At 71.7% G+C, this 57,210-nt stretch carries 50 protein-coding genes (2 of these 50 cut by a window edge); 21 read left to right on the plus strand and 29 right to left on the minus strand.

The window, feature by feature from the left end; genetic code table 11:
- Positions 1-114 carry the 3' portion of an NUDIX hydrolase gene (locus ACFYPA_RS10200; RefSeq protein WP_359077774.1) on the plus strand. 435 nt of this gene lie to the left of the window's left edge, so the window shows 114 of its 549 coding nt (coding positions 436-549); its start codon lies beyond the left edge, outside the window; the stop codon is at positions 112-114.
- Positions 115-218: 104 nt separating this feature from the next.
- Here ACFYPA_RS10200 and ACFYPA_RS10205 read toward each other — a convergent pair whose 3' ends face one another.
- The 4 genes from ACFYPA_RS10205 to ACFYPA_RS10220 all read right to left on the minus strand — a co-directional run bounded on the left by ACFYPA_RS10205 (position 219) and on the right by ACFYPA_RS10220 (position 4,011).
- A complete protein-coding gene (locus tag ACFYPA_RS10205; RefSeq protein WP_359076913.1) occupies positions 219-974 on the minus strand; it encodes an AIM24 family protein in 756 nt (251 codons plus the stop codon).
- Between the two features lie 19 nt (positions 975-993).
- Complete coding sequence (locus tag ACFYPA_RS10210; RefSeq protein ID WP_148020615.1) at positions 994-1,674, minus strand: AIM24 family protein; 681 nt, start codon at positions 1,672-1,674, stop codon at positions 994-996.
- A gap of 11 nt (positions 1,675-1,685) precedes the next feature.
- Positions 1,686-3,281, minus strand: a complete 1,596-nt coding sequence (locus ACFYPA_RS10215) for a TerD family protein (RefSeq protein ID WP_359076911.1) — start codon at positions 3,279-3,281, stop codon at positions 1,686-1,688.
- 106 nt (positions 3,282-3,387) lie between these two features.
- A complete protein-coding gene (locus ACFYPA_RS10220; protein ID WP_359076906.1) occupies positions 3,388-4,011 on the minus strand; it encodes a M48 family metallopeptidase in 624 nt (207 codons plus the stop codon).
- Positions 4,012-4,198: 187 nt separating this feature from the next.
- On the opposite strand from ACFYPA_RS10220, the gene ACFYPA_RS10225 reads away from it, so the two are divergent.
- Both ACFYPA_RS10225 and ACFYPA_RS10230 read left to right on the plus strand, forming a co-directional pair.
- Positions 4,199-5,344, plus strand: coding sequence for a ThiF family adenylyltransferase (locus ACFYPA_RS10225; protein ID WP_359076903.1), 1,146 nt, complete (start codon positions 4,199-4,201; stop codon positions 5,342-5,344).
- 41 nt (positions 5,345-5,385) lie between these two features.
- A complete protein-coding gene (locus ACFYPA_RS10230; RefSeq protein WP_389130967.1) occupies positions 5,386-6,885 on the plus strand; it encodes an ABC1 kinase family protein in 1,500 nt (499 codons plus the stop codon).
- Positions 6,886-6,924: 39 nt separating this feature from the next.
- Here ACFYPA_RS10230 and ACFYPA_RS10235 read toward each other — a convergent pair whose 3' ends face one another.
- The 5 genes from ACFYPA_RS10235 to ACFYPA_RS10255 all read right to left on the minus strand — a co-directional run bounded on the left by ACFYPA_RS10235 (position 6,925) and on the right by ACFYPA_RS10255 (position 11,007).
- Positions 6,925-7,128 (minus strand): hypothetical protein, encoded by a 204-nt coding sequence (locus tag ACFYPA_RS10235; protein WP_359076899.1) that lies wholly within the window; start codon positions 7,126-7,128, stop codon positions 6,925-6,927.
- Positions 7,129-7,360: 232 nt separating this feature from the next.
- Positions 7,361-7,684, minus strand: a complete 324-nt coding sequence (locus ACFYPA_RS10240; RefSeq protein WP_359077772.1) for a hypothetical protein — start codon at positions 7,682-7,684, stop codon at positions 7,361-7,363.
- A gap of 32 nt (positions 7,685-7,716) precedes the next feature.
- A complete protein-coding gene (locus ACFYPA_RS10245; protein WP_359076898.1) occupies positions 7,717-8,085 on the minus strand; it encodes a WhiB family transcriptional regulator in 369 nt (122 codons plus the stop codon).
- Between the two features lie 172 nt (positions 8,086-8,257).
- Positions 8,258-8,593 carry a hypothetical protein gene (locus ACFYPA_RS10250; protein ID WP_359076896.1) on the minus strand — a complete coding sequence of 112 codons (336 nt, stop codon included), beginning with the start codon at positions 8,591-8,593 and terminating at the stop codon, positions 8,258-8,260.
- Positions 8,594-8,757: 164 nt separating this feature from the next.
- On the minus strand, positions 8,758-11,007 hold the full coding sequence (locus ACFYPA_RS10255) for an ATP-dependent DNA helicase UvrD2 (RefSeq protein WP_389130970.1): 2,250 nt from the start codon (positions 11,005-11,007) through the stop codon (positions 8,758-8,760).
- A gap of 321 nt (positions 11,008-11,328) precedes the next feature.
- Here ACFYPA_RS10255 and ACFYPA_RS10260 point away from each other — a divergent pair, with 321 nt between their 5' ends.
- On the plus strand, positions 11,329-11,586 hold the full coding sequence (locus ACFYPA_RS10260) for a glutaredoxin domain-containing protein (RefSeq protein WP_359076892.1): 258 nt from the start codon (positions 11,329-11,331) through the stop codon (positions 11,584-11,586).
- A gap of 91 nt (positions 11,587-11,677) precedes the next feature.
- Here ACFYPA_RS10260 and nudC read toward each other — a convergent pair whose 3' ends face one another.
- From nudC to ACFYPA_RS10275, 3 genes are read right to left on the minus strand one after another with little or no spacing between them, the layout of a single operon-like run.
- Positions 11,678-12,622: an NAD(+) diphosphatase gene (gene nudC / locus ACFYPA_RS10265; protein WP_359076890.1), complete on the minus strand. Its 945-nt coding sequence runs from the start codon at positions 12,620-12,622 to the stop codon at positions 11,678-11,680.
- Between the two features lie 44 nt (positions 12,623-12,666).
- The gene (locus tag ACFYPA_RS10270) at positions 12,667-14,061 is read right to left on the minus strand and encodes a dipeptidase (protein WP_389130975.1); all 1,395 of its coding nucleotides are present in this window, start codon (positions 14,059-14,061) and stop codon (positions 12,667-12,669) included.
- A gap of 10 nt (positions 14,062-14,071) precedes the next feature.
- Entirely contained in the window at positions 14,072-17,533 is a 3,462-nt protein-coding gene (locus tag ACFYPA_RS10275) for a UvrD-helicase domain-containing protein (RefSeq protein WP_389130978.1), read from the minus strand.
- Between the two features lie 153 nt (positions 17,534-17,686).
- Here ACFYPA_RS10275 and ACFYPA_RS10280 point away from each other — a divergent pair, with 153 nt between their 5' ends.
- On the plus strand, positions 17,687-18,592 hold the full coding sequence (locus ACFYPA_RS10280; RefSeq protein WP_389130980.1) for an SAM-dependent methyltransferase: 906 nt from the start codon (positions 17,687-17,689) through the stop codon (positions 18,590-18,592).
- A gap of 24 nt (positions 18,593-18,616) precedes the next feature.
- On the opposite strand, the gene ACFYPA_RS10285 is transcribed toward ACFYPA_RS10280, so the two are convergent.
- Together ACFYPA_RS10285 and ACFYPA_RS10290 are read right to left on the minus strand one after the other, a co-directional pair.
- A complete protein-coding gene (locus ACFYPA_RS10285) occupies positions 18,617-22,036 on the minus strand; it encodes an ATP-dependent helicase (protein ID WP_389130982.1) in 3,420 nt (1,139 codons plus the stop codon).
- A gap of 273 nt (positions 22,037-22,309) precedes the next feature.
- On the minus strand, positions 22,310-22,702 hold the full coding sequence (locus ACFYPA_RS10290; protein ID WP_389130985.1) for an MGMT family protein: 393 nt from the start codon (positions 22,700-22,702) through the stop codon (positions 22,310-22,312).
- 221 nt (positions 22,703-22,923) lie between these two features.
- Here ACFYPA_RS10290 and ACFYPA_RS10295 point away from each other — a divergent pair, with 221 nt between their 5' ends.
- From ACFYPA_RS10295 to ACFYPA_RS10305, 3 genes are all read left to right on the plus strand, one after another.
- Positions 22,924-25,653, plus strand: coding sequence for a lysylphosphatidylglycerol synthase domain-containing protein (locus ACFYPA_RS10295; protein WP_359348834.1), 2,730 nt, complete (start codon positions 22,924-22,926; stop codon positions 25,651-25,653).
- A gap of 79 nt (positions 25,654-25,732) precedes the next feature.
- Complete coding sequence (locus tag ACFYPA_RS10300) at positions 25,733-27,337, plus strand: alpha/beta hydrolase (protein WP_389130988.1); 1,605 nt, start codon at positions 25,733-25,735, stop codon at positions 27,335-27,337.
- Positions 27,338-27,407: 70 nt separating this feature from the next.
- Positions 27,408-28,982, plus strand: a complete 1,575-nt coding sequence (locus ACFYPA_RS10305) for an alpha/beta hydrolase (protein WP_389130990.1) — start codon at positions 27,408-27,410, stop codon at positions 28,980-28,982.
- A 67-nt stretch (positions 28,983-29,049) separates the two neighbouring features.
- Here the strand turns inward: ACFYPA_RS10305 and moeZ are convergent, their stop codons facing one another.
- The 7 genes from moeZ to ACFYPA_RS10340 form a co-directional block, all read right to left on the minus strand.
- The gene (moeZ, locus tag ACFYPA_RS10310; RefSeq protein WP_359076873.1) at positions 29,050-30,228 is read right to left on the minus strand and encodes an adenylyltransferase/sulfurtransferase MoeZ; all 1,179 of its coding nucleotides are present in this window, start codon (positions 30,226-30,228) and stop codon (positions 29,050-29,052) included.
- Between the two features lie 85 nt (positions 30,229-30,313).
- The gene (locus ACFYPA_RS10315) at positions 30,314-31,156 is read right to left on the minus strand and encodes a phage tail protein (protein WP_389130993.1); all 843 of its coding nucleotides are present in this window, start codon (positions 31,154-31,156) and stop codon (positions 30,314-30,316) included.
- Positions 31,144-32,109, minus strand: coding sequence for an NAD-dependent epimerase/dehydratase family protein (locus ACFYPA_RS10320; protein ID WP_359076870.1), 966 nt, complete (start codon positions 32,107-32,109; stop codon positions 31,144-31,146). The genes ACFYPA_RS10315 and ACFYPA_RS10320 overlap by 13 nt, the downstream gene beginning before the upstream one ends.
- A gap of 137 nt (positions 32,110-32,246) precedes the next feature.
- Positions 32,247-33,854, minus strand: a complete 1,608-nt coding sequence (locus ACFYPA_RS10325) for a hypothetical protein (protein WP_389130996.1) — start codon at positions 33,852-33,854, stop codon at positions 32,247-32,249.
- A gap of 97 nt (positions 33,855-33,951) precedes the next feature.
- Positions 33,952-35,754, minus strand: a complete 1,803-nt coding sequence (locus tag ACFYPA_RS10330; protein WP_389131081.1) for a DUF3492 domain-containing protein — start codon at positions 35,752-35,754, stop codon at positions 33,952-33,954.
- A 292-nt stretch (positions 35,755-36,046) separates the two neighbouring features.
- Entirely contained in the window at positions 36,047-37,492 is a 1,446-nt protein-coding gene (locus ACFYPA_RS10335) for a DUF3152 domain-containing protein (RefSeq protein WP_389130998.1), read from the minus strand.
- A complete protein-coding gene (locus ACFYPA_RS10340; RefSeq protein ID WP_359076866.1) occupies positions 37,477-38,442 on the minus strand; it encodes an alpha/beta hydrolase in 966 nt (321 codons plus the stop codon). The genes ACFYPA_RS10335 and ACFYPA_RS10340 overlap by 16 nt, the downstream gene beginning before the upstream one ends.
- 127 nt (positions 38,443-38,569) lie before the next feature.
- Here ACFYPA_RS10340 and ACFYPA_RS10345 point away from each other — a divergent pair, with 127 nt between their 5' ends.
- The 4 genes from ACFYPA_RS10345 (at position 38,570) to ACFYPA_RS10360 (ending at position 40,479) form a co-directional block, all read left to right on the plus strand.
- Positions 38,570-38,785 (plus strand): hypothetical protein, encoded by a 216-nt coding sequence (locus tag ACFYPA_RS10345; RefSeq protein ID WP_359076865.1) that lies wholly within the window; start codon positions 38,570-38,572, stop codon positions 38,783-38,785.
- 167 nt (positions 38,786-38,952) lie between these two features.
- A complete protein-coding gene (locus ACFYPA_RS10350) occupies positions 38,953-39,594 on the plus strand; it encodes a TetR/AcrR family transcriptional regulator (RefSeq protein ID WP_136329491.1) in 642 nt (213 codons plus the stop codon).
- Between the two features lie 132 nt (positions 39,595-39,726).
- On the plus strand, positions 39,727-39,954 hold the full coding sequence (locus ACFYPA_RS10355) for a DUF3107 domain-containing protein (protein ID WP_024490505.1): 228 nt from the start codon (positions 39,727-39,729) through the stop codon (positions 39,952-39,954).
- A 255-nt stretch (positions 39,955-40,209) separates the two neighbouring features.
- Positions 40,210-40,479: a hypothetical protein gene (locus tag ACFYPA_RS10360; protein ID WP_359076862.1), complete on the plus strand. Its 270-nt coding sequence runs from the start codon at positions 40,210-40,212 to the stop codon at positions 40,477-40,479.
- Positions 40,480-40,519: 40 nt separating this feature from the next.
- Here ACFYPA_RS10360 and ACFYPA_RS10365 read toward each other — a convergent pair whose 3' ends face one another.
- Positions 40,520-41,254, minus strand: a complete 735-nt coding sequence (locus ACFYPA_RS10365; RefSeq protein WP_359076860.1) for a ferritin-like fold-containing protein — start codon at positions 41,252-41,254, stop codon at positions 40,520-40,522.
- A gap of 475 nt (positions 41,255-41,729) precedes the next feature.
- On the opposite strand from ACFYPA_RS10365, the gene ACFYPA_RS10370 reads away from it, so the two are divergent.
- Complete coding sequence (locus ACFYPA_RS10370; RefSeq protein ID WP_359076858.1) at positions 41,730-43,652, plus strand: DEAD/DEAH box helicase; 1,923 nt, start codon at positions 41,730-41,732, stop codon at positions 43,650-43,652.
- Between the two features lie 104 nt (positions 43,653-43,756).
- The gene (locus ACFYPA_RS10375) at positions 43,757-44,602 is read left to right on the plus strand and encodes an alpha/beta hydrolase (protein ID WP_359348818.1); all 846 of its coding nucleotides are present in this window, start codon (positions 43,757-43,759) and stop codon (positions 44,600-44,602) included.
- A 41-nt stretch (positions 44,603-44,643) separates the two neighbouring features.
- Here the strand turns inward: ACFYPA_RS10375 and ACFYPA_RS10380 are convergent, their stop codons facing one another.
- Positions 44,644-45,531 (minus strand): NYN domain-containing protein, encoded by an 888-nt coding sequence (locus ACFYPA_RS10380; RefSeq protein ID WP_359076854.1) that lies wholly within the window; start codon positions 45,529-45,531, stop codon positions 44,644-44,646.
- Between the two features lie 223 nt (positions 45,532-45,754).
- On the opposite strand from ACFYPA_RS10380, the gene ACFYPA_RS10385 reads away from it, so the two are divergent.
- Complete coding sequence (locus ACFYPA_RS10385) at positions 45,755-45,907, plus strand: hypothetical protein (RefSeq protein ID WP_177328023.1); 153 nt, start codon at positions 45,755-45,757, stop codon at positions 45,905-45,907.
- A 97-nt stretch (positions 45,908-46,004) separates the two neighbouring features.
- On the opposite strand, the gene ACFYPA_RS10390 is transcribed toward ACFYPA_RS10385, so the two are convergent.
- The 3 genes from ACFYPA_RS10390 to ACFYPA_RS10400 form a co-directional block, all read right to left on the minus strand.
- Positions 46,005-46,610 carry a MarC family protein gene (locus ACFYPA_RS10390; RefSeq protein ID WP_359076852.1) on the minus strand — a complete coding sequence of 202 codons (606 nt, stop codon included), beginning with the start codon at positions 46,608-46,610 and terminating at the stop codon, positions 46,005-46,007.
- Positions 46,611-46,784: 174 nt separating this feature from the next.
- Entirely contained in the window at positions 46,785-47,651 is an 867-nt protein-coding gene (locus ACFYPA_RS10395; protein WP_359076850.1) for a PHP domain-containing protein, read from the minus strand.
- Between the two features lie 74 nt (positions 47,652-47,725).
- Entirely contained in the window at positions 47,726-48,370 is a 645-nt protein-coding gene (locus ACFYPA_RS10400; RefSeq protein ID WP_359076848.1) for a DUF6758 family protein, read from the minus strand.
- A 156-nt stretch (positions 48,371-48,526) separates the two neighbouring features.
- Between ACFYPA_RS10400 and ACFYPA_RS10405 the strand changes: the two genes are divergently transcribed.
- A complete protein-coding gene (locus tag ACFYPA_RS10405; RefSeq protein WP_359076846.1) occupies positions 48,527-49,759 on the plus strand; it encodes an MFS transporter in 1,233 nt (410 codons plus the stop codon).
- Positions 49,760-49,828: 69 nt separating this feature from the next.
- On the opposite strand, the gene ACFYPA_RS10410 is transcribed toward ACFYPA_RS10405, so the two are convergent.
- Positions 49,829-50,413: a suppressor of fused domain protein gene (locus ACFYPA_RS10410; protein WP_359076844.1), complete on the minus strand. Its 585-nt coding sequence runs from the start codon at positions 50,411-50,413 to the stop codon at positions 49,829-49,831.
- Positions 50,414-50,823: 410 nt separating this feature from the next.
- Between ACFYPA_RS10410 and ACFYPA_RS10415 the strand changes: the two genes are divergently transcribed.
- Both ACFYPA_RS10415 and ACFYPA_RS10420 read left to right on the plus strand, forming a co-directional pair.
- Entirely contained in the window at positions 50,824-51,945 is a 1,122-nt protein-coding gene (locus ACFYPA_RS10415) for a magnesium and cobalt transport protein CorA (RefSeq protein WP_359076842.1), read from the plus strand.
- Positions 51,946-51,980: 35 nt separating this feature from the next.
- Entirely contained in the window at positions 51,981-52,499 is a 519-nt protein-coding gene (locus tag ACFYPA_RS10420; RefSeq protein ID WP_359314453.1) for a hypothetical protein, read from the plus strand.
- On the opposite strand, the gene ACFYPA_RS10425 is transcribed toward ACFYPA_RS10420, so the two are convergent.
- Complete coding sequence (locus ACFYPA_RS10425; RefSeq protein ID WP_359076839.1) at positions 52,500-53,285, minus strand: hypothetical protein; 786 nt, start codon at positions 53,283-53,285, stop codon at positions 52,500-52,502.
- 204 nt (positions 53,286-53,489) lie between these two features.
- Between ACFYPA_RS10425 and ACFYPA_RS10430 the strand changes: the two genes are divergently transcribed.
- The 3 genes from ACFYPA_RS10430 to ACFYPA_RS10440 are packed head-to-tail and all read left to right on the plus strand — an operon-like array spanning position 53,490 to position 56,486.
- On the plus strand, positions 53,490-54,764 hold the full coding sequence (locus ACFYPA_RS10430) for a magnesium transporter MgtE N-terminal domain-containing protein (protein WP_359076837.1): 1,275 nt from the start codon (positions 53,490-53,492) through the stop codon (positions 54,762-54,764).
- Positions 54,754-55,308: a DUF1003 domain-containing protein gene (locus ACFYPA_RS10435; RefSeq protein WP_359076835.1), complete on the plus strand. Its 555-nt coding sequence runs from the start codon at positions 54,754-54,756 to the stop codon at positions 55,306-55,308. The genes ACFYPA_RS10430 and ACFYPA_RS10435 overlap by 11 nt, the downstream gene beginning before the upstream one ends.
- A 44-nt stretch (positions 55,309-55,352) precedes the next feature.
- Positions 55,353-56,486 (plus strand): Mrp/NBP35 family ATP-binding protein, encoded by a 1,134-nt coding sequence (locus ACFYPA_RS10440; RefSeq protein WP_359076833.1) that lies wholly within the window; start codon positions 55,353-55,355, stop codon positions 56,484-56,486.
- A 76-nt stretch (positions 56,487-56,562) separates the two neighbouring features.
- On the opposite strand, the gene ACFYPA_RS10445 is transcribed toward ACFYPA_RS10440, so the two are convergent.
- Positions 56,563-57,210, minus strand: the 3' portion of a protein-coding gene (locus tag ACFYPA_RS10445; protein ID WP_359076831.1) for a hypothetical protein. The gene runs 9 nt beyond the window's last position; only the last 648 of its 657 coding nucleotides appear in the window; its start codon lies beyond the right edge, outside the window; the stop codon is at positions 56,563-56,565.

The following is a 57,210-nucleotide window of genomic DNA, read 5'->3' on the forward strand; positions in this document are numbered from 1 at the left end:
GAGGAGTCGCTCGATCTGCGCTGGTTCGCCTACGACGAGGTCGCCGGGGTCGCCGACTCCTCGGTGGTCCGCCTGATGGAACGCACGCGAGCCGCCCTGGGCACCGGCCGGTAACCGGGACCGGACGTTACGTGTAAGGGGCGGCCTCTTCGGAGGCCGCCCCTTACACACGTCACCGCGCCCGTCTCACGCCCCGTACACGGGGACGGGTGCGTGCCTCAGTTCCACGCGTTGTTCTGGTTCTGGGCGTGGGACCCCTGCTGGCCCATGCCGAACTGGGCCGCCATCCCCTGGCCGATCTGGGCACCCTGCGGCGGCAGCACCTCGCTCGGCTGCACCAGGGCGAAGCCCTGGCCGAGGAAGCTGAGCTCCCAGCCCTCGCCCGTGTTGCCACGCCGGCGGAACACACCCGAGGAGTGCGTCTGGGCCTGCATCTGCACCCGCAGCGAGCTGGACCAGGCGACGATCGCGTCGGCGTCGGCGTTGACGTACTTGTCGGGCGTGACCTGCATCATCAGCGGCTGGCCCGAGGTCATCAGGGCGACCTTGCCGGTGCCGGAGATGTTGAGCTGGTACTTGCCGGTGCCCGAGATGCCGTACTGGCTGTCCACCGCGATGACCTCGGTGTGGAGGGACGAGTCGAGCGCCAGGACGTAGGCGCTGTCCACCGTCAGACCGTCGCGGTCGACGTCCACCACGTGGACGTACTGCGCGAGGTTGGCGAGGTAGACCGTGCCCTGTCCGGAGCAGCGCATCAGGTCGAGGCCCTCACCGGTGGTGGCGCGGGCGCGGCGCTGGCCGTGCGACTGGTACTCGCCGTCGAACTCCATCAGGCCCTGGTACGCGACCATGGCCCCCTTGCGGGCGAGAACGTCGTCGTGGCCGGTCAGCGAGACCCGCAGGAGCTGCGGGTTCTGAACCGTGTACCGCTCCTGGGACTGCTGTTCCGTGTAACTGAAAAGCGGACTCTGCATGGTGTGTTCTCCCTCCCCGTCAGTTCCGGACCCGCAGGCGGTCGGTACTGTCCTCGCTCGGCTGGACGACGACGATCCCCTGGCCGGAGAAGGCCATCTGGAACGCCTCACCGCTGCCGCGCCCGATGAGCGAGGACGCCTTGAAGCTGCGCTTGCCCTTCACCTTGAGGTTCGGGGACCACGCCACGAGGGCGTCCGGATCGACGTACGTCTCGTCCTCGCCCCGTCCGCAGTCGACGACGATCGGTGTGCCGCGCGACGTGATCGCGACCCAGCCGGTGCCGGAGATGCAGACGTTCCACAGGCCCTGGCCGGCGAACTTGGCAAGGCCCTTGACCCTTTCGACGCCCCAGGTGAGGTGGCCGTCGAAGGCGAGGACGTTGGTTCCGTTGACCGAGAGGGAGTCGTTGTTCAGATTGATGACGACCACGTCGGCACCGTAGTCGGCGAGGTAGAGCAGCCCGTCGCCGGCGCACTTCATCAGGGGCGCGCCCTCGCCGGTGATCCACTGAGAGGCGATCTGACGGACGGCCGGCGGGTTGGGCTCGTACTGGATGAAGCCCTCGTACGCCACCATCGAGCCGGTGCGCGCGTACAGGTCCTGGCCGGTCGCCATGGCGACCTTCAGCATCGAATGGCCGTGGTTCTCCATCCGGGCCGTGACGGGGGTCGGGGCGTAGCCCGCGAGTTGCTGATTCATGACGGGCTCCCTCAGACCTCGTAGGGCTGGACGACGATGAAGTTGCCGGGAGCTCCCCGGAACTGCAGGTTCACGGTCTCTCCGCTGTGTCCGGGGTAGGCGTTGCGGCGCAGCCGGACCTGGCTGGAGATGATCACCTGGGACGCGGCCGACCAGGCCACGACGGCGTTGCAGTCGGCGAAGGTGGTCGGGGTGACCGGCAGGACGACGGGAACACCGTGGGTCTTGACGACGACGGTGCCGGTGCCCTGGAACTGCATGGTGAACAGGGCACCGCCGGGAATGCCGTGCCCCTCGATCCTGCGCACCTCGTACTGGAGCGACTCGTCGAAGGCGAGGACGCTCTCCGCCGAGACGCAGATGCCGTCGCCCTGGAGCTCGATGGCGTGGAGATGGGAACCGTCCTCGGCGAGGAAGACCTGCCCCCGGCCGGTACAGCGCATCAACTGCATTTCCTGACCGGTGGCGTTGCCGACCATCCGACCCGCGAAACCCGCGCCCTTGTAGCTGAAGTCGACCTTGCCCTGGTACATCACCATGCTGCCCTGGCGGGCGAGCACCCCGCCTCCGCCCATGGTGAGGTCGACGCGCATGAGCTGCTGGTTCTGCGGCGTCCAGCGCTGGCCGGTGGCGGTCTCCTTGTAGGGCTGGAGCGCGGCCACCAAGCCTGCCCCGGCCTGCGGCACACCCTGGGGTACGCCCTGGGGCATGCCGGGCGGCTGCTGCCCGAACTGAGCTGGAGGCTGCTGCCCGTACGGTGCGGGAGCCGGCTGCCCGAAGGGGGCGGGCGCCTGTGCCGGGACCTGTCCGAACTGCGGCTGCTGAGGGGGCTGCCCGTACGGAGCGGGCGGGGGCGGCGGTGGCGGAACGCTGCCGCTCTGCGGGGCCAGCGGCGCCGCTATCGTCGGCGCCGCGTGCATCTGCTGTTGCGGCGTGGGCGCCTGAGCCGCCGGGGCGCCGAAGGTCGGCGCAGGCTGCGGTGCCGCCGGGGCACCGAAGGACGGCGCGGGGGCCGAAGCCTGTGCGGGCGGGGCGAACGACGGGGCCGCGGACTGCGGCTGGGGAGCGGCCGGGGCCTCCTCGGCGACCTCGCCGCCGAAGTTCTTCAGCAGCGCGTCGAGCCCGCCGTCGAAGCCCTGACCGACGGCGGCGAACCGCCAGACGTCCTTGAGGTAGAAGTCACCCAGCATCACCGCACGCTCGGTGGTGAACTCCGAGCCCGTGAAGGCGTACCTGACGACTTCCTCGCCGCCCGCGACGATCCGGATGTACCCGGGACCGACCTGCGACATCTGTCCGGCACCGTCCAGCGTCGCGGTGAAGGACAGCTTGTGGATGTTCGCCGGAATGCGGTCCAGCGTGACGCGGAACGACTCCGTGTCGCCGGCCTGCGCGCCGAGGAGCTGAATGGACTCCTCGGGCGATTTCGGCTGGTTGAAGAAGATGAAATAACGGTCGTCGGACAGCTGCTCATTGGCGTCGAGGCCGAAGCAGCTGATGTCAAAGGTCAGTCCCGGGCCGGCGATCTGCACACCTACGTACAGGTCCGTCCCCGGCGTGAGATCGCTGATCTTGGCCTTGTGGCCGCGTTGGAATTCCCTGGCCATGCGTAACGACCGTCCCCCATCCGGAAGGTGAATGCGTCGCGTCAGGCTAACCGCAAACTCCGGCATTGGGCCAAGCCGGTACAGACCCGGTACAAAATCGCGAACGTCACTCGCCGCGCGCGGCGGGCAGGTGCGGCAGCCGGTCGGCCGCGACCACCCCTTCGAGGTAGCCCCGCGCCCGTTCGGTACGGGGGTAGGCGTCCAGGAGCCGCCAGAACCGTGGTCCGTGTCCGGGCACCAGGAGATGGGCCAGCTCGTGGACGAGCACGTAGTCGACGACGTACTCCGGCATGCCCTGCAGCCGGTGGGAGAGCCGGATACTGCCCTCGGCGGGGGTGCACGACCCCCAACGGGTGTTCTGATTGGTGACCCACCGGACCGATACGGGCCGGGCCCGGCCCTCGAAGTACTGGGCGGACAGACGCTCCGCACGCTCCGCGAGCTCGCTGTCGCCGAGGATCCGTTTGTTCTCCTGCGCGGCGAGCTTGTCGAGCATCACGCTCACCCACCGCTGCTCCTCCGCCTCGGACATCCGGGCGGGAATCAGCACGATCGTGCGGTCGCCCTCCCGGTACGCGGAGACCGTTCTGCTGCGGCGGGTGCTCCTGCGGACCTCGACCGCGCTCGTCGCCGAGGCACGGGGCGGGTGATCGGCCGCACTGCGCCGGTGGGTTCCGGCGCCGCGCGCGGAAGTCTCCCCGGCGAAGCCGGGTGACGGGTCGGCGGGCACGCCACGACGTTACCCGCTGTCAGTGGGGGAAGTCCCGCCCCCGGGACGGTTCACACATGATCCGCCCCACGGCTTGCACCATTTGAACGACTAATACCCCCCACCTGTGGATAACTTTTCGCACGGTTCCGCGGCGCGCCCCATTCTGGCAATGGATCTCACTCAGCCACACAGACCGGGGGAAGCCGTGCATCCGATGTTGAAGCCCGCACTGCGCCGCGCATGGCGCGGCAGCGGCACCGTGCAATTCGGTGTGACGCCCGCACATGCGGTGAAGGTCGGTCCGATGGATATCGCGACGGGTTGTTTCCTGGAACTCCTCGACGGAACGCGCGGGATGCCCCTGCTGCGCGAGGAAGCCAGGGAACTGGACCTGAATGACCATCACGTGGACACCCTGGTGGCGCGGTTGATGGACGCGGGACTCATCGACGACGTGCGGGCGGGCGGTCCGGAAGCCGATGCTTTACGGAACCGGGCGGATGCGCTGGAGCGTCACCGGCCCGACCTGGCGTCACTCTCCGTCGTGCATCCCGAACCGGGGGGCGGGATGCGCCGGCTGGCGGCCCGCCGCTCCATGCGTGTCCAGGTGCGGGGAGCCGGTCGGGTCGGTGCGGCGGTCGCGGCGGTGCTCTCCGGATCCGGGGTGGGCCGGGTCGAGGTCCTGGACGGCGGATGCGCCGAACCGTGCGACGTAGCGCCCGGGGGCCTGCCGGCCTCGGCGGTCGGGGAGCGCCGGGACTCGGCGGCGCGGCAGCTGGTCCGGCGGTCCTCCCCCGGTCCTGCCCCCCGGGCCGTACAGGCCGGGGCCGGATGTGCGAGCGGTGAGCCCGGCTTGTCACTGATCGTCGTCGCCCCTCGCGACGGGCTGTCCGTCTACGTTCCCGATCCGCGCTCCGCCGAGCCGTGGATCTCCTCGGGCACACCACATCTCTATGCGGGGGTCATCGAGGCCACCGGGTTCGTCGGACCGCTGGTGCTGCCGGGGGGCACGGCCTGTGCGGGCTGCCTCGATCTGAACAGGCGCGACCGTGACCCGCAGTGGCCGCGCATGCTGGCTCAGTGGCAGTCCGGACGACGCACAGCCGTGCAGGCGTGTGATCTGGGACTCGCCACAGCGGTGGCGGGGCTGGCGGCGTCCCATGCGCTGGCCTTCCTGGACGGCGAGCTGCCGGCGAGCACCGGAGCCCGCTGGGAGGCGGCACTGCCGCTGTTGGACTGGCGGTCGGAGCAGATCGGAGCCCACGTCGACTGTTCCTGCGGAGCCGGTGGGCACACTGAGGGGGTGCGCATCTCCGGGGCCGGCACGGCGCACGACACAATGGCCGGGTAACCGCCGCACGCAGCGCGGCAGTCTGGGATTTGGAGGGGCATATGTCTGATCTTCCCCGGAAGGCGGTCACCCGAACCGCCAAGCTGGCCGCGCTGCCTTTGGGGTTCGCCGGCCGCGCCACGTGGGGCCTGGGAAAGCGCATCGGCGGGAAGTCCGCGGAACTGGTGGCCCGCGAGGTCCAGCAGCGCACCGCCGATCAGCTCTTCAAGGTGCTGGGCGAGCTGAAGGGCGGGGCCATGAAGCTCGGGCAGGCCCTGTCCGTCTTCGAGTCCGCCCTGCCGGAAGAGGTCGCGGGCCCCTATCGCGCGGCACTGACCAAACTGCAGGAGGCCGCCCCTCCCCTGCCGAGCGCCACGGTGCACGCGGTACTGGCTGAGCGGCTCGGTGACGACTGGCGGGAGCTGTTCCTCGCATTCGAGGACAAGCCGTCGGCCGCCGCCTCCATCGGGCAGGTGCACCGGGCGGTGTGGCACGACGGCCGGGACGTGGCCGTGAAGGTGCAGTACCCGGGCGCCGGCGAGGCTCTGCTCTCGGATCTCACCCAGCTCAGCCGGTTCGCCCGGCTGCTCGGCCCGCTGATCCCCGGTATGGACATCAAGCCGCTCATCACGGAGCTGCGGGAGCGTGTGTCGGAGGAACTGGACTACGAGCAGGAGGCGCAGTCGCAGCGGGAGCACGCCGAGGAGTTCGCGGGCGATCCCGACGTCGTGGTCCCGGGGGTGGTCCACCAGTCCGATCAGGTGCTGGTCACCGAATGGATCGACGGGGTGCCGTTGGCCGATGTGATCGCCGACGGGACCCCCGAGCAGCGTGACCGGGCCGGGCAGTTGCTGGCGAGGTTCCTGTTCTCCGGCCCCGCGCGCACCGGGCTGCTCCACGCGGACCCGCACCCGGGCAACTTCCGGCTGCTGCCCGCGGACCCGTCACCCGACGGGGACGGCGAAGCTGATCAGGACGGAACCGTGGACGCCGGTGCGGCTCGGTGGCGGTTGGGAGTGCTGGACTTCGGCACGGTGGACCGGCTGCCGGGCGGGCTGCCGCAGACCATCGGGGACTCCTTGCGGCTGACGCTGCAGGGAGACGCGGACTCCGTGTACGAGTTGCTGCGTGAGGAGGGGTTCGTCAAGGACTCGATCGACCTCGCGCCGGACGCCGTCCTCGACTACCTCCTTCCGATCATCGAACCGGCCGAGGTGGACGAGTTCGCTTTCAGCCGGACGTGGCTGCGCACTCAGGCCGCCCGCATAGCGGATCCGCGTTCTCCCGCTCATCAGCTGGGCAAGCAGCTGAATCTGCCGCCCGCCTACCTGCTGATACACCGGGTGACGCTGAGCACGATCGGGGTGCTGTGCCAGCTCGGCGCCACGGTCCGGCTGCGTGAGGAGTTGGAGGCCTGGCTCCCGGGTTTCCTGTCGGCGGAGGAGAGGGAGCAGGCACCGACGCCTGAGGAGACAGCGGCGGATGACGGGCAGACGGTGTACGAGGTGACGGCGGAGGAAGAGGCGATGGACGAGGCAGCGGCCCCCGCGGAGATCAAGTAGCCGCCGCCCGGCCGGGCTCGGCCGCCGCGCCTGCGGGCTTCACCACCAAGCGGAGTCGAGGCGCCCTTCGATGGCCCGGATGTGGGTGCGGGCGCAGTCGTCGCAGTAGTAGCGGCGGCTGCCGTTCTCCACAGCACAGAGCCAGGTCGGCGGTGCGTACTCACTCCCGGCGGGGGTGCCGCACAGAGCGCATACGACGTCCTCGGTGCCGCCCGCTCCGGGGCGACGGGTCTCCTCGTCCACCTCGTGACGATAACTCCGCCCGCACGTTCCGGCACGGCGCGGCACCGGCGGCATCACCTGGAGCGGGAACGGGAACAGGAACGGGCGCGGGCGCGGAAACTGCCGCGGCAACGACCGCGGGGCCGGTCCGAATGGACCGGCCCCGCGGTAGGGGTACGGATGTCGTGCTTGCCGGGAAAGCAGAGAGCGGCTGCTTCCCGGCGGTTACTGCCGGCGTGCGGTCCTGCTGGGTTCAGTGCATGACCGCCATGGCCAGCGCACGGCGGGCGCGCATCGAGGCGCGCTCGGCCCTGCGCTGCATCCGCCGCGCGGTGATCAGGCGCACGGCCTGACGTTCCGCGTCGGCTTCCCGCAGGCGGTCGTGCATATGCGCACGAGCCAGGGCTTCTGGGATGAGTTGCATCTCACGGGTCCTGTTCTGGCGCGAGTCGTTCGCGCCGATGATGGTGACGTTCGGGGTCGCGGAGCCGACGGGCTCCCTCGTGGGGAGGATCATTGGTGCCTGGTTTCGGGGGTCGTGGGTCAGGGGACGGTCGATGGTTCCGATGCGTTTCATGGGCTTGGGGGCCATGACCCCCAGGTCGGCGGTCACGCCGCGACCGGGTTCTTGCGCGGACGGCCACGCGGACGCTTGCGAGCGACGACGACGCCCTGGATGAAGAGCTCGCCACCCCAGACACCCCACGGCTCGCGGCGCTCCTTGGCGCCGGCGAGGCAGGCCTCGACGAGCGGACAGGTGCGGCACAGGGACTTGGCGTACTCGACGTCGGCCGGCGACTCGGCGAAGAAGACCTCGGGGTCGTAGGAACGGCAGGGGACGGGCACGCCGAGGTTCTCGATGGCGTCGTCGAGCGCGGTGAGCGCGGTGAGGGGGATCAAGGTGGAGTCCTCCGTGTGGCCGGGCGGGGCGATCGTGTCGGAAGGCGGGACGGACGGGGCGTGCGCTTCGAGTTGCACGGTGGTGGTGTCCTCGTCTGGTCGTTTCCGGCCTGTTGGCCGGGGGCGGCTGGTACCAGGTCTTGCTTGTCCCGAGGCTCCTTCGCGCTGTCTCGTCCGTTCGGACAAAACAAAAGGGCCGCGGATCCCGAGTGGGGTTCCGCGGCCCTGAAGGCGCCGGTCCGATCGTCGATCAGACTGGATCACTCCAGGGTTCAGGCCCACGGAAGGCCCACATCGTGTGGTGGTGCGTCGTCTGCTTCTTGGCTCCGGATTCCGCTCCCGCACCGACGGCCGCAAAGGCATAGGCCTGGGCCTGTCCCTTCGCTACTGCTGCTGCCGGTGCCTGGGTCGGTCGCTCATTACGCTCCCGAACGGGAAGGCTTGCCAGGGACAGCGGGCTGACGGCGGAAATGCCGGACATACCGGTGCCACGCAGCGAGGAAGCCGACGAGCAGGCGAGGCCGAGCGAGCAGGCGGAGACGACCGAGAGATCGGTCACTTTGTTGGTCTCGATGATGCTGATCACTTCAATCGCCTCCTCTCGGCGTCTCTGGGGACCGGCGGGCCGGTCCTACGTATTCGGATAAGTACAGCACAGGGTCAGGGCTTCAGAGAAGTCGCTGTTCCCGTGGTTAAGAACCTATGGTGATGACTGGGGCGGGCGCAAACTATTTTTTCGACGAGTTTTTCTCACATCTCCTCGTCGGCCGCCTCGGGCCCCTCAGCCCCGTCCCCACCTGCGCAGATGTCCAGCACGGCGGCACCGAACCGGCCCAGTTTCCGCGCGCCGACCCCTGCGATCCCGGCCAGTTCGCCCTCGCTGCCGGGCACCGCCTCGGCGATGGCCATCAGCGTCTTGTCGGTGAACACGCAGTACGCGGGCTGGCTGATCTCCAGTGCCCGCACCGCGCGCCAGTCGCGAAGCCGCTCGTACAGCGCCTCGTCCATGTCGGACGGACAGTCGTCGCAGCGCATCAGCTTCATCTCGCCCGCGTCCGTCAGCGTCTTGCCGCAGACCCGGCACAGCGCGGGCCCGCGCCGCTTGCGCCGGGCCACCGCCGGGCGCTCGATCCCGCCGCTGCCGGCTGCCGTCGCCCGGCCACCGGGCGCCGCCGAGCCGGGGCGCATCCCGTTCAGGAACCGGCTCGGCCTGCGGCCCGCCCGGCCCCCGGGCGAGCGCGCCAGCGACCACGACAGGCAGAGATGGAAGCGGGCCCGGGTGACACCGACGTAGAGCAGTCGGCGCTCCTCCTCGACCTGCTCGTCCGTCTTGGCGTAGGTGATCGGCATCATGCCCTCGGTCAGCCCGACCAGGAACACGGCATCCCACTCCAGGCCCTTCGCCGAGTGCAGCGAGGCGAGCGTGACGCCCTGGACCGTGGGGGCGTGCTGGGCGGCCGCCCGCTCGTCCAGCTCGGCCACCAGGTCGGAGAGGGTCGCGCCCGGCCTGGCCTGTTCGAAGTCCTCCGCCAGCCTGACGAGCGCGGCCAGGGACTCCCAGCGGTCCCGCACCACGCCTGATCCGGCGGGCGGCTCGCTGGTCCAGCCCTTGGTGGAGAGCACCGCCCGCACCTCGGAGGGCAGCCCCTCCGCATCGTCCAGCAGGGAGTCGTTGCCCCCCGCCCTGGCTGCGCCGCGCAGCGCGACGCCCGCTTCCCGTACCTCCGGACGTTCGAAGAACCGCTCCGCGCCCCTGAGCTGGTACGGCACACCCGCGTCCGCGAGGGCCTGCTCGTAGACCTCCGACTGGGAGTTGACCCGGTAGAGCACAGCGATCTCGCCGGCCGGGACACCGGCGGCGATCAGGTCCCGGATACGACGGGCGGTGCCCTCGGCCTCGGCTGGCTCGTCCGGGTACTCCAGGTAGGCGGGTTCGGGGCCGGACTCGCGCTGTGAGATCAGTTCGAGCCGGTGCTCGGCGGCCCGGCCGCGGGCCTGGGAGAGCAGCCCGTTGGCCAGGTGGACGACCTGGGGCGTGGAGCGGTAGTCCCGGACGAGTTTGACCACGGTGGCCCCGGGGTGGCGCGTGCGGAAGTTGAGCAGATGGTCGGGGGTGGCTCCGGTGAAGGAGTAGATCGTCTGGCTGGCGTCGCCGACGACACAGAGGTTGTCCCGGTCGCCGAGCCAGAGGTCGAGCAGCCGCTGCTGGAGCGGGCTGACGTCCTGGTACTCGTCGACGACGAAGTGCTGGTACTGACGCCGCACGTGGTCGGCGATGTCGTGGCGGTCCTGAAGGATGCCGACGGTGAGGAGCAGCACGTCCTCGAAGTCGATCACCGTACGGTCGCGCTTCAGCTGCTCGTACATCGCGTAGACCTGGGAGATCTCGGCGGGATCGCGCGGGGCGTCCCGCTGGGACTTGGCGACCACGGCCGGATAGTCGGCGGGCACGGTCTGGGTGACCTTGGCCCACTCGATCTCGCTCGTGACATCGCGCAGTTCGTTGCGGTCGAGCCGGATGCGGCAGCGGGCCGCCGCCTCGGCGACCAGCTGGACCTTGCGCTCCACCAGCCGGGGCAGATCACCACCGACTGCTTTCGGCCAGAAGTACTGGAGCTGACGCAGCGCGGCGGAGTGGAAGGTCCGCGCCTGCACCCCGCCCGCGCCGAGCTGACGCAGGCGCCCGCGCATCTCGCCGGCCGCCCGGTTGGTGAACGTGACGGCAAGCACACTCGACGGCTGGAGTATCCCCGCACGCACCCCGTAGGCGATGCGGTGCGTGATGGCCCGCGTCTTGCCCGTACCGGCTCCGGCCAGCACGCAGACCGGGCCCTGCAGGGCCTCGGCGACCTCGCGCTGCTCGGGGTCGAGCCCGTCGAGGACGGCGTCGGCGGAGTCGGGGACCTGAGGGAAGAGGGTGGAATGCGTTGCTGATGTCACCCCGCCATGCTGCCAGGTCGAAAGGGGCGCCCGCGGAAGTTGTCCACAGGGGGGCCGCATCTGTCGTACTAATACGAAAGCGATCTCGGCCGGAACGGGCCGGTGTCGGCCGCCGGTGCGGGACCGGTCCCGGCCGGTACGCAGACGGTTGGTCCGGTAGGCCGGCGCGGCCCCGGCCCGTACGCGGGCGCGGCCCCGGGAATGGTGGCCAGGTCGCGTACGTTCCCCTTCCGTGCGGCAACGCACGCCCCGGCTTCTCCGTGCGACCTCGGCGTGACGCAAGAGCGAGACGGAAGAGCGAGACGCACGAGTGTGACGGAAGAGACCGCGCCGGGACGTGACGGGATGGCCGAGACCGATGAGACAGAGGAGCGCGAAGACATGCCGGGCACTGTGACGATGTACAGCACCACGTGGTGCGGCTACTGCCGTCGGCTCAAGGGCCAGATGGACCGCGAGGGCATCGGCTACACCGAGATCAACATCGAGCAGGACCCGGAGTCGGCAGCCTTCGTCGAGAAGGCGAATGGCGGAAACCAGACGGTTCCGACCGTTCTCGTGACCCCCTCCGGCGGCGGCGAGAACGTCGTCATGACGAACCCGAGCCTGGCTCAGGTGAAGCAGGCCCTCTCGGCCTGACGCCCCGGCGCCCACCGCCCCCTCCGGTCGAGACACCGGAGGGGGCGGTGCTGTGTGACAGCGGACGGCGGCAGCCAGGGCCGGGCACGGGTCAGCTCGCGCGGACCGGCTTCGGGAGCGGCTTGCCGTACCAGATCTCGATCAGGCGGGCCGCGATCGAGATGCCGAACGGCGGCAGGATCTCGCCCGATTCGAAGGCGGCCGTCAGCTCCTCGCGGGAGAACCAGCGGGCCTCCTCGATCTCCTCGCCGTCGACGTTGATGTCGAACGTCGTGGCCCGGGCCATGAAGCCGAGCATCAGGCTGGAGGGGAAGGGCCAGGGCTGGCTGGCGATGTACTCGACCTCGCCGACCGTGATGCCCGCCTCCTCGAAGACCTCGCGGGCCACGGACTGCTCGATCGACTCGCCGGGCTCGACGAAACCGGCGAGCGTGGAGAACCGGCCCTCGGGCCAGTGGACCTGGCGGCCCAGCAGCGCGCGGTCCTGGTCGTCGGTGACCAGCATGATGACGGCGGGGTCGGTACGCGGATAGTGCTCGGCGCCGCAGGCCTGGCAGCGGCGGATGTGGCCGGCCGCCGCGATGACCGTGCGTTCGCCGCAGCGCGAGCAGAAGCGGTGCAGCCGCTGCCAGTTCTCCAGCGCCACCGCGTGCACCATCAGACCGGCGTCGCGGGCGCCGAGGAGCAGACCGGCCTCGCGCAGGCCTGCCGGGCGGGCCTGCTGGTCCATGCGGCCCGGCAGCGTGTCCTTCTGGAGCGCGAAGTAGCTGACGCCGTCCTCGTCGGTGCCCAGGAAGTAGCGGTGGGTCTCGGTGACCGGTGCCTCGAAGGCGGGGGTCATCACGAGTTCGGTGCCGTCGGCGGTGTCGTCGATCAGCACCTGCCCGCCGGAGACGACGAAGACCCGGGTCGTCGGGTGGCTCCACGCGGCGGCCAGCCAGGCCTCGTCGAGGCGGTGGTGCGCCGCGCGGTCGATGCCGCTCGGCGCGGTCAGACCGATGGGCCTGTCCGTGGTGGCGTTGTCGAAGGTGCTCACAAGTGCTTCCTACTCCCCCGGGATGGATCGGGTGTTCAGAGGATTCAGCGGAGTGCGGCTGCCAGTTCGCCCCAGAGGTGGGCGGTGGTCTCCACGCCCTTGAGCAGCAGGTCGAGTTCGACCTTCTCGTTGGGGGCGTGCCAGCCGTCGGACGGTACGGAGATGCCGAGGAAGAGCACGGGTGCGCCGAGCACGTCCTGCAGGTCGGCGGCGGGTCCCGAGCCTCCCTCGCGGGTGAAGAGGATCTTCTGGCCGAAAGCCCGCCCCATGGCGCGGGCCACGGCCTGCAGCGCGGGGTGGTCGAGCGGCGTCAGGCAGGGGCGGGTGGCCGGGAGGAAGGTGATCCGGTGACGGATGCCCGCCGGGATCCGGTCCTCGGCCCATACCCGGACGGCCTTCTGGACGTCATCCGGGTCCTGGCCGGCGACCAGACGGAAGCTGATCTTGGCCCGGGCGGAGGTGGGGATGATCGTCTTGCTTCCGGCGCCCTGGTAGCCGCCGCCGATGCCGTTGACCTCGGCGGTGGGCCGGGCCCAGATCCGCTCCAGCGTGGAGTAGCCGGCCTCGCCCGACGCGGCCCCGGACCTGGCGGTGCGCAGCCAGGTGGCCTCGTCGAAGGGCAGCTCGGCGAACAGGGCGCGTTCGGTGTCGGTGAGTTCGGCCACGCCGTCGTAGAAGCCGGGGACGGCGACCCGGCCGTCGGTGTCGTGGAGGGCCGCGACGAGACGGGCGATCTCCGTGGCGGGGTTGGGGACGGCACCGCCGAACGATCCGGAGTGGATGTCCTGCTCCGGCCCGTGCAGCTCGATCTCGCACTCGGCGAGGCCCCGCATGCCGGTGCAGACCGTCGGGGTCGTCTCGTCCCACATGCCGGTGTCGGAGACGATCACGGCGTCGGCGGTGAGGCGGCCGGCCCGCTGTTCCACCAGGGCGCGGAAGTGCGGGGAGCCGGACTCCTCCTCGCCCTCGACGAGGAGTTTGAGGTGGACGGCCGGCGTGGTGCGGCCGGTGGTGGCGAGGTGGGCCCGGACACCGAGGGTGTGGAAGAACACCTGCCCCTTGTCGTCGGCGGCGCCGCGCCCGTACATCCTGCCGTCGCGGATCACCGGCTCGAAGGGGTCGGTGTCCCAGCCGTCCTCACGGGCGGCGGGCTGCACGTCGTGGTGTCCGTACACGAGGACCGTGGGGGCGTCCAGGTCGTCGGAGGGCCACTCGGCGAAGACGGCGGGCGCGCCGTCCGTCTCCCAGATCTCGGTGACCGGGAAGCCGGTCTCCTTCAGCTTGGCGGACAGCCACGCGGCGCTGCGCCGTACGTCCCCGTCGTGTTCCGGCTGTGCGGATACGGACGGGATGCGCAGCCACTCGGCGAGGTCGTCGAGGAAGGCTGCGCGGTGCTGCTCGGTGTACGTACGGACGGCGCTGTCCGGGGTGTCGCTCATGACCTTCAGCTTATCCGTCCGTGGGAGGTGGCTCGTCCAGCAGGATGCGCTCCAGTTCCGGACGGCCGGGGAGGCGGGTGGGGCGGACGCTCTCGCCGCTGCGCACGAAGAGGAAGGTGGCCGTGACGTCGGTGAGCGGCAGCCCGTGCAGTTCGGCCCAGGCGAGGCGGTAGACGGCGAGCTGGAGGGGGTCGGCGGTGTTGGTGCGGCTGGTCTTCCAGTCGACGATCTCGTACGTGTTCCCCGTGCGGTACACCGCGTCGATGCGGCCGCGGATCACCCGGCCGGCCAGCGTGATCTGGAAGGGCGTCTCGACGCGGTACGGGGTGCGACGGGCGTACGGAGTGCGCTCGAAGGCCTCCTTGAGCTCGGCGAGATCGCGCTCGTCGGCGATGTCGGCGTCGCTCTCGTCGCCTCCGGGCAGCTCGTCGGGGCCGAGCATGGGCAGCGGCAGCTCCTCGAAGCGCGACTCGACCCAGGCGTGGAAGCGGGTGCCCCGGCGGGCGGCGGGCTGCGGGGGGCGGGGCATGGGGCGGGCCAGTTCCTGGGCGAAGCCGTCGGGGTCGTCGGCGAGGCGCAGCAGCTGGGTGGCGGAGAGCGAGGCGGGCACGAGGACGTCACGCACGGTGGCGCGGGCCCGGCGCAGCTCCCCGGCGAGGGCGTCGAGGTCGCGGTCCCAGGAGGCGAGGGTGCGGGACTCCTCGGGAGTGAGGCGCGCGGGGAGCTGCTCGGGCGCGCGGGCCGCCGGGACGTGCGGGGCGGAAGGGGCCGGGGACGGGATGTCATCGGGGAACGGGGCGTCGTCCGGGAAGGAGTCGTCGTCGGGGAGGGCCGCGTCGTCCAGGAAGGGGTCGTCCTCGGGGAACAGCTCGTCGCCGAGACGGCCGGTGCGGGCGTCTTCCGGGGCGGGTGGCGTCCGCGCCGCCTCGTACGCGTCCGGCACCGGGCCCGCCGTGGCCAGCGCCTCCAGGTGGGCCATCACCGTGTCCGCGGCGGCCCGGCGCCGGGCGAGGGCGGTGTCGTCCAGCGGCAGCGGCCAGGCGTGGTCGGCCGTGGCCTCTCCCAGAGCCGGGTTCTCCTCGCCCTCGGCCGGCTCGTCCGCCCACGCCTCGATCTCGCCGTGCCCGGCGGCGCAGTGCTCGTACAGCGCGTCCAGGAAGACCGAGGGGCCGCGCGGCTTCTTCTGGCTCGGGCCCCACCAGTGGCCGGAGCCGAGCAGCAGGGTGCGGGGCCGGGTGAAGGTGACGTAGCCGAGGCGGAGCTCCTCGGTCCGCTGGTGCTCGTTCATCTCCTCCTTGAAGCCCTTGAGGCCCTTGGCGTCGAAGGAGTGGAGGACGGGCAGTGTGGCCGTGTCCCCGCGCAGGGTGTGCGGGAGCACCTGTGACTGGGAGGTCCAGGCTTCCCTCGACCGGCCGCTGGGGAACTGGCCGGTGACCAGGCCGGGCACGGCCACGACGTCCCACTCCAGGCCCTTGGACTTGTGGGCGGTGAGCACTTTGACGGTGTTCTCGCCGCCGGGCAGCGCGTTGTCCAGGCCCTTCTCGTACTGCACGGCGGTGCGCAGGAAGCCGAGGAAGGCGAGCAGCGTCGCCTCGCCGTCGACGGCGGCGAACCGGGCGGCGACGTCGAGGAAGTTCGCGAGGGTCTCACGGCGGCGGGCCGCCAGGGCCTGGGGCGAGGCGGACAGCTCGACCTCCAGGCCCGTGGTGGCGAGGACCCGGTGCAGGACGTCCATCAGCGGGTCGGAGAGCGAGCGGCGCAGGTCGCGCAGTTCGGTGGCGAGGCGGGCGAAGCGGACGCGGGCCTCGGCGGAGAACGGCAGGTGGTCGTCCTCTTCGCCGCCCGAGTCGAGGAAGGTGTCCAGCGCGTCGGCGAGGGAGATCACCTCGGCCGGGTCGATGCCCTCGACGGCCTCGGCGAGGCGGCGGTCGGGGTCGAAGTCGTCGTCGTCCGCATGGGCCGCGCGGTGGACGAGGAGGCGGGCTCGGCGGCCGAGCAGGGCCAGGTCTCGGGGGCCGATCCGCCAGCGGGGGCCGGTGAGGAGCCGGACCAGGGAGGCGTTGGCCCCCGGGTCCTGGAGGACCTCGCAGACGGCCACCAGGTCGGCGACCTCGGGAAGGTGGAGGAGCCCGGCGAGGCCGACGACCTCGACCGGGACGTCCCGGTCGACGAGCGCGGCCTGGATCTCGGGGAAGTCCCCCGCCGTGCGGCACAGGACGGCGATCTCGCCGGGGGCCTTGCCGGTGCGCACTAGGTGCGCGATCGAGTCGGCGAGCCAGTCGATCTCCTCGGCGTGGGTGCGCAGCAGGGCGCAGCGGACGAGGCCGTCACGCTCGGCGCCGGGTGCGGGGCGCAGGGCTTCGACGCCCTCGTGCATGGCGCGCAGGGGGGCGGCGAGCCCGTTGGCGAGATGAAGGAGCCGGCCGCCGCTGCGGCGGTTCTCGCTGAGCGAGTAGCGGGCGGCCGGAGTGCCGTCGGCGTGCGGGAAGTGGTTCGGGAAGTCGTCGAGATTGGCCACGGAGGCGCCGCGCCAGCCGTAGATGGCCTGGCAGGGGTCGCCGACCGCGGTGACGGCGTGCCCGGACGCGATGCCGTCGGGGCCGCCGCCGAAGAGGGCGGAGAGCAGGAGGCGCTGGGCGACGGAGGTGTCCTGGTATTCGTCGAGCAGGACGACCCGGTACTCCTCGCGCAGGATGGCGCCGACCTCGGGACGGGTGAGGGCGAGCTGGGCGGAGAGGGCGATCTGGTCACCGAAGTCGAGGAGGTCGCGGCTGCGTTTCGCCTCCCGGTAGCGCCGGGTCAGCGAGAGCAGCTCACGGCGGGCCTCGGCGGCTTCGGGGATCTTGCGCAGTTCCGCGTTGCTGAGCTTGGCGGTCTCCAGGGCGTGGAGCAGTTCGGTGTCGTACTCCGCGAGCTGTTCGGGACGCACGAGGTGTTCGGCGAGCTCGGCGTCCAGCGCCAGCAGATCGCTGACCAGGGTGGGGAACGACCTGGTCAGGGCGGGGTAGGGGCCGGGCGCCTCGCGCAGCACGCGGGCGGCGAGCTGGTAGCGGGTGGCGTCGGCGAGGAGCCGGGTGGTGGGTTCCAGTCCTATCCGCAGCCCGTGTTCGGTGAGGAGCCGGCCGGCGAAGGCGTGGTAGGTGGAGATGCCGGGTTCGCCCGGGGGGTTGTCCGGGTCGATGACGTCCGGGTCGGTGACCCCGGCGGCGATCAGGGCCTTGCGGACGCGCTCGGCGAGCTCACCGGCGGCCTTGTTGGTGAACGTGAGCCCGAGGACCTGTTCGGGGGCGACCTGGCCGGTCCCGACCAGCCACACGACGCGGGCCGCCATCACCGTGGTCTTCCCCGACCCGGCTCCGGCGACGATCACCTGCGGCGCGGGCGGCGCGATGATGCACGCCGTCTGCTCCGGGGTGAAGGGGATCCCCAGCAGCTCCTTGAGCTGCTCGGGATCGGTGATACGTGAGGACACTCCACAGAGGCTAACCGGCAGGACCGACAATCCTCGAAGCCGTGAGGGGCGACCGGGGTGAGGGCCCCGGCCCCTGTCCTGATGGCGCGCAAGCGGCGGGAGACCCCCTAGATTGACTGCTTGTCGCATCAACAGCCTTATGAGGACGGTCATATGAGCGCCGACGCACCCGCCCCTGACGCCGCCGGGCTCAGGAAGCGCATCGACACCACGAAGGCGCACCCCGCACGGGTCTATGACGTCTTCCTCGGCGGCAAGGACAACTACCCGGCCGACCGCGAGGCCGCGGCCATGGCCCTGGCAGCCAATCCGCGCGGATACCTCACCGTGCGGCACAACCGGGACTTCATGCGGCGGGCCGTCACGCTCGCCGCGAAGGACGGCATCCGGCAGTTCCTGGACGTCGGGACCGGGCTGCCGACCCAGCAGAACGTGCACCAGATCGCTCAGGCGATCGCCCCCGACGCGCGCGTGGTGTACGTCGACAACGACCCGGTCGTCCTCGTGCACGCGCAGGCGCTGCTCACCAGCGGGCCCGAAGGCCACACCGACTACATCGAGGCGGACCTGCGCGACCCCGCCAAGATCCTCGAAGCGGCCCGCAGCACCCTCGACCTCGACCGGCCCGTCGCCCTCGTCCTCGCCGCCGTCCTCCACTTCATCGAGGACGACGAGGCCTACCCGATCGTCGAGCAGCTCCTCGATGCCCTGACGCCCGGCAGCTACCTCGTACTGAGCAACGTCAGCTCGGACCTCAACCCCGAGCAGGTCGGCCGGATCACGAAGTCGTTCAAGGAACGCGGATTCGGGATGGTCCGGCGCTCGCGCGCGCAGGTCGAGCGTTTCGTGACGGACAACGCGCTGGAGATGCTCGACCCCGGCGTCGTACCGGTGCACCGCTGGCGGCCCGAGCAGGTCGTCGACCTGCCCGAGTCCCGGGACCCGGACCCGGAGTTCGTCGCTGGGCTGGACGAGCTGGACCGGACGCGGTACCAGCGGATCGACGACGTCACGGACGCCGACGTCAGTGTGTACGGGGTGATGGCACGCAAGCCCTGACGGCCCCGGCGGGCCGGGCCCGGCTCACTCCAGGACGTGCCGCCCCTCCGGCTGCGCGCTGCACGAGGCCCTGAACGTGCAGTGGGTGCAGTGCTGGCCGGTGGACGGGGTGAACCGTTCGTCCAGGACCCTGCCGGCCGCGGTCGCCAGCAGATCGGAGACCCACTCGGTCTCGGGCGGCTGCTGGGCCTGCACCTTGGGGACGGCGTCTCCGCCCTCCTTCTTGGGGGCGGGCTGACGCAGCTGTACGAGTTCGGCGCCCCCGGATTCGGGGCGCGTGCCGTCGAAGACCTCGTCGACCGCGCCCTCCCGGACCGCCAGCTGGTACACGGCGAGCTGGGGGTGGCGGGCGACCTCTTCCTTCGTCGGGGACTGCTTGCCGGTCTTGAAGTCGACGACGTAGGCCCGGCCCTCGGCGTCACGTTCGACGCGGTCCATGGAGCCGCGGATGCGCACCTCGTACGCGCCCGCCTCCAGCGTCACGTCGAAGTCGTGCTCGCTGGCGGCCGGGGTCCGGCCGGTGCGGTCCATGACGTGCCAGCGCAGGAAGCGTTCGAGCGCGATGCGGGCCTGGTCCTTCTCCTGCCGCGACTTCCACGGGGCATCGAAGACCAGCCCGTCCCAGACCGAGTCGAGCCGCTCCATGAGGACGGCCAGATCGGCGGGCGTCCGCCCGGAGGCCACCTCGTCGGCCAGGACGTGGACGACGTTGCCGAAGCCCTGGGCCGCGGTCGCCGGGGCGTCGGCCTTCACCTCGCGGCCCAGGAACCACTGGAGCGCGCAGGTGTTGGCGAGCTGGTCGAGCGCGCTGCCGGACAGGGCGACGGGCTGGTCCCGGTCGCGCAGCGGGACGGCCGAGCGGGTCGGTTCGTACAGGCCCCACCAGCGGTAGGGGTGGGCCGAGGGGACCAGCGGCTGGCCCTCGTCGTCGCTCAGGGCGGCGAGGCGGGCGAGGCGGTGGGCGGCCTCCTCGCGCAGCGCGTCGGAGGCGGCCGGGTCGACGGTGGTGGCGCGCAGCTCGGCGACGAGGGCCGCGACGGCGAGGGGGCGGCGGGGGCGGCCGGTGACGTCGCGGGGTTCGACGCCGAGTTCGGTGAGGAAGCGGGACGGCTGGTCGCCGTCGTCGGCGGGGGCCTTGACCGCGGTGACGATCAGGCGCTCGCGGGCGCGGGTCGCCGCCACGTAGAAGAGGCGGCGCTCCTCGGCGAGGAGGGCGCCGGGCGTGAGCGGTTGGGCGAGGCCGTCGCGACCGATCCGGTCCGCTTCGAGCAGCGAGCCGCGACGGCGCAGGTCGGGCCAGAGGCCCTCCTGGACCCCGGCGACGACCACCAGGCGCCACTCCAGGCCCTTGGAGCGGTGAGCGGTCATCAGTCGTACGGCTTCGGGCCGCACGGAGCGCCGGGAGAGGGTGTCGGCGGCGATGTCCTGTGCGTCGACCTCTTCCAGGAAGTTGAGCGCGCCCCGGCCTCCGGTGCGCTCCTCCGCGCGGGCCGCGGTGTCGAAGAGGGCGCAGACGGCGTCGAGGTCGCGGTCGGCGTTGCGTCCGCCCGCGCCTCCGCGCAGTGCGGCGCGCTCCAGCCTGGCCGGCCAAGGGGTGCCGGACCACAGCGCCCACAGGGCCTCCTCGGCGGTGCCGCCGGCTTCGAGGAGCTCGCGCGCCGTGCGCAGCAGCGCGCCCAGGCGCTGGGCGCCGCGGGCGTACGCCGGGTCGTGCGCCACGAGCCGCTCCGGTTCGGCGAGCGCGCGGGCGAGCAGTTCGCCGGAGGGCGCGGGCACGCGGTTGCCGGCGGCGCGCTCCTCGTCGCGCAGGGCCCGGCCGAGCCGGCGCAGGTCGGCCGCGTCCATGGAACCCAGGGGGGAGGCGAGGAGGGTGAGCGCCGTCTCGGTGTCGAGCCAGGGGGCCGGTCCCGGGTCCGTACCGGCGGTCGCGTCCGTATCGACACCCGCGTCCGTGGGCGTGTCCGGATCCGCGTCCGTGTCCGGATCCGCGTCCGGCCCCGTAGCCGCGTCCGCGTTCGGGCGGAGCGCCGCCGCGGCCACCGTGCGCAGGGCCGTCAGCAGCGGGGCCACCGCCGGTTCGTGGCGCAGGGGCAGGTCGTCGCCGTCGACCTCCAGCGGCACGCCCGCCGAGGTCAGGGCCCGGCGCACCGCGGGAATGGTGCGGCCGCCCGCACGGACCAGGACCGCCATCTCGTGCCACGGCACCCCGTCCTCCAGGTGCGCCCGGCGCAGCAGGTCCGCGATGTTCTCGAGCTCGGTGGACGCGGTGGGATAGGTGTACGTCTCGACGCTGCCGCCCTCGCGGACCGCGCCGAGTTCCCGGTGGGCGCGCACCTTCGCCGACGGCAGCCGGGTCAGCGGCATCCGCCGGGTGAGGAGACGGGTCGCGGCGAGCAGCCCCGCGCCGGAGCGGCGTGAGGTGGTGAGGACGCCGACCGGGGCCGGGGCGCCGTCCGCGCGCCGGAACAGCTCCGGGAAGTCGAGGATGCCGTTCACATCGGCACCGCGGAAGGCGTAGATCGACTGGTCCGGGTCGCCGAACGCGATCAGGTTCCGGCCACCGCCGCCACCCGGGACGCTCCCCCGGTTCCCGGCCAGCGCGTGCAGCAGCCGTACCTGCGCCGGGTCGGTGTCCTGGTACTCGTCGACGAACACGGTGTCGTAATTACCGGCCAGCAGCCCCGACACCTCGGGGCGCTCCGCGAGCAGCACGGCGCGGTGGACCAGTTCCGCGTAGTCCAGCACCCCCTGCGCGTCCAGCACGTCCAGGTACTCGGCGAGGAACGCGGCGGCCGCGCCCCAGTCCGGCCGGCCGGTGCGCCGGGCGAAGGCGGCGAGCGCGTCCGGGCCGAGGCCCAGCTCACGGCTGCGCGCGAGCACGGCGCGCACCTCGTCGGCGAAGCCACGCGTGGTCAGGCAGGCCCGCAGCTCGTCGGGCCAGCGGATGTGGTCGTGGCCCTCCTTCTCCAGGTCGAGCTGGCCCGCCAGCAGATCGCGGACCGTGACGTCCTGCTCGGGTCCGGAGAGCAGCCGCAGCGGGTCCGCGAAGAGGTCGGCGTCCTGATGGGCGCGCACCAGGGCGTAACAGAAGGAGTGGAACGTGGTGGCCTGCGGTCCGCGGACGGCCCCGAGCCGGGCGGCCATCCGGTCACGCAGTTCGACGGCGGCCTTGCGGCTGAAGGTGAGGATCAGCATGCGGGCCGGATCGGCGCCCCGGGCGACACGTGCGGCGACCGCCTCGACGAGGGTGGTGGTCTTGCCCGTCCCGGGGCCCGCGAGTACCAGCAGCGGCCCGCCGGCGTGGTCAACCACCGCACGTTGCGCCGCGTCCAGGAGAGGGGGATCCACGGAGCCCGGCAGGGTGCGCACCAGCCGGTACGCGCCCGTGGTCCGACGCCGTGCCTGACGGTGCGGACTGTTGCGGGTGGTGGAGGAGGAGCTCACGTGGGGATCGCCGGTCCTGGTGGGTGTGCTGGGGTACTGGAGGTGTGGGTGCGGCGCGTGCCGCGAACTGACGACGCTACTCCGCCGGGGCCACCGATCGGGGCGGGACGGCTGCGTGGATCGTCACGTTCCGGCCGGAGGAAGGGCGGGGCGCCGCGTAGATCGTCACGTTCCGCCCGGCGGCGGAAGGGTGGGGTGCGACCCCCGCTTCGCGCTTCCTGTACGTCGTACGGGCCGGGCTCCGCCCGATGTGCCGCCGGATGGCCGAAGCTGTCAGGTGTGAGAGCCCTCGCCGCCATCGCCTTCCGTGCCCGGACCGCCGTCCGCCACGCCGTCCCACCGTGCGCGCCGCATGTCCAGGCGCGGGACATGGCCCTCCGCGGACCGGGCGGCCTCGCGCAGCGGGGTGTTCTCCTCGCGGTAGTGATCCAGCGCACGCAGTTCGTGGCCGGGCAGCAGCGCGCCGTCGGCGCGCACCACCCGCCACCACGGCACCGCTCCCCCGTACAGCGCCATGACCCGGCCGACCTGGCGCGGTCCGCCGTCCCCCAGCCACTCCGCGACGTCGCCGTAGGTCATGACGCGGCCGGGCGGGATCAGTTCGGCGACGTCGAGCACACGCTCCGCGTACTCCGGCAACGCGTCGCTCGTCGGGTGTTCGCTCATCCGGCCCATACTGCCGTACACCACCGACAGCCCGGCCCGTTCCGTGCCCGGGCGCACACGCGGTGTACGCAGGAGGGGAAGGGAGCGTATTTTGCGCATCGCGCGCCGCCGCATCGCACCCTGATGCCCCCCTCCGCCCGTCGGCCGTGCCACCATCATGCGGGCGGTGACCGGTGATACGAGAACACGAAGATCAATCAGAGGCGACGAAGGAGCAGGGCGTGCAGCCACCGAAGGCGGCCGACGCCTCTGATGCCGAGCCGCACCCCGAGGGGGACGGGTCGCAGCCGGGCCCGGGCCCGCGTACCCCTTCGGACCACCTGGCCGGCTCGACGCTCTCGACCGACGCGACGCTGACCGACCGCGTCTCGGGTGACGAACCCCTGCTCCCCGCCCGGGTGCACCGCCCTTCCGACCTGCTGCGGCTCCTCGTCGGGGTCCTGGCGATCGTCGTGCTGTTCGCCGTCGCAGCCTTCGCCCACGGCACGACGGCCGGCCTCGAAGAGGACATCAACAAGGGCACCGGCCAGGCCCCCGATCTGCTCATCAAGCTCGCCGGTCTCGTCTCCAGCATCGCCGTGCTGCTCGTCCCGGTGGCCTTCGCCATCGAGCGGCTGATCAAACGCGACGGGCTGCGGATCGCGGACGGGGTCCTGGCCGCCGTGCTCGCGCACGGGGTGACGCTCGCCACGGACCTGTGGGTGTCCAATTCCGCGGCCGGCACCATTCAGGACGCCCTGACCCAGCCGCAGCCCGGTAACGCGCTCACCGACCCCGTACACGGCTATCTCGCGCCGGTGATCGCGTATATGACGGCGGTCGGCATGGCGAGACGGCCGCGGTGGCGGGTCGTGCTGTGGGTGGTGCTGCTGCTCGACGCCTTCACCATGCTGGTGGGCGGGTACACGACCCCGCTGTCGATCATCCTCACGGTACTGATCGGCTGGACGGTCGCGTACGGCACGCTGTACGCGGTCGGCTCGCCGAACGTCCGGCCGACCGGCCAGCACCTGATGGCCGGTCTGCGTCACGTCGGCTTCCGGCCGGTCACCGCGATGCGCGCCGACGACGCGCCCGATTCGGGCGGTGACCAGAGCGACCGCGGGCGCCGCTACGTGGTCTCCCTGGAGGACGGACCACCGCTCGACGTGACGGTCGTGGACCGCGAACAACAGGCGCAGGGCTTCTTCTACCGGCTGTGGCGCAGGCTCACCCTGCGCGGCATCACCCAGCGGCGTTCCATCCAGTCACTGCGCCAGGCCCTGGAGCAGGAGGCGCTGCTCGCGTACGCGGCGATCGCCGCCGGCGCCAACGCCCCCAAGCTGATCGCCACCTCCGAGCTGGGTCCGGACGCCGTGATGCTGGTCTACGAGCACATCGGCGGGCGCTCGCTCGACGCGCTGGAGGACTCCGAGATCACCGACGATCTGGTGCGCGGCGCCTGGCGTCAGGTGCAGGCGCTCCAGTCGCGGCGGATCGCGCACCGCAGGCTCACCGGTGACGCCATCCTGGTGGATCGTTCCGGTGAGGTGTTCGTCACGGATCTGCGCGGCGGTGAGATCGCGGCCGGCGACCTGGTCCTGCGGATGGACGTCGCTCAACTGCTCACCACCACGGGTCTGCGGGTGGGCGCCGAGCGTGCTGTCGCGTCCGCGCTGGCGGTGCTCGGTCCGGACGCCGTCGCGGACTGTCTGCCGCTGCTCCAGCCGATCGCGCTCAGCCGCTCCACCCGTGCCCATCTGCGCAGGCTCGCCCGTGAGCGGTCGCAGCGCCAGCGCGAGGCCGTACTGGACGCCTCGGACGCGGCGAAGCGGGCCCGGTCGCAGGACGCGGAGGCCGCCGACGAGGCGGGCCGCAAGTCCGGCCGCAAGTCGCAGCGCACCGAGAAGCAGGCCGAGAAGCGCGCCATGGACGACGCGCTCGACGGGGCCCGCGAGGAGGACCTGCTCTCCCAGATCCGCCAGGAGGTGCTGCTGATCCGGCCGCAGGCGCCGGTCGAGCCGGTCCGGCTGGAGCGCATCAAGCCGCGCACCCTGTTCAGCTTCATCGCCGGTGCCATCGCCGCGTACTTCCTGATCTCGCAGGTCACCGAGGCCGACTTCGGTGCGGTGGTCGAGCAGGCGGAGTGGGGCTGGGTGGCGGCGGCGCTGGGTTTCTCGGCGCTCAGCTACATCGCGGCCGCCATGAGTCTGCTGGGCTTCGTGCCCGAGCGGGTGCCGTTCGGCAAGACGGTGATGGCGCAGGTCGCCGGCTCGTTCGTGAAGATCGTGGCCCCGGCCGCGGTGGGCGGCGTCGCGCTGAACACCCGGTTCCTCCAGCGCTCCGGCGTACGTCCGGGGCTCGCGGTCGCGAGTGTCGGCGCCTCTCAGCTGTTCGGTCTCGGCTGTCACATCCTGCTGCTGGCCGCTTTCGGCTATCTGACCGGTACGGAGAAGACCCCGTCCTCGCTCACCCCGTCCAGGACGGTGATCGCGGGGCTGCTGACGGTCGCCGTACTGGTGCTGGTGGTGACGGCGATCCCGTTCCTGCGCAAGTTCGTGGTGACCCGGGTGCGGTCGCTGTTCGCGGGCGTCGTACCGCGCATGCTCGACGTGGTGCAGCGGCCGCAGAAGCTGTTCACCGGCATCGGCGGGATGCTGCTGCTGACCGGCCTGTTCGTGATGTGTCTGGACGCGTCGGTCCGGGCGTTCAGCGGTCCGGACACCCCGCACCTCAGTTACGCGAGCATCGCGGTGGTCTTCCTCGCCGGCAACGCGCTGGGGTCGGCGGCGCCGACGCCGGGCGGGATGGGCGCGGTCGAGGGGGCGCTGACCCTCGGTCTGATCGCGGTCGGCCTGCCGAAGGAAGTCGCGGCTCCTGCGGTACTGCTGTTCCGGCTGATGACGCTGTGGCTGCCGGTACTTCCCGGCTGGCTCGCCTTCAACCACCTGACGCGCAAGGGCGAGCTCTAGAAGCGCCTTCCCGGGCCCAGTCCACCCGCTTGGACCGGCGCCCCGTGCACCCCTCGGGGCGCCGCCGCACGATGGAGTGATGAGGACCTCCCCCGCCCTGCGCGCCGCAGCCCTCGCCGCCACCGTGACCGTGCTGCTTCCCCTCGCCGGCTGTTCGGACGGGGGTGACACGGACACGGCCGGCCGCTCGGAGAGCACGCCGCGGCCTGCCGGGACCGCCGCGGGCGCCACGCCCGCCGGCCTCGCGTCCCAGCGGCTGAAGTGGTCACCGTGCCCGGCCCCTTCCCAGGCGCAGGGCGGCGGTGCCTCGCCCACTCCCCTGCCCGGCGGGGCCGTCTGGGAGTGCTCCTTCATGAATGTCCCGCTCGACTACGCCGAGCCGGAGGGCGACACCATCGAGCTGGCGCTCATCCGCGCGAAGGCGATGGACGAGAAGAAGCGGATCGGCTCGCTCATCTTCAACTTCGGCGGCCCCGGCGCCTCCGGTGTAGCGACCCTGCCCGCGTTCGGCACGGACTACGACAAGCTCCGCACGCGGTACGACCTGGTGAGCTTCGACCCCCGCGGAGTCGGCCGCAGCGCGGGCGTGGAGTGCGAGGACGACGCGCAGCTGGACGCACGGTACGAGGGCGACGGTACGCCCGACGACGCGGCCGAGGAGAAGCGGTTCATCGACGACACGAAGACGTACGTGGCGGCCTGCGAGGAGAACTCGGGCAAGGAGCTCCCCTTCGTGGGCACGACGAACGCCGCCCGGGACATGGACCTGATGCGCCAGGTCCTCGGCGACGACAAGCTGTACTACTTCGGCATCTCGTACGGGACCGAACTGGGCGGCGTCTACGCGCACTTGTTCCCCCGGCACGTCGGCAGGTCGGTCCTGGACGCGGTGGTCGACCCGACCGAGGACGCGGAGCAGTCCTCCCTCGGCCAGGCCAAGGGCTTCCAGCTCGCGCTGGACGACTTCGCCAAGGACTGCGTGGACCGGGGCGACGCGTGCAGGCTGCCCGGCTCCACCGCCGAGGAGGTCGAACAGGGGGTGTCCGAACTCCTCGGCCGGTTGGAGAAGAAGCCCATCGCGGGCATCGGTTCCCGGAAGCTGACGCAGACGCAGGCCACCACCGGCATCGCGGCGGCGCTCTACTCCAAGGAGACCTGGCCGCTGCTGGAACAGGGCCTGGACGAGGCCGACGGCGGCAACGGCGGACTGCTCCTCGCCCTCGCCGACTCCCTCAACGGGCGCTCCGAGGACGGCCACTACAACAACTCGGCCGCGGCCAACACCGCGATCAACTGCGCCGACTCCAAGGAACGGTTCACCCTCGACCGGACCAAGGAGAAGCTCGCCGCGTTCCACGACGCCTCACCGGTCTTCGGCGACTACCTCGGCTGGGGCCTGATGGCCTGCACCGGCTGGCCGGTGGCGGGCGCCTGGAACACCCCGGACGTCAGCGCCGAGGGCGCCGCCCCCGTACTGGTCATCGGCAACACCGGCGACCCCGCGACCCCGTACGCGGGCGCGAAGGCGATGGCCGAGGAACTGGGCGAGGGCGTCGGCGTGGAGATGACGTACAAGGGCGAGGGCCACGGCGCGTACAACAGCGGCAACGCCTGTGTGCAGAAGGCCGTGGGCGGCTACCTGCTGGACGGCGAGGTGCCGGCGGACGGCACGGTCTGCGGCTAGGCGCTCCCGGCACGCGCCTACCATGGGCGAACTGCCGTACGGGCAGGCACAACGGGGAGGGAACGTACACGTGGTCGCTTACGCACGGGCCGGGGCGCTGGCCGCCGCCGCTCTGCTGCTGACGGGGGTGCTCGCGGGCTGCGAGGACGGCACGGACGACAAGCCGGCCACACCGGCGGACGGCACCACGGCCCCGGCCGCCTCGAAGTCCGCCGCCCCGTCGCCCGGCACCGGGACGAAGCCACTGCCCGCCGCCCTCACCTCGCAGCGCCTGGACTGGAAGCGCTGCGAGGCCCCCGAGGGCGGTACCGCTCCGGGCTCGCCCTGGCGCTGCGCGACGGTCGAGGTCCCGCTGGACTACGCGAAGCCGGACGGCGACACCATCGGCATCGCGCTGATCCGCAAGGAGGCCCGGGACAAGGGCCGGCGGCTCGGCTCGATGCTGTTCAACTTCGGCGGGCCGGGCGGCTCGGGTGTCTCGATCCTGCCGCGCGCCGCCGGTTCGTACGGGGCGCTCAACACCCGCTACGACCTGGTGGGGTTCGATCCGCGCGGGGTGGCCCAGAGCGCCGGGGTGCGGTGCCGTACCGACCGGGAGCAGGACAGCACCAACAAGAACATCGACATGACGCCGGACACCGCGGCCGAGGAGGCGGCGTTCATGAAGGACGGCGCCGGATTCGGCGCCGGCTGCGCACGCCGCTCGGGCAAGGTCCTGCCGTTCGTCGGCACGACCGGCGCCGCCCGGGACATGGACCTGATCCGCGAGGTCCTCGGGGACGAGAAGCTGACGTACTTCGGCATGTCGTACGGCACCGAGCTGGGCGGCACCTACGCCCACCTCTTCCCGAAGAAGGTCGGGCGGACCGTCTTCGACGCCGTCGTCGACCCGACGGCGGACTCCACCGGTCACGCCCGCAACCAGACGACCGGTTTTCAGCGGGCGCTGGAGAACTACCTCGAGGACCGCGGCCAGGACCCCGAGAAGGGGACGAAGCGCATCGCCGCCCTGCTGAAGCGGATCGACGCCGATCCGCTGCCGACCGGTACGGACCGCGAGCTCAACGAGTCGCTGGCGATCACCGGCATCGTGCTGCCGCTCTACTCCAAGGACAGCTGGCCGACGCTCGCGCAGGCCCTGGACGAGGCGGAGAGCGGCACCGGGAGCATGCTGCTGCAGCTCGCCGACTCGTACAACGGCCGTGACGAGAACGGTCATTACGACACCCAGAACCACTCGCAGCGCGCCATCTCCTGCGCGGACACCAAGGCCAGGCCGACGGCGGCCGAGGCGAAGGCGCTGTTGCCCGAGTTCAGGAAGCTGTCCCCGGTCTTCGGCGCGTTCCTGGCCTGGGACACCGCGGGCTGGTGCTCCGACTGGCCGGTGGCGGGCGAGCACGACACCCCTGAGGCGAGCGCTCCGGGCGCCGCTCCGATCCTGGTCGTGGGGACCACGGGCGACCCGGCGACGCCGTACGAGGGCGCGCGGAAGATGGCGGACGAACTGGGCGAGGGCGTCGGCGTCCTGCTCACCAACAAGGGCGAGGGGCACGGCGCCTACGGGGTGAGCACCTGTGTGACGTCGACGGTGGACGCGTACTTCCTGGACGGAAAGGTCCCCGCGGACGGCAAGACCTGTTCGTAGCGGACGGTACGGACATGACGAAGGGGCCGGGCCGCAGGATGCGGACCGGCCCCTTTCACCACACGTTCTAGTACACCGGCTTCTCGGGCTCGATCTGGTTGACCCAGCCGACCACGCCGCCGCCGAGGTGCACCGAGTCGGCGAAGCCCGCCGACTTGAGGACCGCGAGGACCTCGGCACTGCGGACACCGGTCTTGCAGTGCAGCACGATGCGCTTGTCCTGCGGGAGGTCCTGGAGGGCGTTGCCCATCAGGAACTCGTTCTTCGGGATCAACTTCGCGCCGGGGATCGAGACGATCTCGTACTCGTTCGGCTCACGGACGTCGATGATCTCGATCTTCTCGTCCGCGTCGATCCACTCCTTGAGCTGCTTGGGAGTGATCGTGGAGCCGAGCGCCGCCTCCTGGGCCTCCTCGGACACGACGCCGCAGAAGGCCTCGTAGTCGATGAGTTCGGTGACGGTCGGGTTCTCCCCGCAGACCGCGCAGTCGGGGTCCTTACGGACCTTGACCTGGCGGTACTGCATCTCCAGCGCGTCGTAGATCATCAGACGGCCGACCAGCGGGTCGCCGATGCCGGCGAGCAGCTTGATGGCCTCGTTGACCTGGATGGAGCCGATGGACGCGCAGAGCACACCCAGGACACCGCCCTCGGCGCAGGACGGAACCATGCCGGGGGGCGGCGGCTCCGGGTAGAGGCAGCGGTAGCAGGGACCGTGCTCGGACCAGAAGACGGACGCCTGGCCGTCGAACCGGTAGATCGAGCCCCAGACGTACGGCTTGTTCAGCAGGACCGCGGCGTCGTTGACGAGATAGCGGGTGGCGAAGTTGTCCGTGCCGTCCACGATCAGGTCGTACTGGGCGAAGATGTCCATCACGTTGTCGGCTTCGAGCCGCTCCTCGTGAAGGATCACGTTCACCAGGGGGTTGATCCCCTGCACGGTCTCCTTGGCCGACTGGGCCTTGGACTTGCCGATGTCGGCCTGACTGTGGATGACCTGGCGCTGCAGGTTCGACTCGTCGACCTCGTCGAACTCCACGATGCCGAGCGTGCCGACACCGGCCGCGGCCATGTACATGAGAGCCGGTGAGCCGAGGCCTCCGGCGCCCACACAGAGCACTTTCGCGTTCTTCAGCCGCTTCTGTCCGTCCATCCCGACATCCGGGATGATCAGGTGGCGGGAGTACCTGCGGACCTCGTCGACGGTGAGCTCAGCAGCTGGCTCGACCAGGGGTGGCAGCGACACAGGAACCTCAACAATGCAGGTGGTCGGTTTCTACGTACTTCGGCTACGTACGGTTGTTCTTGCGGTAACACTGCCACGCCCCCTCTCATTCCGAGATAGCAGGTCCGATCCGCGAGACGATTTCGTCCCAGTACCTGGGCAGTGTCGCAAATGGATCGCTTTGCGCACGCCCGTTGCCGGGAGGAACCTCCTCCGTGCGGTCCGTGAAGAAGATCGTCCCGGCGCCCTGCCAGCGGGCTATGCGCATCGCCTCCTCCAGGTGGGTGCGCGGGACGCCATGGACGAAGTGGGCGAATCGGTCGGGCGGGTAGGCGGCGGTCCACTCCGCCACCTGCGACCAGCGGTAGTCGGTCCACGCGCCGCGGAAGGTGACGAGCTGGTCGGCGGCCTCCGCGTAGCCCGGGTACGGGTGGGTGTCGTGGCCGAGCACGAGGTGTCCGCCGTGCTGGGCGCTGTCGCTGTCCGCCAGGAGCGCGGAAAGGGTGCCGGTGAGACGGCGGACGGCCGGGAGTTCCGGGCGCCCGGCCGGGCAGCGGTCGAGGAGGAAGCCGTCGACGCGGTACCAGTCCAGGTAGGACCGCGCGTCGGCGACCAGCTCCCCGAAGGGGCGGTCGCCATGGGCCAGATCGAGCCTGCCGAGCAGCCGTCCGGCCGAGGCCCGCACCGAGTCGAGCGGCTCCTCGCCGTGCACGGCCCGTTCGCGGGCGTTGCGGATCCGTCCCGCGGCTTCCAGGCAGTGCGGGTCGGGACGGGCGCCGGGGCCGTTGTCGATGTCGAGGGCGGCCCAGTGCAGCGGGGTGCCGGGGCGGGCGAGTTCGGCCCATTCGGCCGGTGCGAGCAGCGGGTGCGCGCAGCCGGGGACGCCGAAGCCGAGCTGCTGCGCGCCGCTGGTCCGGCGGACGGTGCCGGTACTGGTCAGATACGGCACGCCGCCTCCATCCAGATGTCGGCGAGGGACTCCTCCAGATTGATCCGGGGGCGCCAGCCGAGCCGGTCCCTGGCGGTGCGGACGTCGGCCTGCTGCCAGGCACCGCAGCCGTCGGGGTAGGGGGACGGCGTGACCGAGAGGTGCTCCATGACCGATTCGGCGGAGGTGCGCGGGGCGCCGATGGGCAGGCGGGCGGGGGGTGTGTCCAGCTCGTGGAGTGCGCCGGCGTATCCGGCGACCTTGGCGAGGACGGCCGCGGCGTCACGCAGGCGTACGGCCCGGCCGGTGCCGATGTTGACGACGCCCTGGGCGGCGGAGAGCGAGGCGGCGTGCACGGCGCGCGCGACGTCCCGCACGTCGACGAAGTCGCGCTGCACGCCGAGGCCGCTGAGCTTCAGCTCACCGTCGCCCGCCTGCATGGCGCGGCGCATCGCCTCGGCGAGCCGGCCGAGCGGGGAGCCGGCCGGGGTGCCGGGGCCGACCGGCGAGAAGACCCGCAGCACGACCGCGTCGAGACCGGAGCCGAGGACGAGTTCGGTGGCGGCGAGTTTGCTGACGCCGTACGGGCCGCCGGGGCGCGGGATGGCGTCCTCGGCCGTGGACGAGCCGGGCTGCGAGGGCCCGTACTCCGAGGAGCAGCCGACCTGGACGAGCCGGGCGGTGCAGCCGCTGCGCCGCATCGCCTCGCAGACGGTGGCGACGGCGACGGTGTTGTGTCGGGTCAGGTCGCGGGCCCCGCCCCGGGTGGCGCCGGCGCAGTTGACGACGACTCCGGGGTGGACGGCGTCCAGGAAGCGGGTGAGCGCTCCCGGGCTGCCGCCGGCGAGGTCGAACCGCACGTCGGCGTCGTCGCCGCGGCCGAGCGCCGTGAGGTGGACGGCCGGATCGGCGAGCAGTCGGTCGGCCACGAACCGGCCGAGGAATCCATTGGCTCCGAGCAGCAGCACCCTCATCGCGCGCCCCCAGGGTGCCGACGGCGGGCTGCCGGTGCGGGGGATCGGTGGGTCATGTCCGGTGTCTCCTTGGGGCAGTTGCGTACGGTGCGGGACGGGCCCCCGCGGCGTCGGCTCCGCGGGGGCTGTGAGGTGCGTCAGGCGGCGGTGTGGGCAGATGCCCGGGAGAGAGCGACGGTGGCGGTGGTCAGCAGGCCGAGCGCGGCCGCGCCGCAGGCGAGGGCGGGTACGGCCCCGGTGCCGCCCGCCGCGATGAGCGCGTCGACGGGGCGGGCGAGGGCGTCGAGGCCGGGCAGCCGGCCGGCCAGGATGAGGGCGGGCGCGGCTGCCTCGACGGCGCAGGCGGCGGCGAGGCCGGTGGCAGCCGGTTCGGGGAAGCCGTGGACGGTGAGGAGCCGGGCCAGCAGGAGCAGTACGCCGAGGGCGGCGGCCCCGGCCCGGGAGCCCTCCGGCCCGGCCCCGAGCCCCGCCAGGTACAGCAGCCCTCCCAGGACGCAGAGGAAGACCGCGACCGCGGCGAACAGCAGGGGGCGCACGCCCGCGGCGAACTCCTCCAGCGCACGGCTGCCGTTGAGTTTGCGGTGTGCGTGTACGGAGAAGAGGTGGGCGCACCAGGCCGCGGGAGCGACCGCCACGGCGAGCCCGAGCAGGGGCGCCGGGGTGATGTCCCAGGGGCCTTCGGGGCCACCGCTGAGGAGTTGGCCGAGCAGGGCGTCGCCGTACAGCACGTAGCCCAGCAGCCAGCAGCCGAAGAGCCCGGCGGCCCCCGATGAACGGCCTCCGGCGCAGAGGGGGCCGGTGCGCAGGGCGAGGGCGAGCCCAATGAGCGCGAGGAGACCGCCTCCGGTGCCGATGGCGAGCCGGGTGCCGCCGTCGAGCACCCCCTCGGTGAGCCGCAGCGTGACGAAGGTGGTGAGGCAGGCGGCGCCCGGCAGCAGCGCCCGGAGCGACCACGCGGCGCGCGCCTCGATGTCGTGCGCCGGAGCGAAGGGTTCCCCGACGGCCACCCCCGCGACACCGGGCACGCGGGCGAACAGTTCCTCGGCGAGCGAGAAGACGTCGCGGTGCCGGTAGCGGGCGGCGGTGCGGTCGGTGACTCCGTGGGCCTCCAGTCCGGCGGCGATCTCCAGCGGGTCGACGGCGCGCTCGCAGAGTTCGCGGTGCCGGTGCATGAGTGATTTCACGGGGTCGGCGGGGCCCCGCCGCCCGGTGGTGAGCTTGCGCGCCGGAGCGGTGTGGGCGATCTCGGGGGCCCGGGGGGCGGCGTGCTGGGCGGGGGCTTCGGGGGGCGTCGGGTTCTCGGCGGGCGTCGGGCTCTCGGTGAGCGTCGGGCTCTCGGTAAGGGCGGGGCTCTCGGTGAGGGCGGGGCTCTCGGTGAGGGCGGGGGCGTCTCCGAGTGCCGGGCTCTCAGCGAGTGCGGGGGCGTCCCGGGGTGCCGGGGCGTCTCCAAGTGCCGGGCTCTCAGCGGGCGCCGGGGCGTCGCCCGCCGCCGGGGGCGCACCGGTGGCGGGCGCCCCGGGGGCGGGGGCGGGCGCCGCGTCGGGGTCCGGGCCCGGCACGCTTGCGGCCCCCTCCCCCGGCGCGCCCGCCGTCTCGTCCGGGGATGCGGCGGACGCCTCCCAGGCCGGCTCGGAGACGTCCGCCAGCAGGGTCGTCCCGGAGGCCGACGGCCACGAGCGGTGGTCCCCGTTGCCACTGGACATCGGTGTGCCGAGCGCCTCGGGCGGTTCGGTCGGGCGGCCCATGGTCGTTCCTCCGTGCTGGTCACCGAGCGCACCGGGTGCGACAGGTGCACCGGTCGGTCCCGGTCGGTTCGTACGGCCCGGCGCGGCCGTCTCCTGCTCACACATCGCCGTCCCCCGCGCCGCGCGCTCCCGCGCCCACTTCCTGCACGGCCCAGCTGGGCGTCCGCACGGCAGGTGCCGGTCCGGGACCGTCGTCCGGCTCCGGCCACAGTCCGAGGACGTGGGCCTCCGGCGGGGTGGCGAAGGGGCGCGGCCCGCCGTCGGCGGGCGGCTCAGGCTGCCTGCGCACCGGCGCCTGCGAGATCAGCTCCAGGTAAATGCCGCGAAATGCCGCGAGGTTCTGTTCGACGGTGAAGAGTTCCAGCGCGCGGGCGCGCGCCGCGGCTCCCAGGCGCGCGCGGCGCTCCGGGTCGCGCAGCAGCGCCAGACAGGCGTCCGCGAGCGCCCGCGGATTGCGGGGCGGCACCACGAGTCCCGTTCCGCCGATGACCTCGACGACCGCGCCGACGTCCGTGGACACCGTCGCCCGGCCGCAGAACATCGCCTCGACCAGGCTGATCGGGAATCCCTCGACCACACTGGAGAGCACCACGACCCCGCCCGCCGCGTACGCCTGGGCGAGATCGGGGACCTCGGCCCCGCCGATGTCCTCGAAGGAGACCGGGCTGTCGCCGACGGCGTGGGCATCCACGGCTTCGTCGGGGAACAACTGGTCGGCGAGCGCCCGGCAGTGGGCGAGGTAGGCGACGCCCTCCGCACCCTGGGCCGGTGCGCCGATGATCCGCAGCCGGGCGTCGGGCTCCGCCTTGCGCACCTCGGCGAAGGCGTGCAGCAGGGCGATCAGGTCCTTGGCCGGCTCGATCCTGCCGACCCATACCAGCGTGTCCGGGCCACCGTCGTCCTCGCTCTCGCCGAGCGTCGCGAAGCGGCCGGACTCCATGCCGGGATGGACCGTGCGCACCTTGGCGGGTTCGGCGCCGCAGCGCTCCTGCCAGCGGCGGGCGTGGGTGTTACCGGGGGTGATGAGCGCGGCCTGCCGGTACACCTCGGCGGCGAGCCGCCCGTGAAAGTTCGCGAGCAGCGCGCGCACCGGCGCACTCACCGGCGTACCGGTGTCCGCGAGGTAGTGCGCCCGCAGTTGCACGGCGTGCTCGGTGACGAGCAGCGGCACCCCGTAGAAGCGTTTGGCCAGCAGTCCCGGCAGCGCGGCGGCACCGCCGGACGCGGCATGGCAGAGGTCGACGGCGCCGAGGCCCTCCTCGCCGTACCAGTCGAGGGAGAGCGGGCGCAGCGCCCGGTCGAGCTCTGCGGCGAAGGCGAGGAGATCGGGCACGGTGGCGGTCTGGACGGTACGTCCGGTACCGGGAGCACGGCAGGCGGTCTCCAGGATGCGCACCGCGGTCTCGGAGCGCAGGGCGGCGGGGAGGCCGCCGTGCTCGCAGGCCAGTTCGGCGAGCCCGTAGAGGCCTTCGGTGAACTGCGCGCCCGCGAGCCGCGGATCGGCGGACCGCGCATGCGCGTCCTCGTCCTCCCGCTCACCACCGGACGCGCCCGCGACGCACACCGAGGCGGCGAGCGCCGTGAAGTGGGTGATGAAGCGCCGTCGTTCGCGCCGCCCGTACGTCCGCGCGCCCCCACCGGTCAGCAGCCGCGAGAGCGGTCCCCTGGGTGTGTGCAGACCGAGGGTGTCCTCGTCGGTGGTCCACAGGGGAGCGGTCCGTACCCGGCTGACCTGGGCCGGGAGCTGAACCCAGCCCTGCGCCTCCTGTTCGGCGCTGCGGCTGAGCGCGAAGAGATCGAACTCGTGCTGCGCAAGCCCACGCACCAGGCGGTCGCACCAGAGTCTGGACTCACCGGACGCATACGGATAGCCACCGTCGGTGAGCAGTCCGATCCGCACGAGCACACCCCCGATCTCCCTTGTGAGCGGCCTCCGTTGGTTCGGCGACTCGCAGCGGGACGACCGTAAGCGGATTCGCCGGTGATCCGACGGACGGTTGTCCGTCGCACCACCGAAAGGGGTGAACCGTCGTAACTTTCCCGCCCCTGTAGCGTTCCGTCGCGCTATAGAAGCAGGCAGTCACACAGGGTCAGGCTGCGGCCAGCCCCTGGGGGACCGTGCGGCGCAACGCCGCGAGCGCCGGATCGAGGGTGGGCACGGCCGCCGGCGCTCGAACATCCGTGAGCACGGCTCAGACCTCCGGGTACACCCAGGGGTTGGGACGGCACTTGACGCCGTCGATGTCGAGCGACTTGGTCTGCTGCTGCATCACCGGGGCGAGGGCGCCCTTCGTCTCGCAGTTCACGTGGTTGTGCCCCAGCCGGTGACCGACCTCGTGGTTGATCAGCATCTGGCGGTAGGCGAAGAGCTTGTCCGGCCCGAAGGTGGACGCGCCCTGGGCCCACCGGTAGGCGTTGATCATCACGCGCTCGGTGGCGGCGGAGTCGCAGGAGACGTTGTCCTCCGTCGTGTCCAGCCCCGACTTCTCGCACCAGTCGCCCGTGGTCCCCGGGCTGGCCAGCGTGATGACGAAATCCGGCTCCCCCCTGGAAATCCGTTCGAAGGTCATATCGCCGTCATGGGCCCAACTGCGGTCATCATTGAGGGTTTTCTGGACGGCCTGGGCGAAGAGCGCGGAGTCGAGGCCGAGTCCGTACTCGACATCGATCCGATAGCGGTACTTCTGCCCCTTGCCCGGGGCCTTCGCCGTGCCGGCGATCGTCTGGAACTTCCCCGATCCGGTGAGCTTCGGCGCCAGCGGGTAGGCCTTGGCCATTTTCTGCTCGTACGAAAGGGGCTTGACCGCCGCCGCTTCGGGGCTGGGCGTCGTCCGCGCGTCCGAGCGTGAGGCGTCGCCCTCGCCGTCCCGGTCCACGCCCGCGGTCCGGGCGGCGCCGGACCGGTTGCCGCTGTCGTGGGCGACCTGGCCGGCCACGACCACCGCGAGCACGGTCGTCACGGCGGCTGCGGCGATGCCGGTGAAGGTGCGGCCCTTGCCGCCCTTGGCCTCCTTGCCGCCCTTTCCGCCCCCGGTCTCCTTGGCGCCTGCGGCGGGAGCCGGCGTGCGGCCGTCCGCCTCCGGCGACTGCTCGCGCCCCTCGGTGGCGGAGCGGTGCGGGTCGCCCGGTCCGGAAGGAGTGGTGGCGGGCCTGCGGGATGCGGGCGGGGCGGGCGGGCTGTCGAAGGCTTCGACGAACTCGCGCCGCGGCCCCGGTATCAGCGGCCTGCCCGCGGTCCCCGACCGCCCGTCCCGCGGCGTCCCTGGATCCTGCTGGTTACGTGCTTCCTGCGACCGGCCGGGCGTCTGGGCCCGGTTGCCCGCGCGTCCCGGCCCCGGGCCGGTCGGCTGCGACGGGCGGTCGCCGAACCGCCCGACGGGGCCGGTTCCCCAGCCGCCCCCGGGTTCACGCTGTTCGGGATGACCGCCGCGCACCTGGGGCGTGCCCTGGAACGGAGTGTGGCCATCGGTGCCGGGGGCCGCTTCACCCGGCCTCCTGCGCCGGCCGCTGCCGGCTGCGGGCCGGGCGCCCTCGCGCCCCGCGTCCGCGTTCGCCTCGGAGGGCCCGGTCTCGGGCGCCCTGGGCCCAGGGCCCTTTCGGCTGTGTCGTCCCACGCCCCGGATCAGCTCCCGCCGCATTCGTCGAGCAGTTCCCGGAACGCCTGGGCGACCGCCTCCGGGTACTCCATCATCGCCACGTGCCCGGCGTCGGGCAGTGTCAGCAGTCGCGCATCGCGGAAGGCCGCGGACGCCCTGCGTGCCATCCGGTACGAGACGAGCCGGTCCCGTCCGCCGTACACGAGCTGGGTCGGTGCGAGCACCCGCTCGGCCTGACGCCACAGCCCGTGCTGCCCGCCCAGTGTGTAGGCGTCGACGATGCCACGTGCCGAGCGCGCCATCGCGTCCCAGAAGTACGGCAACGCCAGCCGCCGCTCCATTTCGGCCACCGCGTCACGGAGGCCGTCGGCGGAGACACGCGCCGGATCGCCGTAACAGAGTGCCATGACTCCGCGGGTGCGTTCTTCCGCGGTCCAGTCCCGGCTCATCCGGGCGAACAGGGACACGACTCCCGGAACGGCGAGCAGTGCGGTCGGCGCGGCCGACAGCTGCACCCGGATCTCGGGGAGCGCGGGCGAGATCAAGGTGAGGGTGCGCACCAGGTCGGGGCGGACCGCCGCGACGCGGGTCGCGACCGCCCCGCCCAGCGAGTTGCCGAACAGGTGCACGGGGCCGCGGTCCCCGGCGTCGAGGAGGCGGATCACCGCGCGGGCGTGGCCGGTGAGCGAGTAGTTCCCGTCGTCCGGCGGCGGGGAGTCCCCGAAACCGGGCAGGTCGACCGCCTCGCTGTCCAGCACGTCCTGGAGCAGCGGCATCAGTGCCGTCCAGTTCTGCGAGGAGCCGCCGAGTCCGTGCACGAAGAGCGCGGGTGGCAGCCCGGTCCGCTCCGGCGGCCTCGAACGGACGGTCAGCGTCAGACCGGGCAGCGTGACGGAGCGAAGCCTCTCCCCCTCCGCGACCCTGACGGCGCTCACCGTGGGGGACACCGCCGCGGCGGCGGCACGGACTCCCGGCAGCTCGGTCGAAGACATGCGGCAATGTTACGAGACGATCACACAGTGGTTCATGTGTTCGCCGTCACAGACCGCAGGGCGGCTTCGGACCGCATGGCGGCTTCGAGGGGTAGCTCCTAGGCTCGGAGCAAGGAAGGGAGCCACCATGACGGCAGACCCCGGCGACCCGGAGAGCTTCGAGGGTGTTCAGCCGGATGATCCGGATCACGAGGCACCCGACGCGGACGCCGCCGAGCAGCGGACGGAGCTGCGCCCGGAGGACGACGAGCCATTGGCAGAGGTCGACCGCAACCGCGCGAACGAGGCGGATGCGGCGGAGCAGGCCCGCGTCGTCCCACAGGATGAGGACGATTACCGCTGATACATCCCGGTATGCGACGGGGGTACGGAAACTGTGGCTACCGCAGTCGTCCGGTCCGTGAAATTCTGCGTCCGCGCCGCGCATACCAGGGTTACCCAAAAGTACGATGTCGGTATGGCGCAGCGTGCACGGAACTGCTGGGTCCGATCACAATTTTGGGAGGCGGCGTGACAGCCATCGAGCAGACCGAGGCGGCGCGCCCGCGGGGCACTCGTTTGCCCCGCCGCGCCCGACGCAATCAGCTTCTGGGGGCTGCGCAGGAGGTCTTCGTCGCGCAGGGGTACCACTCCGCCGCGATGGATGACATCGCGGAGCGGGCCGGGGTCAGCAAGCCGGTGCTCTACCAGCACTTCCCGGGCAAGCTGGAGCTCTATCTGGCCCTGCTCGACCAGCACTGCGAGTCGCTCCTCCTCGCGGTCCGCACGGCACTGGCGTCGACCACCGACAACAAGCTGCGCGTGGCCGCGACGATGGACGCCTACTTCGCGTACGTCGAGGACGAGGGCGGGGCGTTCCGGCTGGTCTTCGAATCGGACCTGACAAACGAGCCCGCCGTGCGCGAGCGGGTCGACCGGGTCTCGCTCCAGTGCGCCGAGGCGATCTCCGACGTGATCGCGGGTGACACCGGGCTGTCCAAGGACGAGTCCATGCTGCTCGCGGTCGGACTGGGCGGGGTGTCCCAGGTGGTCGCCCGCTACTGGCTCTCCAGCCGGTCCGCCATCCCGCGCGACACGGCGGTGCAGCTACTCACCTCGCTGGCCTGGCGCGGTATCGCGGGCTTCCCGCTGCACGGCCTCGATCAGCACTGAGCGGGGCCCGCGGAACCGGTGTTCGCTGCGGGCGTTGCCCGCCGAGCCCTGACGGGTCCCCTCAGCGGGCTAATGTGTGCTGCGTACGGCGCGGTTCACCGCGCAGGGACTGACCGTCGGAGGGACATAGCCGTGGAGGTCAAGATCGGGGTGCAGCACACGCCCCGGGAGATCGTTCTGGAGAGCGGGCTTTCCGCCGAAGAGGTGGAGAGCGCGGTTTCCGAGGCTCTCGCCGGCAAGGCGCAGCTGCTCAGCCTCACGGACGAGAAGGGCCGCAAGGTCCTGGTGCCGGCCGACCGGATCGCCTACGTGGAGATCGGCGAGCCCAGCACCCGACGGGTGGGGTTCGGCGCGCTGTAGCGGCGCCCGGACGCAGAGACCGTGGAAGCGGCCCGGCGGGGATTTCCCCGCCGGGCCGCTTTCCGCTGTGCCGGGGCCGGACGAGCGGGTGCGGACCGGGGCGACGGCGGGAGGCTCGCGGCGGGGTGCGCGCGGCCCTCGTTCCTGTGCGGCGGCTGAGCGAAGCCTGTCCGCGTGAGGGTTGCCCGCCATCGCCCGGGGGTAGTACCGCCTACAACCGATTTGCCCGACCTCCCACCTGCGAGGTGATCGTCTGTGATCTTGGAAACCCTGGGCTCCGTCGTACTGGGACTCGCCCTCGCCTGGGCGGCCCTGCGCACCCTGTCGCCCCGGCTCCCGTCCCGCCGCGCCGTGCTCGGCACCGGCGCGCTGGGAGCGCTGTTCGGCGCCTATCTCACCCACTCGGTGCTCGGGCCGGGCCACGCGGCGGCCACGCTGGTGGGTTCGGTGCTCATCTCCGCGGTGACCCTGTCCCTGCTGCTGAGGCCGCGCAGCCGCCGGCTCGGCCGGTCAGCGGCGGCCTGAGCGCCGCGCGGCCCCGGAGAGGGAGAGCCCGGAGAGAGCCCTAGGCCGCCAGTCCGAGGGCGGCCATCCGCTTCGTGTGCGCCTCGGTGATCCGGGAGAACATCCGGCCGACCTCGGCCAGGTCGAACCCGTCGGCCACCCCGCCCACCAGCATGGTCGACAGCGCGTCGCGGTCGGCCACCACCCGCTGCGCCTGCGAGAGCGCCTCGCCCATCAGACGGCGCGCCCACAGCGCGAGCCGACCGCCGAGCCTCGGGTCCGCCTCGATCGCGGCGCGCACCTTCTCGACGGCGAAGTTGCCGTGCCCCGTGTCGTCGAGCACGGCGAGGACCAGCGAACGGGTGTCCGAGTCGAGCCGGGCCGCGACCTCGCGGTAGAAGTCACTGGCGATCGAGTCGCCGACGTAGGCCTTCACCAGGCCTTCCAGCCAGTCGGAGGGCGCGGTCATGCGGTGGAAGTCGTCGAGGGCCTTGGCGAACGGCTCCATGGCACCGGTCGGCTCCACATCGATCGCGGTCAGCCGGTCCGTCAAGCGCTCGAAGTGATGGAATTCCGCGGACGCCATCTTCGCCAGCTCCGCCTTGTCGGCCAGGGTCGGGGCGAGTTTCGCGTCCTCGGCGAGCCGCTCGAAGGCCGCCAGCTCCCCGTAGGCGAGTGCTCCCAGCAGGTCGACCACCGCGGCCCGGTACTGCGGCTCGGCGGATGCGGTGGCCCAGTCCTGGTCGGCGATTCTGGTGGATGCGGGGGCTTCAGTGGCGTTGTCAGGCGTCTCCATGAACCGCAGAATAGCCCGCCCGCCGGGGGGTGGAAGGGCCCGGCCACCGACTGACGTCACACCGTTCCGATGAATTCGCCCAACACAGATGCGCGAATCCGGGGTACAGTGGTATTGCGCCTACTGAGCATTTTGCAACTGCTCGTTGCGCGAAATTGAATGAGGATGCCCGGTCGGTGGCCCGATCGGCTCCGACCCGACAGCCCTCCACGCGGGGCGTACGACACGTACGACCGCAGATGAGGGGCCCCCTCAGCGGCACGAGCGCTCGAGCGACGGCAGTGGTCCCGCGCCACCCGGCCCATCCACGGCCGGATGAGCAACCCCGGCACGGTACGACCCCCTTCGTTCGCCTCGGACCGCGTTTCACAGAAGAGGCAGCACCCTGACTACGTTCCGAGACCTCGGCATCCTTTCCGAGACGGCCGAAGCCCTTGAGGCGGTCGGCATCACGTCCCCCTTCCCCATCCAGGAGATGACGCTCCCCGTAGCGCTCTCCGGCTCCGATGTCATCGGGCAGGCCAAGACCGGCACCGGCAAGACGCTCGGTTTCGGCCTGCCGCTGCTGGAGCGCGTCACCGTCCTCGCGGACGTAGAGGCGGGCCGGGCCAAGCCCGAGACGCTGACCGACGCCCCGCAGGCACTGATCGTCGTCCCCACCCGTGAGCTCTGCCAGCAGGTCACCAACGACCTGCAGACCGCCGGCAAGGTGCGTAACGTCCGCGTTCTCGCCATCTACGGCGGCCGGGCCTACGAGCCCCAGGTCGAGGCCCTCAAGAAGGGCGTCGACGTGATCGTCGGCACCCCGGGCCGACTGCTCGACCTGGCGGGCCAGCGCAAGCTCGACCTGTCGCACGTCCGCGCCCTCGTCCTCGACGAGGCCGACGAGATGCTGGACCTGGGCTTCCTGCCCGACGTCGAGCGCATCATCACGATGCTGCCCGCGAAGCGCCAGACGATGCTGTTCTCGGCGACCATGCCGGGCGCGGTCATCAGCCTCGCGCGCCGCTACATGTCGCAGCCGACGCACATCAACGCCACGTCGCCCGACGACGAGGGCACGACGGTCAAGAACACCGCGCAGCACGTCTACCGCGCGCACAACATGGACAAGCCCGAGATGGTCTCGCGCATCCTGCAGGCCAACGGCCGCGGACTCGCGATGATCTTCTGCCGCACCAAGCGCACCGCGGCCGACATCGCCGAGCAGCTGGAGAAGCGCGGTTTCGCCTCCGGCGCGGTCCACGGCGACCTCGGCCAGGGCGCCCGTGAGCAGGCGCTGCGCGCCTTCCGCAACGGCAAGGTCGACGTGCTCGTCTGTACCGACGTCGCCGCCCGCGGTATCGATGTCGAGGGTGTCACCCACGTCATCAACTACCAGTCGCCCGAGGACGAGAAGACCTATCTGCACCGGATCGGCCGGACCGGCCGTGCGGGCGCCAAGGGCATCGCGATCACGCTGGTCGACTGGGACGACATCCCGCGCTGGCAGCTGATCAACAAGGCCCTGGACCTGAAGTTCCCGGACCCGCCGGAGACGTACTCCACGTCGCCGCACCTGTACGAGGAGCTCGACATCCCGGCCGGCACCAAGGGTGTCCTGCCGCGCACCGAGCGGACCCGTGCGGGTCTGCGGGCCGAGGAGATCGAGGACCTCGGCGAGACGGGCGGCCGCGGCCGCAAGTCCGCCCCCGCGGCGGCCCCCGCGGTCCGCGAGGAGCGTCCCCCGCGCACGCCGCGTCAGCGTCGTCGCACCCGGGGCGGTTCGGCCGCGGAGGAGGGCGCCGTGACGGTGCCCGCACCGGCCACGGAGGTCGTCGAGACCCCCGAGGCCGCTGACAGCTCCTCCGAGCCGCGCACTCCCCGCCGCCGTCGTCGCGGTCGTGTCGGTGCGGCGGAGATCGCTGCCACGGAGGTCGCTGCCGAGGCAGCGGTGGCCGTGGCGGAGGCTCCGGCCGTGGTCATCGAGACCGAGGCCGCGCCCGAGGCCGAGCCGAAGAAGCGGACCAGGACCAGGACGGCCAAGGCGAAGGCCGAGGTCGTGGTCGACGTCGAGCCCGTGACGGAGGACGAGGCGAAGCCGCGTCGTCGCCGCGCCCGGGTCGCCAAGCCGGTGGCGGAGGAGATCGACTTCCAGACCGCCCCGGTGGCCGAGCCCGTGGCCGAGGCGACGGTCACCAAGCCCCGCCGCCGCGCCCGTGTGATCAAGCCCGTCGAGGACGAGGTCGACTTCCAGATCGCGCCGATCGCCGAGCCCGAGCCGGATTCCAGGGCGCGCCGCCGCCCCCGCACGGCCGCGAAGACGGAGGCCGTGGCCCAGGCCCCGGCCGCCGAGGGCGAGGCCAAGCCCCGCCGCCGCCGGGCCCCGCGCGCCGCTGCCGCGAAGTCCGAGGGCTGAGCGCACCCCGTGTGACGATCGCCGGACGGGCCCGAGGGATCTCCTCGGGCCCGTCCGGCGTTCCCCTGCGTGGACGACCCGGCCCGCGGTCGTAACCTCGTGCCATGAGCAGGCCACCCACCTTCACCCCGCCCCCCTGCGCCCGCCCCCGCGCGCTGCGCACCGAGCGCGGGGACTTCGCCGTGCTGGACGCGGTGCCGCCTACGCGCCCGCGGGGCACCGTCCTCCTGCTGCCGGGGTACACCGGCAGCAAGGAGGACTTCATCGCGCTCCTGCAACCGCTGGCCGAAGCCGGCTACCGCGCCGTCACGGTCGACGGGCGCGGACAGTACGAGACGGACGGGACGGATCGTCAGGAGCTGTACGCGCAGGGCGAGTTGGCCCATGACGTACTCGCGCAGGCGACCGCACTCGGTCTCGGGGACGGCGCGGTCGACCTGCTGGGCCACTCGCTCGGCGGGCAGATCGCGCGCGCCGCCGTGCTCCTGGATCCCGCACCGTTCCGTTCGCTCACCCTGATGTCCTCCGGGCCCGCCGAGGTCGTCGAGGCCCAGAAGGTCAAGCTGAAGATCCTCGGGGACGCGCTCGCCACGATGAGCATGGACGACGTCTGGGCGGCCATGCGCGCCTTCGACCCGCCGGCCGAGGCGGAGACGGGCGGCGAGGAGCTGCGACGGCGCTGGCTGCGGCACCGCCCCGCACAGCTGATCGCCACCGGCCGGCAGTTGGCCACCGAACCGGACCGGGTGGCCGAGCTCGCCGCCGCGGGACTGCCGGTCCATGTGATCTCCGGCGAGCGCGACGACGTATGGCCCGTACCCCTGCTCGACGAGATGGCGGCACGCCTCGGCGCGCGCCGGACCCGGGTCGAGGGCGCCGAGCACTCCCCCAACACGGACCGGCCGGGGCCGACGGCCGCCGCGCTCGTCGCCTTCTGGAACAGCCTGTAGCGGCTGCGGGAGGGCGGCGGCGCCTCCGGGGACGGCAGAGGTCAGTACTGCGCCTGGAGGTGCTGCCAGAAGCCGTCCCGCAGCGCCCTGCGCAGATGGGCGTGGCCGCGCAGTGAGTGCTGGAGCAGCCGTTCCGCCTCGACCAGCAGGTCCTGGTCGACGGAGCCCGGCAGATACGGGTGCCCGGGCAACAGGTCGGCCAGGGACTCGCGGCCGCGGGCGGAGAGCCAGGTGGCGGCGATCTGCGCACCGACGAAGCGGACATCCTCGCGCGAGGGCGCCGGGCCGTCCTCCTCGTAGGTGGTGACGGGGCGTCTGTTCACGTACGGGCGGCAGAAGTCGAGGTCGAAGGTGCGCTGGCTGTCGACCTCCCAGAGCAGCGGCTCGGCCTGGTTGCGCCCTTCCGCGGCCTCGATGCCCCACAGGTGGACCCGGGCCCCGTACCCCTGCGCGGCCTCGACGGCCGACACCAGGTCCTCGTCGCCGCCGACGAGCGCGGCGTCGCTGATGGCGCGGTGCCGGGCGAGCGATTCGAGATCGGTGCGGATGAGTGAGTCGACGCCCTTCTGCTGGTTGTTCGCGTTGAGGTTGCCCAGCCTGACCTTGACGTCGGGGAGTTCGGCGATGGACTGCTGCTCGACGGTATGGGTCCGGCGCCTGGCCCCGTCGTACCAGTACACGCGGAGCAGTCGGCTGTCCGCGAAGATGGTGCGGGCCTTGTCGATGAAGGCCTCGATGAGCCCTTCGGCGTCGAGGTCGAAGGAGCGCCGGTCCTCGGTACCGGTGACGAGCAGCCCGGCCGCGGCATACACATAACCGGCGTCCACGAAGATCGCGTGGGTGGACGGGGTCTTCGACACCTCGGCGAGCACCCGCAGGAGCAGTTCGTTGGTGCGGTCCAGACGGTCGGCGGTCTCTGCCTCGTTCACGCGGGCCTCGCCCGGGTGAACGTCGTCCGCGCATGCTCGGTTACCTGCTGGTACTTAGACATCCAAAAAATTTCCTTAGCGTAGGGAATGATTGCAGGGAGCAAGTCGTTGTACAGACCGTGGGGCGCGGGACAGAGATGCCTGTGCGCCCCACATCCTTGCGGACGGGCCTCCCGTCCTCCCAGTAGTTCTCCAGCAGGAGGATCAGACGAAGGGAAGCCATATGCGCTTCGAGATCATGCGACTCGACGATGTCGACGGTACCGCCGTGGACAGCACCGTCGTGGACGCCGCCTCCGTCAACCGGATCGTGCAGCAGGCCGCGGCTATCGGCCAGCGCATCTACATCCGCCCGGCCGAGACCTCGGCTTCGTAACGCATTGCCGACGTAGAAAAGACGCCGACGTATAAAGACGCGAAGCGCCCCCGTACGGAAGATCCGTACGGGGGCGCTGTGGTGTCCGGGGGCCGGGTCAGGCGTTCTGGATGACCTGGGTGACGCCGTTGATGATCTGCTGGACGGCGATGGCGGACAGCATCATGCCGGCCAGCCTGGTGACCAGCACGACGCCGCCATCCTTGATGACCCGGATGATCAGCAGCGAGTAGCGCATGGTCAGCCACAGCACGACGTGCATGGTGATGATGGCCGTCCACACCGAGATCTGGCTGCCGACGGAGTCGGCGTGCTGCACCGCGAGGATCACCGAGACGATCGCCCCCGGTCCGGCGAGCAGCGGCATGCCGAGGGGGACGAGCGCCACGTTGACGTCCTTGGTCTGCGTCGGCTCGTCGGTCTTGCCCGTCAGCAGATCGAGCGCGATCAGCAGCAGGAGCAGCCCGCCCGCGATCATCAGCGCGGGGACGGAGACATGCAGGTAGTCCAGGATCTGCTGGCCGAGCAGCCCGAAGACGGCGATCACGCCGAAGGCGACGGCGACCGCCTGCAGCGCCATTCTGCGCTGCATCCTGGCGGGGCGGCCCGCGGTGAGGGCGAGGAAGATCGGGGTGATCCCGGGCGGATCCATAATCACGAAAAGGGTGAGGAAAAGGGATCCGAAGACAGCGACGTCGAACACAGTGAGCCTTGCGAGGAGAGAGCGGAAATGCGGCGGGGAGGAGCGCACGCCCTGCCTGCGACCGTGGCGCGGTGCACGACGGTCGCGGCGGCGGGCCGGTGCGCGAGCGGGAACGAACGGTGTCACGCCGCGCGCTGCGGCGGGGCATGGACGTGAAGGGTGGCGCGTGGGCCGTTACGGGGCGACGGGTCCGCCGGCTCCCGGCACCGGGAAGGCTCCCGTGGCACGGCGGGTGATCTCGCCGTAGATCTCCGGGTCGGTGGTGTTCTCGCCGAGCGCCACGGTCTTGCGGCTGCCGTGGTAGTCACTGGACCCGGTGGTGAGCAGGCCGAGCTCGCCGGCGAGTCCGCGCAGCCGGGCCCGGGTGGGCTCGTCGTGGTCCATGTGGTCGACCTCGATGCCGTCGAGGCCCGCGGCGGCGAGCTTCGCGATCGCCGACTCGGGGACCACTTCGCCACGTTTGACGGCGGCCGGGTGGGCGAAGACGGTGACGCCGCCGGCGGCCTTGACCAGCCGGATCGCGTCGAAGGGGTCGAGCTCGTGCTTCTCGGCGTACGCCCGACCGCCGTCGGCGAGCCACTCGGGCGTGAACGCGTCGGAGACGGTCGCGACGACACCGAGTTCGACCAGGGCGGTGGCGATGTGCGGCCGCCCGACCGAGCCGTCCCCGGCGATCCGTGCGACCTGCTCCCACTCGACCGGGACGCCGAGCTCCCGGAGCTTGCGCACCATGGTCCGCGCCCGCGGCACCCGGTCGTCGCGCACCAGCTCGCGCTCGCGCGTCAGCTCGGGCTCGTCGGGATCGAAGAGGTACGCCAGCATGTGCAGTCCCACGCCGTCGAGGCGGCAGGAGAGCTCGGCGCCGGTGACCAGCGTGAGGCCCTCCGGAAGCGCGGCCTTCGCCGCGGCGTGACCGCGGACGGTGTCGTGGTCGGTGAGGGCGACGACGTCCAGCCCGGCGGCGGACGCGTTGCGCACCAGCTCGGCGGGGGTGTCCGTACCGTCCGACGCGGTGGAGTGGGTGTGCAGGTCGATGCGCACGACGCGTACTCCAGTGCTCGCGGCCGGGTGGGGGACGCTCAAGGATAACCGGCGCACCGGCCCGTCCCGGCCGCTCAGGGGCCCGTCAGCAGCCGGGGCGTGAGGGCGCCGCAGGGCACCAGGTCGACCTCTCCCCCGGCGTCCCGGAGATCGGTCAGCACCAGCTCGTCGTACATCAGGAGACCCGACTGCTCGGGCCAGACGATCGCCCAGAGCCAGAGCCCGCGCGCCTCACCGGCGAAGACGGCCCGGTCTGCGGGGGCGTCCTTCACGTGCCAGAGCGGGGTCGGACGCCCGGCGGCGAGCACCTTGACGTCCGGTGGTCCGTCGACCCGCAGCAGCGGGCCCGGGTCCGGGCCGTCGATCCCGGCGTACCGCGCGCCCAGTCCGACGCCGAGCTCCTCGGCGACGAGCAGCAGCTCCCCGATCCCGCCGAGCGGCCCCGGTCCGGAGCAGGCGACGGCGGTGGCCCGCCCGCCGCTGCGGTCGTCCCCGGCGGCCGCGACGCCCGTGAACAGCCAGCCGACGGGCAGCGGCCAGGGCATCCACACCGGCACCTGGGCGCGGTGGACCACCACCCCGAGTGCCTCGACGCTGGGCGGGATGACCGGCTGCATCGGGTGCACACTGCCGTGCAGGTCGCACTGCCAGGTGTCGTCGAAGAAACCGGGCGCCTTGACCCGGCCTCCGCACTTCGGGCAACTGGGTTCGCCCCTCATACCGACCAACGGTCCTCCCCGGCCGTCGCCGCGTCAAGGACGATCACCCTTCCGCAGCGTGGCTCCGACCAGGAGATTTAGATGTAACTTGCATTTATTAGACGCTCTAACTTATTCTGTGCACAACACACCGATCTAGTGGAGAGCGAGAGTCCCATGCAGGGAGAGGATCCGTTCGAACAGGGGACGGCGAGCATCCTGCGCCAGCCGAAGGCCGTATGGGCCACAGCGGGCGCTTCCGTCGTCGCGTTCATGGGAATCGGTCTGGTGGACCCGATTCTCCCGTCCATCGCGAAGGGCCTCGAGGCGACGCCCAGCCAGGTGTCCCTGCTGTTCACCTCGTACTTCCTGATCACGGCCGTCGCCATGCTCGTCACCGGCTTCGTCTCCAGCCGCATCGGGGGACGCAAGACGCTGCTCGCCGGACTCGCGCTCGTCGTGGTCTTCGCCGCGCTCTCCGGCACCTCGTCGTCCGTCGCGGAACTCGTCGGCTTCCGCGCCGGCTGGGGTCTGGGCAACGCGCTCTTCGTCTCGACGGCACTCGCCGTGATCGTCGGCGCCGCGGCGGGCGGCAGCTCGGCGGCGATCCTGCTGTACGAGTCGGCGCTCGGCCTCGGCATGGCCTGCGGGCCGCTGCTCGGGGCGCTGCTCGGTGACGCCAGCTGGCGCTACCCGTTCTTCGGCACAGCCGCGCTGATGGCGATCGGCTTCGTCTGCATCACGGCGTTCCTCAAGGAGCAGCCCCGGCCGGCGCGCAAGACGTCCCTGCTCGACCCGCTGAAGGCGCTCGGCCACCGCGGCCTCGCCTCCGTCGCGACCTCGGCGTTCTTCTACAACTACGCGTTCTTCACGATCCTGGCGTTCACCCCGTTCGTGCTGAACATGAGCCCGTACAAGTCCGGCGCGGTCTTCTTCGCCTGGGGCCTGCTGCTGGCGGTCTTCTCGGTGCTCGTCGCGCCGCGGCTGCAGAAGCGCTTCGGCTCGCTCAAGGTGGTCGGCGGCTCGCTGGTGCTGCTCGCCGCGGACCTGGTGATCCTCGGGTACGGCAACCACACGACGGCGATCGTCTGCACCATCGTCTCCGGCGCCTTCATCGGCATGAACAACACCGTCTACACGGAGCTGGCGCTCGGCGTCTCGGACGCGCCGCGACCGGTGGCCAGCGCGGGCTACAACTTCGTCCGCTGGTTCGCGGCCGCCGCCGCGCCCTACCTGGCCCCGAAGATCGAGGAGTGGAGCAACATCCACATCCCGTTCGTGGTCGCCGCCGCCGCCGCGGTCGTCGGTGCGCTCGTGGTCTGGGTCCGGCGCTCGGCGCTGACGCACGAGGCCGAGGAACTGGAGCCGAAGCACGCCACCGAGGACGGCGTCACGGTCTTCGCCAACTGACGGCCCGGCCCGTACCGCCCCGCCCACGGCTCCGGGCCGCGTGGCGGGGCTTCTCGCATCGCGTCCGGCTCAGTCCAGGGCGACCGGGGCCCGCAGCGGGTCACGCAGATCCGTCCCCTGCGACAGCCACCGCTCCTGGAGCTCCTGCCCGCCCCGGACCCGCTTCCAGGCCGCCTCGTTGTGGGTCATCGGCAGCAACGGCAGGAACCGCACCGGCTCCATCGGGTCCTCCAGCTCCAGATCCTCCACCAGACCCCCCGGCTCGGCGACCAGCACGGAGCTGAACGGCGCCCCGGGCCACAGCGGTTCACCCACGTCCAGGGAGGCACCCGGCGCCACGACGACCCCCTCCACCTGCGGTGACGCCGCCAGTACGGCAAGCTTGCGCAGCACCTGGTCGGTGTCCGCGAGCCCGCCCCGTACCGAGAGGACCAACTCGGCACGAGGGCCCTTGACCGGGTCGGCGAGGGTGGCGGTCGGATCGCCCATCGGCTGGGCGGACATGCCGAGGGTGGCGTACCTCACCACGTCGCCGTCGATGAATCGGAGTACCTCGATCCGGTCCGTCCCGAGAAACGTCACTGCTGCGCGTGCGTCCGGTTCACCCAGGGCCGTCCGCAGACGTGCCTCGACCAGAGCAAGAATTTCTGACATGCCGCGAGCATAGGACGCGTATGGAGAGGGCAAAGTAAGGGATTGACCCTGTACCGGCTGCTAGCCTGGGGTGCCGGTCGGGACAGCACGCAGAAGCGTCGCTCTCAAGTCCCGACGAAACGTCATCCCCCACGGGGGACCGACCGGAGGAGGTGGGGCTGCGGTGGATCCAAGTCGACCGTGCAGTACCAACCGCTCTTCCGCTCGACACCTTTCTTCTGTGATCTGACGCCTTCTCGGTCAAGGCGCATGGCATTTCGCACGACGGAAGAGCACTCCTTTTTTGCCTGTCTGTAGCGAACGCCGTCGTCGTGCCTCCGCGGTGCCGCCCGCTTTGCGGACGTGAGCTCACGTCCCCATTCCGGGCTGTTCCACGCCTGCGCAGACGGCCCTCCGTGAAGGAGCCAGCCATGTCGATGATCCGTGACCTGCGCGCCGTGGTGCGCCCGTCCCTGCGCAAGGCCAACACCCTGCACAGCGGTTACGACACCACACGCGACCCCTCCGCCTCCAGCGCGGTCGTCGACTGCGCGGTCTACCGCGACGGCCGCCGCATCGCCGAGGAGGACGGCACCTGCCGTACGCCGCACGAGGCGATGCTGCGCGTCCGGGAGAAGGGCGGCTTCGCCTGGATCGGCCTCCACGAGCCGACCGAGGAGGAGTTCGCGGGCATCGCCCGGGAGTTCGGGCTGCACCCGCTCGCCGTGGAGGACGCCGTCCACGCCCACCAGCGCCCCAAGCTGGAGCGGTACGACGACACACTGTTCACCGTCTTCAAGACGATCCACTACATCGAGCACGCCGAGCTGACCGCGACCAGCGAGGTCGTCGAGACCGGCGAGGTCATGTGTTTCACCGGCCGGGACTTCGTCATCACCGTGCGGCACGGCGGTCACGGCTCGCTGCGCGCGCTGCGCCACCGGCTGCAGGACGACCCCGAACTGCTCGCCAAGGGCCCGTCCGCGGTGCTGCACTCCATCGCGGACCATGTCGTCGACGGGTACATCGCGGTGGCCGCCGCGGTACAGGACGACATCGACGAGGTGGAGATCGAGGTCTTCTCCACCCCGGACAAGGGCAGCCCGCGCGGTTCGGACGCGGGCCGGATCTACCAGCTCAAGCGCGAGGTGCTGGAGTTCAAGCGGGCCGTCTCGCCCCTGCTGCGCCCGATGCAGCTGCTCAGCGAGCGGCCTATGCGGCTGATCGACCCTGACATCCAGAAGTACTTCCGGGACGTCGCCGACCACCTGGTCCGGGTGCAGGAGGAGGTCATCGGCTTCGACGAACTTCTTAACTCGATCCTCCAGGCCAACCTCGCGCAGGCGACCGTCGCGCAGAACGAGGACATGCGCAAGATCACGTCGTGGGCGGCCATCATCGCCGTACCGACGATGATCTGCGGCGTCTACGGCATGAACTTCAAGCACATGCCGGAGCTCCGCTGGACGTACGGCTACCCGATGGTCCTGGGCTTCATCGGCGTGGTGTGTTTCTCCATCCACCGCATGCTCAAGCGCAACGGCTGGCTCTGAGACCGCTGGAGCGGGGCCCGTCTAAGCTCTGCTCCATGACTGCTGCTGACGCGCTGCTCGGACCCGCCCTCGTCGAGGAGGCCACCAAGAAGTCGGGGCTCATCTGGGTCCGTGGCACCGGTCCCGCGCGGGCGCTGTGGCACGTGTGGCACGAGGGTGCGGCGCACCTCGTCGGGGACGGCCCCGGCGAGCAGCCGCTCCCGGCCGGGCTCGCCGACGGCGCCACCGCGGAGGTGACCGTGCGCAGCAAGGACAAGGGCGGCCGTCTCGTCGCGTGGTCGGCCTCCGTCGCGCAGCTCGTACCGGGCTCCGAGGAGTGGGAGGCCGCGGTCGCCGAGCTCAAGGGCAAGCGGCTCAACGCCCCGGACTCCGAGCAGATGCCCGAGCGGTGGGCGCGCGAGTGCCGGATCATCAGGCTGACGCCGCTGGACTCCCGTACGGAACTGTCCGACGCCTCGGGCGCGGCCGCTCCACTGCCCACCACCGCGACCACCCGGCTGCCGGTGCCGGCCGGGCTGCCGCGGCTGCTGAAGCGATCGCTGCGCAGGTCGTAGCTACGTGGAGGACGACGACTTGGGCAGCTGCTGCCCGTAGTCGACCGTCTCGTCCTCAGCCGGGGCCGCCAGCGCGAAGTCCTTGCCCCAGTCGGCGAGCTCGATGACCCCGCCACCGCCGCCGCGGGCGAAGCTCAGCGGGTACGGGGCGCCCTCCAGGGACACGTCGAGGGCGCCGCCCTCGCCCTCGCCGCCCAGGATCCGGATGGTGCGCACACCGCCGACCTCGTCGCGGTCGCCCTTGCCGACCTCGCCGTGCAGGGTGAGCAGACCGTCGAGCAGCACCTTCTTGTCGGTGAAGCCGCGCAGCTGCTTGTACGTGGGGTCGCCCTCGGGGACCTTCACGTACTTGTCCTCGAGCTTGTCGGCGGCGGCGCCACCCGAGTCGCTCGTCCGCCCCGCGCCCGTCTTCTTCTCGTCGTCGTGGCTCCAGAAGCCGGCGTCGGCCTTGAGGTAGAGCTCGTCACCGATCCGCAGCAGCTCGAACGTGCTGTTCTTCGAGGTGACGGAACCCGCGCCGCCCTTGTTCTTGAGCTTCATGTCGATCTTGTAGGTGCCGCCCTTGCTGACCAGCGTGCCGGCCAGCCGGACCGCGTCGGCGGAGTCCGCCGCCGCCTGGGCCTTCTTCTCGATCTCCGGCCCGGTCAGTTTGCCGAGGCCGTTGGTCCCCTTGTCCGGATCCTCACCCGCACACCCGGTCAGTGCCGCGGTCAGCCCGGCACAGAGCACGAGGGCGAGGGTGGCGGTCCGGCGGCGGGCCCGGACGGGCGGGACGGAAGAGGTCACAGGCGCACTGCCTCTCATCTGCATGGCGGGGGGTGGCAGACGGCAGCGTACCCGTGCGGCCTACGTCTTCCGACAGAGAGCCGTACGGACGGTTCGCCGGGGCGTCCCGCAGGGGTACGGGCTAGCCTGATCACGTCATAAGGGTGCAATAACAGTCGGAACAGACCGGATGCGTAAGCCGGCGGTGAATGAGGAGGCGCACGGATGGCACCAGGCACGCCCCGTGTCTTCGTCTCCCACCTGTCCGGCGTGCCCGTCTTCGATCCCAACGGCGACCAGGTGGGCAGGGTCCGCGACCTGGTCGCGATGCTCCGGGTCGGCGGCCGGCCGCCCCGGCTGCTCGGCATCGTCGTCGAGGTGGTGAGCCGGCGCCGGATCTTCCTGCCGATGACCCGGGTCACGGGCATCGAGTCGGGACAGGTCATCACCACCGGCGTGGTCAACATGCGGCGCTTCGAACAGCGGCCCACCGAACGTCTGGTGCTCGGCGAGTTCCTCGACCGGCGGGTCAGTCTGGTGGAGACCGGCGAGGAGGTCACCGTCCTGGACGTCGCCATCCAGCAGCTGCCGGCCCGCCGCGACTGGGAGATCGACAAGTACTTCGTCCGCAAGGGCAGGGGCGGGGCGCTGCGCCGCAAGGGCGAGACCCTGACCGTCGAGTGGTCGGCGGTCAGCGGCTTCTCGCTGGAGGAGCACGGGCAGGGCGCGGAGTCGCTGGTCGCCACGTTCGAGAAACTGCGCCCCACCGACGTGGCCAACGCCCTGCACCACCTGACCCCGAAGCGCCGGGCGGAGGTCGCCGCCGCACTGGACGACGACCGGCTCGCCGACGTCCTGGAGGAGCTGCCCGAGGACGACCAGGTGGAGATCATCGGCAAGCTGAAGGAGGAGCGCGCCGCGGACGTCCTGGAGGCCATGGACCCCGACGACGCGGCCGACCTGCTCTCCGAACTGCCCGAGGCGGACAAGGAGCGGCTGCTGGCCCTGATGCGGCCGGACGACGCGGCCGACGTGCGGCGCCTGATGTCGTACGAGGAACGGACCGCGGGCGGTCTGATGACCACCGAGCCGATCATCCTGCGCCCCGACGCGACGGTGGCCGACGCGCTCGCCCGGGTCCGTCAGTCGGACCTCTCCCCGGCGCTCGCCGCGCAGGTGTACGTCTGCCGGTCGCCGGACGAGACGCCCACGGGCAAGTACCTGGGCACGGTGCACTTCCAGCGGCTGCTCCGCGACCCGCCGTTCACCCTGGTCAGCTCGCTCGTCGACAGTGACCTGGTGGCGCTGCCCCCGGACACCCCGCTGTCGGTGGTGACGAGCTATCTGGCGGCGTACAACATGGTCTCGGTGCCGGTGGTCGACGAGAGCGGCTCGCTGCTCGGCGCGGTGACGGTGGACGACGTCCTGGACCACCTGCTGCCCGACGACTGGCGGGAGACCGACTTCCACGGCCGCGAGGGGGTGCCCGGTGACCGGTGAGGACCGCTCCAGGGCGTCGAACGGCTCGACGGCACTGACCCGCACCCCGCGAGCCCGGCTCGATCTGCCGAAGGCGCCGCGCAGGCGGCTGCTGCCGGAGTACGACCCCGAGGCGTTCGGCCGGTTCTCGGAACGCATCGCGCGCTTCCTGGGCACCGGACGGTTCATCGTCTGGATGACGCTGATCATCATCCTGTGGGTGGTGTGGAACATCTTCGCGCCGGGGCCGCTGCGCTTCGACGAGTACCCGTTCATCTTCCTGACCCTGATGCTCTCCCTCCAGGCCTCCTACGCGGCCCCGCTGATCCTGCTCGCGCAGAACCGGCAGGACGACCGGGACCGGGTCACCCACGAGCAGGACCGCAAGCAGAACGAGCGCTCCATCGCCGACACCGAGTACCTGACCAGGGAGATCGCCGCGCTGCGGATGGGCCTCGGAGAGGTCGCCACCCGCGACTGGATCCGCTCCGAACTGGAGGACCTGGTGAAGGACCTGGACGAGCGACGGGCGCTGCGGCCCGCCGAGAGTGACGAAGACCGCTGACGGGGCTACCCACGCGTAGCGGCGGGCGCCGTAACATCGTCGGTATGGCTACGGAAGACGCGGTGCTTGAGGCACTGGCGACAGTGAACGACCCGGAGATCCACCGCCCGATCACCGAACTCGGCATGGTGAAATCGGTCGAGATCGATCCTGACGGTGTGGTCGCTGTCACGGTGTACCTCACCGTCTCCGGCTGTCCGATGCGCGAGACGATCACCAAGAACGTGACCGACGCGGTGGCCCTCGTCGAGGGGGTGTCGCGGGTCGAGGTCACACTCGACGTCATGAGCGACGAGCAGCGCAAGGAGCTCGCGACGTCGCTGCGCGGCGGCACGGCGGAGCGCGAGGTGCCGTTCGCCAAGCCCGGCTCGCTGACCCGGGTGTACGCGGTCGCCTCCGGCAAGGGCGGGGTCGGCAAGTCCTCGGTGACGGTGAACCTCGCGGCGGCGATGGCCGCCGACGGCCTCAAGGTCGGGGTCGTGGACGCGGACATCTACGGGCACAGCGTGCCCCGGATGCTCGGCGCGGACGGCAAGCCGACCCAGGTCGAGAACATGATCATGCCGCCGTCGGCGCACGGCGTGAAGGTGATCTCCATCGGCATGTTCACCCCGGGCAACGCCCCGGTGGTCTGGCGCGGCCCGATGCTGCACCGCGCGCTCCAGCAGTTCCTCGCCGACGTGTACTGGGGCGACCTGGACGTCCTGCTGCTCGACCTGCCGCCGGGCACGGGTGACATCGCGATCTCCGTGGCCCAACTGGTGCCGAACGCGGAGATCCTGGTCGTCACGACCCCGCAGCAGGCCGCGGCCGAGGTGGCCGAGCGGGCCGGTTCGATCGCCGTGCAGACCCACCAGAAGATCGTCGGCGTCGTCGAGAACATGTCGGGCATGCCGTGCCCGCACTGCGACGAGATGGTCGACGTGTTCGGTTCGGGCGGTGGCGCCCGGGTGGCCGAGGGGCTGACGAAGACGGTCGGCGCCGAGGTGCCGGTGCTCGGCTCCATCCCGATCGACGTACGGCTGCGCGAGGGCGGCGACGAGGGCAAGCCCGTCGTCCTGTCCGACCCCGACTCCCCGGCCGGCAAGGCCCTGCGCTCCATCGCGGACAAGCTGGGCGGCCGTCAGCGCGGCCTGTCCGGCATGTCGCTCGGCATCACCCCGCGCAACAAGTTCTGACCGCGGACACGACGCGCGAAAGGTGCCGGAACCCTCGGTCCCGGCACCTTTCGCGTGGTTCGTGAACCGCCTTCGGCTACGCGTACGAGGCGATGTCCTCGACGACCGAGAACCCCAGCCCGTACGCGCTCATCCCCCGCCCGTACGCGCCGATGTGCACGCCCTGCGCCGACCCGGCCAGCACCCAGCCGAATTCGGACTCGCGGTAGTGGAAGGGAACCGGCACCCCGTCGACCGGCAGCGACAGCGCCGACCAGGCGGGGCCGTCCAGGTCGTCGGCGAGCTCGAACGCGGTCTCCGTCTGCTGGTCCAGCCAGTCGTCGCGCAGGGTGTGGTCCATCTGCGGGGGCCAGGTGTAGGCGAGGAGGCCGGAGCCGGCCAGCCAGGCCGCGGAGGAGACCGTCGTCGCGTCCAGGACCCCGGTGCCGTCCCCGGTGCGCCGCACCGGGCTGCTGGCCACGGTCACGACCACCGCGAAGCGCTGCTTGTCCCCGCCGGCGTCGCCCCGTACCGAGGGCTCGTCCCCGTGACCGGTGGAGCCGTGCTGCACCGCACCGTCCGCCGCGGTGCCCACCTGCATCAGCCAGCGGCGTCCCGTGAAGGCCTCGTCCAGTCCGTACCAGGGGAAGGGCGCCCGCAGATAGCCGTCGACCGTGAGCCGGGCCGCCGGCACCCCTTCTGCCGTGGATGTGTCCGGCGCACCCTCCGCGCCCACCCGACTCGT

This window comes from Streptomyces sp. NPDC005775 (assembly GCF_042871565.1).
In the GTDB taxonomy this organism is placed as follows: Bacteria; Actinomycetota; Actinomycetes; order Streptomycetales; family Streptomycetaceae; genus Streptomyces.

Coding starts and splice junctions, on each gene's coding strand:
- ACFYPA_RS10440 (WP_359076833.1), top strand. CDS start 55,353: ATGGCTACGGAAGACGCGGTGCTTGAGGCACTGGCGACAGTGAACGAC.
- ACFYPA_RS10260 (WP_359076892.1), top strand. CDS start 11,329: ATGCCGGGCACTGTGACGATGTACAGCACCACGTGGTGCGGCTACTGC.
- ACFYPA_RS10215 (WP_359076911.1), bottom strand. CDS start 3,281: ATGGCCAGGGAATTCCAACGCGGCCACAAGGCCAAGATCAGCGATCTC.
- ACFYPA_RS10230 (WP_389130967.1), top strand. CDS start 5,386: ATGTCTGATCTTCCCCGGAAGGCGGTCACCCGAACCGCCAAGCTGGCC.
- ACFYPA_RS10335 (WP_389130998.1), bottom strand. CDS start 37,492: ATGCGGCGGGAGCTGATCCGGGGCGTGGGACGACACAGCCGAAAGGGC.
- ACFYPA_RS10415 (WP_359076842.1), top strand. CDS start 50,824: ATGTCGATGATCCGTGACCTGCGCGCCGTGGTGCGCCCGTCCCTGCGC.
- ACFYPA_RS10270 (WP_389130975.1), bottom strand. CDS start 14,061: ATGAGCGACACCCCGGACAGCGCCGTCCGTACGTACACCGAGCAGCAC.
- ACFYPA_RS10345 (WP_359076865.1), top strand. CDS start 38,570: ATGACGGCAGACCCCGGCGACCCGGAGAGCTTCGAGGGTGTTCAGCCG.
- ACFYPA_RS10240 (WP_359077772.1), bottom strand. CDS start 7,684: ATGAAACGCATCGGAACCATCGACCGTCCCCTGACCCACGACCCCCGA.
- ACFYPA_RS10405 (WP_359076846.1), top strand. CDS start 48,527: ATGCAGGGAGAGGATCCGTTCGAACAGGGGACGGCGAGCATCCTGCGC.
- ACFYPA_RS10325 (WP_389130996.1), bottom strand. CDS start 33,854: ATGGGCCGCCCGACCGAACCGCCCGAGGCGCTCGGCACACCGATGTCC.
- ACFYPA_RS10410 (WP_359076844.1), bottom strand. CDS start 50,413: ATGTCAGAAATTCTTGCTCTGGTCGAGGCACGTCTGCGGACGGCCCTG.
- ACFYPA_RS10385 (WP_177328023.1), top strand. CDS start 45,755: ATGCGCTTCGAGATCATGCGACTCGACGATGTCGACGGTACCGCCGTG.
- ACFYPA_RS10280 (WP_389130980.1), top strand. CDS start 17,687: ATGAGCGCCGACGCACCCGCCCCTGACGCCGCCGGGCTCAGGAAGCGC.
- ACFYPA_RS10255 (WP_389130970.1), bottom strand. CDS start 11,007: ATGCGGCCCCCCTGTGGACAACTTCCGCGGGCGCCCCTTTCGACCTGG.
- ACFYPA_RS10300 (WP_389130988.1), top strand. CDS start 25,733: ATGAGGACCTCCCCCGCCCTGCGCGCCGCAGCCCTCGCCGCCACCGTG.
- ACFYPA_RS10340 (WP_359076866.1), bottom strand. CDS start 38,442: ATGTCTTCGACCGAGCTGCCGGGAGTCCGTGCCGCCGCCGCGGCGGTG.
- ACFYPA_RS10430 (WP_359076837.1), top strand. CDS start 53,490: ATGGCACCAGGCACGCCCCGTGTCTTCGTCTCCCACCTGTCCGGCGTG.
- ACFYPA_RS10210 (WP_148020615.1), bottom strand. CDS start 1,674: ATGAATCAGCAACTCGCGGGCTACGCCCCGACCCCCGTCACGGCCCGG.
- ACFYPA_RS10205 (WP_359076913.1), bottom strand. CDS start 974: ATGCAGAGTCCGCTTTTCAGTTACACGGAACAGCAGTCCCAGGAGCGG.
- ACFYPA_RS10420 (WP_359314453.1), top strand. CDS start 51,981: ATGACTGCTGCTGACGCGCTGCTCGGACCCGCCCTCGTCGAGGAGGCC.
- ACFYPA_RS10400 (WP_359076848.1), bottom strand. CDS start 48,370: ATGAGGGGCGAACCCAGTTGCCCGAAGTGCGGAGGCCGGGTCAAGGCG.
- ACFYPA_RS10290 (WP_389130985.1), bottom strand. CDS start 22,702: ATGAGCGAACACCCGACGAGCGACGCGTTGCCGGAGTACGCGGAGCGT.
- ACFYPA_RS10370 (WP_359076858.1), top strand. CDS start 41,730: ATGACGCTCCCCGTAGCGCTCTCCGGCTCCGATGTCATCGGGCAGGCC.
- ACFYPA_RS10320 (WP_359076870.1), bottom strand. CDS start 32,109: ATGAGGGTGCTGCTGCTCGGAGCCAATGGATTCCTCGGCCGGTTCGTG.
- ACFYPA_RS10365 (WP_359076860.1), bottom strand. CDS start 41,254: ATGGAGACGCCTGACAACGCCACTGAAGCCCCCGCATCCACCAGAATC.
- ACFYPA_RS10375 (WP_359348818.1), top strand. CDS start 43,757: ATGAGCAGGCCACCCACCTTCACCCCGCCCCCCTGCGCCCGCCCCCGC.